Here is a 42,537-nt window from a genome sequence, read left to right on the forward strand (position 1 = left end):
CCGGCGTCGCTCTTCGGACACCGTCACGACTTCGATGGTTTGGTTGTTTCTAGTCATACTCACAGTCTTATTCCTATCCGTAAGGATACAGCATCGACTGTGTCTGGTACTTCAAGGGGCTATCTCAAGGAAATTGGCTTTGCTCGCAAAATCGGATGCTTGCGAAATACGGTACGCCAACACGGAGCGACGGCAACGGACTACCAACTTAGGAGAGTTGTCGTTCTATCTCTCTTATGCGCCGCACATCCTGAGCCGGCGGCGCACCGAATAGGCGGCCGTATTCCCGACTAAACTGAGACGCGCTTTCATACCCTACTAGTCCGCTTGCGCTTCCCGCATCCATGTTCTCACTGAGCATAAGTTGCCGCGCTTGCTGCAACCGTAATTGCTTTTGGTACTGAAGCGGGCTCGTGCCGGTGATGGCGCGGAAGTGCTGCCTGAAAGTGGAAGGGCTCATATGCACCAATGCCGCCAGCTCATCCACCTGAATTGGTTGGGCAAAGTTTTGCTTGAGCCAGGCAACTGCCTTTGAAATCTGCTGACCAGGGGAGCCATCAGCAACCAGACGCTGCAGTTGTGGCCCGTGTGGGCCTGCAAGCAATCGGACGATAATTTCTCGTTTGATTAAGGGGGCGAGCATGATTACGAGCTCCGCCTGGTCATGCAACTCAACTAGCCGAACCAAATCTCCGGTAAGCCGCTCGTCCAACTGCTCGACCGTCAAGGGTCGAACACCTGTTCCACGGGCAGGTGCCGGTAGATGCATGTCCGCAGCCACTACGGCTATCTCCTGACTATCTAGCGTCAGCATGAGCCCAAGTAAGGGCTCTTGAGGAGTTGCACGGGTTACCCGTGAGATAACTGGAAGTTCAATGGAGGTCAGCATTGACTGCCCAGGACCGTAAGTGATGACTTCGTCGCCCAACAAAGCCTGTTTGTCCCCTTGAACCACGACGCCAAGGCCTAGGTTAAAGATGCAATGCAGGGGCTCCGTGGGCGTCTTGCGCCTGTGTAGCGAAAGCCCCGGGATGACTGTTTGATAGTCTCCGTCGCTTTGGGCAATTTTTGCGATTGCTTGCGCAAGAGAGAAAATTGCCGAAACTGCTGGGACATTAGGTGGCGTAGCGCTATTCACAGGTCGCGTCCTGATTCAATTCAACGTGGCAACTGTAGCATGGAACAGAGGGCCTTGACTGGACTAGCTCGTCCGAATCGTTGCTTTAGGCAAGATGTTCGCTGGTTTCGGCAACCAGATTGGAAACGCGGTCGATATACTTTCCACACGCTGTAACCGCTGTTCAACCGTCACGAGAACCTTATCATGAACAAAAATCCTTCGATTCAAGTCCCTAATAGCATTGGTCGCCGTCATGCTCTGTTTGGAGGCTCTGCCCTGGCCGCGTCACTGCTGATTCCCCAAATCGCTTCTGCCGCCGGAAAGTCAAAGGTCATGGCGACCGGAGTCCGAGTCCTAAATGTCAGCTTCAAGAACAATGGCATCGACATGGCAGGCAACCTGTACCTGCCGAAGGGTTTCAACAAAACGAGCAAGTATCCAGCCATCGTAAGTGTGCACCCAGGTGGTGGCGTGAAAGAACAGACTGCTGGTCTGTACGCAAGCAAACTGGCTGAGCAAGGCTTCGTTGCGTTGGCCTTTGATGCATCACATCAGGGAGCAAGCGGCGGGATGCCTCGGCTCCTGGACGACCCGATGCGCCGAGTGGCCGACATCTACAGTGCCGTCGATTACTTGACCTCGCTTGGCTACGTTGACGCTAGCCGTATTGGCGCTCTCGGCATTTGCGCTGGCAGCGGCACCGCCGTAAAGGCTGCTTCCTTGGAGCGGCGCATCAAGGCCATCGCCACCGTGAGCGCGGTTGATGTAGGTGCTGCTACGCGCAGAGGCTGGGAGGGCAAAGCGACGAAAGAGGAGCAGATTGCCATTCTTGATTCGGTGGCTAAACAGCGTAGTGCTGAAGCAGCCGGCGCCACACCGGCGTATGTCAATTACGTGCCCAAGGTGGGTGACAAGACGGCCCCTCGCGACCTTCAGGAAGCGGCTGATTACTATTTGACCCCACGTGGCCACCATCCGAATTCGCCCAATAAGATGCTCGTGACCAGCTTAAGCGCTCTGGTCGCGTTTACCGGATTTGACCGGGTGGACCTGCTTACCCAGCCACTCATGATTATTGCTGGCAGCGAAGCGGGCTCGCTGTGGCATAGCCAGGAACTTCATGCTAAGGCAACGGGGCGTAAAGAGCTGTACGTGGTTGACGGGGCTACGCACATGGACCTTTACGACGGCGCCGGCGCCGACACCGCGATGAAAAAATTGGCCCCGTTCTTCAATCGCACCCTTGCCTGACCAGTACTCTTCACCAATCTCGACCAAAACAAGCACCCTATGAGCAACAATAAAATCTGGTTTATCACTGGCGCAGGTCGTGGCCTTGGCGTGGAACTTACAAAGGCCGCCCTGGCAGCGGGGCACTCCGTTGTCGCGACAGGCCGCAATTCGGCCAAGGTTGCTGCCGCTGTTGGAGACCACCCAAATCTGTTGTGCCTGAAGCTGGATGTCACCCGTATCGATGAAGCCCAGTCTGCGGTCAACGCCGCGGTTGCGAGGTTTGGAGGAATCGACGTGCTGGTGAACAACGCGGGGAACTTCTACGCGGGCTTTTTTGAAGAGTTAAGCCCTGAGGAGGTTCGCAGCCAGCTCGAAACTCTTTTGTTCGGACCGATGAATGTCACCCGCGCCGTTCTGCCCACAATGCGCAGCCAGCGTACTGGCTTGCTGCTCAATATCTCTTCAACGGCTGGCATCGCTGGCGGAATGTACTGCTCGGCCTATGCTGCCGCAAAGTTCGGTCTTGAAGGCTGGACGGAGTCCCTCGCCGTTGAGATTGCTCCGTTCGGAATCCGCACGATGCTTGTCGAACCGGGCTTCTTCCGCACAGAACTACTTACCCCTGACTCGACTACCTTCGCGCAGCCCAGCATCCAGGACTATGCCGACCGTAGCAAGGCGACCAGCGACGCCTGGAGCGGGATGAGCGGCACGCAAGGCGGTGACCCCGCCAAGCTCGCCCGAGCCATCGTTCACTTGGCGGGACTCGAGGTGCCACCCACCAGATTCGCCGGGGGTTCTGATGCGGTTGGCGTGTTCAAAGCGAAAGCCCAAGCATTGCTTGCTGAAGCAGACGCATTTCGCGAGCTGTCGACGTCGCTTGCACACGATGAATGACTGAGCAAGTCCAATGAACCGACGGCAGCGCATGACCCTCTTCGCCTTGGCGCCTGTTCTACTTGGCGTATCAGCCTTTGTTGCCATGGCTCTAAAGGACCAAAGCTACAAGCCGAGTCCGGCGTACGCCCCCGTCGGTGAACCTAGCCAGAGAGCTGCGGTTGTCTATTACTCTCGCTCTGTTCATTCGGAAGCGGCCGCTCGCGAAATTGCTCGACTGTACAACGCCCCGATTGCTCGGATTACTTCAGACTACGCGCTGAGTTTCGCAGGTCAGAGCAAAGCGCTCACGGATGCCATTGGTGAAGCCTTGCCTGCGATTGAGGTGGAACCAATCGATTTACGTCCTGTTCAACGTGTCTACCTGGTATCGCCCACCTGGCTGTTCAGGCCCGCAACGCCGCTATGGGCCTACGTTCGGCAGACTGACCTGACCGGCAAGGAAGTTGTGCTGTTCACAACAGGCAATAGTCGTTTCAAGCAGAACGAGATTGATAAGTTCGGGAAGGAAGTAGAGGCGCGTGGAGGACGACTTATCCAACACGTCTTTATCAGACGTGGGCGCATCTATTGGCAGATGAGTCGTGAAGAACTGTTGGAGTCAGTGCGAGCAACGGTGAGCGAACTGAACGCTTAGTCAACCGGCATAAGCTCTGCGAGACGTTTGCTCACTCGTACGAGTAGCGCCTCGTCACAGGTCCGGCCATCGGACCAGTCTAAATTCGGTTTGCACAAGCATGGCCTGACCACAAATTTGTGCAACAGGTTGTTGCACAAACCGCCGACCCGACACGGTCGGTAAGCAGACTTGGAGTATGGCTGAAGCGGGAGCCAGCCATATAGGATGGGATTTCATCCATGCGACTTCCGGCGGAAGCCCTCAAGGCTACGCAGTCGGCCGATAGCGAACCCGAGAACTATCGCGGCAGTAATGATTACAGCTGTGTTCATGATGATTCTCCTTGTCCCGTTGTAGACGGCCTAGCCACAACTGCCAGCTGCAGGGCTTTGTCTTAGCGGCGGGCGGGGTGTCGAGCGTGACGGCCCCGGCCTGTCATCGAAAAATCCTGCCCCCTCCTTTTTGTGAATTCTAGTCGATGAACGAGCTAGACTTTCAAGGTCAATTTCTTTTTCTTATGGCGCGCCGCAGCAAAACCTTCCTAACCCAATGATTTTAAAGGGATTGGGCCACCTGCTTATTAACACCCCGGCGCAAAAAAAATACCCGCTCGAGAGAGCGGGCAAAGTCCAAAACTAGGGATGTCCTGAAAGAGACGGTTCCACTATAAGCCGCGCATGAGGCCGCTTCCGTACGCTGGTTCACACAGTCCGTCGCGTATGCGCTCGCGCAAGGCCGCCGCAAAAAAAAACCCGCTCCGTGGAGCGGGTGAAGTCCAAAACTAGGGATGTCCTGAAAGAGACGGTTCCACTTTAGGGCTCCGCTTCGATCGGCTCCGTGCGCTGATTCACTTAGGTGAACAAATTGTCGGCATGTCCACACGATACGCGCGGTATCGGCCCATGCTACCGGCGCAGCAATGGCTTGCCGGGCAGGCAAAGCTGCCGGATGCTCCGGGTTCGCCACTCCCGGCCAAACCCTTTATTCCTCGAACGCATGCATCCATCACGTCGCCGCTTCCTCGTCCAGGCCATGGCCGGGGCCGGCCTGCTGGCCTTGTCGCCGCCCCATGCCCTGGCCGCGCCAGGGATCGCCATTCCCAACCTTACCGGGCTGTATCCGGTGGAAGTCGCGCGTGTCGCCGCACCGCGCACGACCGGGGAGGTCGCGCAGGCGGTGCGCGCCTGGCCCGGCAGGATCGCGGTCGGCGGTGGCCGCTACAGCATGGGCGGCCAGGTCGCCATCACCGGTGGGCTGCACCTCGACATGCGCGGCATGAACCGGCTCGTCCGGCTGGATGCGGACGCGAAAGTGGCCCGGGTCCAGGCCGGGATGCGCTGGCGCGAGCTGCAGGATGCGCTCGACCCGCTGGGCCTGGCCGTGCACACGATGCAGAGCTTTTCGAATTTCACCGTGGGCGGCGCCGTGTCGGTGAATGCCCATGGGCGCTACGTCGGCAACGGGCCGGTAGTGAATTCGGTGCGCGCCCTGCAGCTGGTGCTGGCCGACGGCACGGTCGTGGAAGCGACGCGCAGCCTCAACGCGGAGGTGTTCCGCGCCGCCGCCGGTGGGTATGGCGCGATGGGCGTCATCACCGAGGTCGAGCTTGACCTGGCGCACAACACCCGCATCGAACGCAGCGTGGAGTCGGTAGCGCTCGACGAGTATCCCGCCTGGTTCAAGCGCATGGCGGATGCCGGCGACTGCGTTTTCAACAACGCCGACCTGCTGCCGCCGCTGTTCGACGCGCCGGTCGCGGTGTCCTGGCGCAGGACGAGCAAGGCCCTGACCGAAACGGCCAGGCTGGTCCCGCGCGGCCAGTCCTACGGCCTCGAGCAGAATGCATTGTTCGCCATGACCGAGCTGCCGCGCGGCGACTTGATCCGCAGCAAACTGATCCACCCGCTGCTGCTGGCCCGCCCCAGCGTCAAGTGGCGCAACCACGAAGCCAGCCTCGACGTGGCGGAACTGGAGCCGCGCACGCGCCTGGTCTCGGCTTACGTGCTGCAGGAATATTTCATCCCGGTACGGCACTTTGCCGCCTATGCCCGGGCCATGGCGGCGACCATCCGCAAGCACGATGCCCAGGTCCTGAACGTGTCGGTGCGCCATTCGCCGGCGGACAGCACCTCCCTGCTGCCCTGGGCGAAGGAGGAAGTGTTTTCCTTCGTGGTGTACTACAAGCAGCGCACCCATGCCGCCGCCCGGCGCCGGGTGGCGGAGTGGACGCGCGCGATGATCGATACCGCGCTTGCCTTCGGCGGGCGCTACTACCTGCCCTACCAGCTGCACGCCACCCGCACCCAGTTCGACCGCGCCTACCCCGAGGCCGAAGCTTTGCGCGCGATCAAACGCAAGGTCGACCCTTCCGGCCGCTTCAGCAACGAACTGTGGGCCAGGTATTTGTAACAGCCTAAGCAAAAAAAAACCCGCTCCGGTTGGGGAGCGGGTGAAGTCCAAAACTAGGGATGTCCTGAAAGAGACAGGTCCACTATAGGGATGGGCATTCTACGGCTCTGTGCGTTACCACACATAAACTGCCAAATTGTCACACTGTTTGATCTGGATGTAAAAAATGCCGCCACGGCAGGGCCGGGGCGGCATGTTTGTCGGCTTTTAGCGATATTTAGACGACAGCGCCGTCGGTCTCGTCCTTTTCCTTGACCGGCTTGATCAGGTCTTCGCGCTTGATGCCCAGCCACATGGCCAGGGCCGCGGCGACGAACACCGAGGAATAGATACCGAAGCAGATGCCGATGGTCAGCGCCATGGCGAAATAATGCAGCGCGTGGCCACCGAACAGCAGCATCGACAGCACCATGATCTGGGTCGAGCCGTGGGTGATGATGGTACGCGAGATGGTGCTGGTAATCGCGTGGTCGATCACTTCAGGCACGCTCATCTTGCGCTGCTTGCGGAACATTTCGCGGATTCGGTCGAAGATGACGACCGATTCGTTGACCGAGTAGCCCAGCACCGCCAGGATCGCCGCCAGCACCGTCAGCGAGAATTCCCACTCGAAGAAGGCGAAGAAGCCCAGGATGATGACCACGTCGTGCAGGTTGGCGATGATCGCCGAGACCGCGAACTTCCACTCGAAGCGCACCGACAGGTAGATGATCACGCCGATCACCACCATGATCAGTGCGTTCAGGCCGTTCTGCGCCAGCTCGTCGCCGACTGCCGGGCCGACGAATTCGACACGCTGCAGGCTGACCAGTTCCTTGTTGTCCGCGGTCACGCAGGCGGTGCGGTTGACCATCTCGCCCTTGTCGGTCGTGACCTGGGTGACCGTCGGCTTGCCCTGCTCCGAGGAGCAGATCGCGTTGAAGACGCGGCTCGAGGTGCCGGCCTGGTCCTGGCCTTCGACGATCGGCAGGCGCAGCAGGACGCTCTGGGCGGTGCCGAAACCGGTCACTTCAGGCGCTTCGTAGCCGATGCTGCGCAGCGTGGTGCGGATCTTTTCCTGATTTGCCGCGTGCGGATAGTGCAGTTCCATCACGGTGCCGCCGGTGAACTCGACCGACCAGTGCAGGCCCTTGGTCACCAGGAAGAACACCGCCGCCAGGAAGGTCACCACCGAGATCACATTGAGGATCACGGCGTGGCGCATGAACGGGATGTCCCGTTTGATCTTGAAAAATTCCATGATTTAGTCCTGCGCTCCCTGAGTCGCGTTTTGCTTGTTGGGCGTAAAGCCTTCTTTCCAGACCGTGCCGATCGAGATATGGGTCAGCTTCTTCTTGCGGCCATACCAGAGGTTGATCAGGCCACGGGACAGGAACACGGCCGAGAACATCGAGGTCAGGATGCCCAGGCAGTGCACCACGGCGAAGCCGCGCACCGGACCGGAACCGAAGATCAGCAGCGCCAGACCGACGATCAGGGCGGTGACGTTGGAGTCGAAAATCGTGTCCCAGGCGTGCTTGTAGCCGGCATTGATCGCCACCTGCGGCGTGGCACCCGCACGCAGTTCCTCGCGGATGCGCTCGTTGACCAGCACGTTGGAGTCGATCGCCATGCCGAGCGTGAGCGCGATTGCCGCGATGCCCGGCAGGGTCAGGGTGACCTGCAGCATCGACAGCAGGGCCAGCAGGAACAGCACGTTGGCGGCCAGCGCGATCGCGCTGACCGTGCCCACCAGGTGGTAGTAGATGATCATGAAGGCCGCGATCGCCACGAAGCCCCACAGCGTCGAATGCAGGCCGCGCTCGATGTTCTCGGCGCCCAGTTGCGGGCCGATCACGCGTTCCTCGATGAATTCCATCGGCGCCGACAGCGCGCCCGAGCGCAGCAGCAGCGCCAGCTCGTTGGCGTCTTCGATGCTGCCGATGCCGGTGATCTGGAAGGTCGAACCCAGTTCCTGGTTGATGACCGGGGCGGTCGGCACGCTGTACTGGCCTTTTTCCTTGAGCAGGACCGCCAGGCGCTTGCCGACGTTTTCACGGGTGGCCAAGCGCATGCGGCGGCCGCCGTCGCCGTTCAGGTCGATCGAGACGGCCGGCTGCTGGTTCTGGTCGAAGCTGGCGACGGCGCTCGAGATGTAGTCGCCGGTCAGGATGATGTCCTTGGACACCACCACCGGAGCGCCGCGGCCTTCGGTGAACAGTTCCGAGTTCAGCGGAATCGCGGCGGTCAGCTCGGTGCCCGGGGTCACGGTCGAGTCGACCATGCGCAGTTCCAGGGTGGCGGTGCGGCCGATGATGTCCTTGGCGCGCGCCACGTCCTGCACGCCCGGCAGCTGGACGATGATGCGGTCGGCGCCCTGCTGCTGGATCAGCGGCTCGGTGGTGCCCAGTTCGTTGATGCGCTTGGACAGGGTGGAAATGTTCTGCTTCACGCCGTCTTCCACGGTGCGACGCACCGCTTCCGGCTTGAGGCTGACGACCAGCTTCAGCTCGGTGCCGTCGGCGGCATCGGCGAAGACCAGGTCCTGCGACTGCTTGCCCAGCGCGGCGCGGGCTTCGGCGCGGACGGCGTTCTCGCGGAAGCGCACTTCGATGGTGTTGCCGACGCGCTCGATACCGGCGTGGCGGATGTTGGCGTCGCGCAGCTGGCTGCGGATGCTGGCCTGCAGGCCCTTCACCTTGGTGTCGAGCACGGCCTTGCTGTCGATCTGCAGCAGGAAGTGCACGCCGCCGCGCAGGTCCAGGCCCAGGTTCATGGGCTTGGCGCCGATGCTTTCCATCCAGGCCGGGGTGTTCTTCGCCAGGTTGACGGTGACGATGTAGTCGGGATTGTCCTTGTCGCGATTCAGGTCGCGTTCGAGCGCCAGCTTGGCCTTGAACTGGGCGTCGGGGCTGGCGAAGCGCGCGCGTACCGCGGTGCTGTTGCCGGTACCTTCCAGGGCGATCTTCGTGGCCGGAACACCATTACGCTTGAGGGTATCCTCTACCAGGCCGACAGTGGCGCTGGTGATATTGACCGTCGTTTTACCGGTGGTGACCTGCAGTGCCGGCGATTCGCCGAAGTAGTTCGGCGCCGTGTACAGCGCACCCAGCAGGAGCGCGACGGCGATCAATAGATATTTCCAGACGGGATAGCGATTCATAGTGTTCCAGCGTTCAATGTTGGGCACGATGCGGCCCCGGAGGGCCGCTGATGGTGCTTAACTAGCCTTACAGTGCCTTCAGGGTGCCTTTCGGCAGCAGCGTCACCACTGCGTTCTTCTGGACCACGATTTCGGTGCCGCTCGCGACTTCCAGGGTCACGGTGGTATCGGCCACCTTGACCACGCGGCCCAGGATGCCGCCGGCGGTCGCCACTTCGTCGCCCTTGGTCAGTGCGTCCATCATCGCTTTCAGCTCGCGCTGGCGCTTCTGCTGCGGACGGATCATGAGGAAATACATGACCACGAACATCAGGATCAGCGGCAGGAAAGTGGTCAGGCTACCCATCAGGCCAGGATCGGCTGCAGCCGTCGTTTGCGCGTACGCGTTGGAAATGAACACAAGGACTCCGATTGTGAGGATTAAAAAATAAGCGGTATATTCTAGCACCGGCGGTGGGGCCGGGGACAATCTGAGGGTATGTAGGTTTGCAATTCCTAATTGCAAGATGTTGATGGAAAAATAAGTGCAGGGCCTGCTGGCCGAACAAAAAAGGGCTCTACCGTACAGGAGAGCCCTTCTTCTTGCAAACTCAGCAGTAAGCGCCCGCTTACACCCCGCGCGAGCGGTCAGCCCGGAACTGGATCCGGAACTCGCTGAACCGGTCCGCATCGATCGCGTCGCGCATCTCCTGCATGATCTTCAGGTAGAAGTGCAGGTTGTGGATCGTGTTCAGGCGCGCGCCCAGGATCTCGTTCGAGCGGTGCAGGTGGTGCAGGTAGGCGCGCGAGAAGTTCTTGCAGCAATAACAGTCGCAGCTCTCGTCCAGCGGCGCCATGTCATCCTTGTAGCGCGCGTTCTTGATCTTGACGTCGCCGAAGCGCGTAAACAGCCAGCCGTTGCGGGCATTCCGGGTCGGCATCACGCAATCGAACATGTCGACGCCGTTGGCCACGCCCTCGACCAGGTCTTCCGGGGTGCCGACGCCCATCAGGTAGTGCGGCTTGTTCTCCGGCAGGCGCGGGCCGACGTGGGCCAGGATGCGCTGCATGTCTTCCTTCGGCTCGCCCACCGACAGGCCTCCGATCGCCAGGCCCGGGAAGTCGATGTCTTCCAGCCCCGCCAGCGACTCGTCGCGCAGGTGCTCGTACATGCCGCCCTGGACGATGCCGAACAGCGCGTTCGGGTTCTCGCCGCGCTTGAACTCGTTCATCGAGCGCTGGGCCCAGCGCAGCGACATGCGCATCGACTTGGCCGCCTCTTCGGCGGTGGCCGGGCGGCCGTCGATCTCGTAGGGGGTGCATTCGTCGAACTGCATCACGATGTCCGAGTTCAGCGAGCGCTGGATCTGCATCGACACTTCGGGCGACAGGAACTGGCGCGAGCCGTCGATCGGCGAAGCGAACTTGACGCCCTCTTCCGTGATCTTGCGCATCGCGCCCAGCGAGAACACCTGGAAGCCGCCCGAATCGGTCAGGATCGGGCCGTCCCAGCCCATGAACTTGTGCAGGCCGCCGAACTTGTCGAGCACCGCCGTGCCCGGGCGCAGCCACAGGTGGAAGGTGTTACCCAGGATGATCTGCGAGCCGACTTCCTTCAGCTCGATCGGATCCATCGCCTTGACCGAGCCGTACGTCCCGACCGGCATGAAGATCGGGGTTTCGATGGTGCCGTGGTTGAGCTTCAGGCGGCCGCGGCGCGCGTGCGACAGGCCGCTGGTGTCTTTCTTCAGGAGGGTAAATTCGAGCATGGTATCTATTAGCGTGAGGCAGTCGTCAGCAGCATGGCGTCGCCATAGCTGAAGAAGCGGTATTCGTTGGCGATCGCGTGGGCATAGGCCTTGCGGATCTCGTGGTAGCCGGCAAAGGCCGACACCAGCATCATCAGGGTCGACTTGGGCAGGTGGAAATTGGTGATCAGGCGGGTCACCGTCTTGAAGGCGTAGCCCGGCGTGATGAACAGCGCCGTGTCGTCGCTGCCCACCTTCAGTTCGCCCGATTGCGAGGCCGATTCGAGCGCCCGCAGACTGGTGGTGCCGACCGCCACCACGTCGCGCCCAAGCGCTTTGGCCGCGCGCACCGCATCCACCGTCTCCTGCGGGATCGTGTACCACTCCGAGTGCATCTGGTGCGCCGACAGGTCCTCGACCCGCACCGGCTGGAAGGTGCCGGCGCCCACGTGCAGGGTCACGTAGGCCAGCTTGACGCCTTTCGCGGCCAGGCGGTCCAGCAGCGGCTGGTCGAAGTGCAGGCCGGCGGTCGGCGCGGCCACCGCTCCGGGCTCCTTCGAATACACGGTCTGGTAGCGCTGCTCGTCGAATTCGTCGGCATTGTGCTCGATGTAGGGCGGCAGCGGCAGGCGGCCGTGGGCTTCGATCAGCTCGAACACGTCGCCTTCGAAGTGCAGCGTGAAGAACTCGCCGGCGCGCTCGCCGACCGTGACGTCGAAGGCGTCGGCCAGGCGGATGCGGTTGCCCGGCTTGGGCGACTTCGATGCGCGCACCTGCGCCAGCACCGTGCGGTTGTCGAGCACCCGCTCGACCAGCACTTCCACCTGGCCGCCGGTCTCCTTGACGCCGAAGAAGCGCGCCTTCAATACGCGCGTATTGTTCATCACCAGGAGGTCGCCCGGCTGGAGCTGGTCGACGATGTCCGCGAAATGGCGGTCGGTGATCTGGTCGCCATCGAGCTGCAGCAGGCGCGAGGCGCTCCGGTCCGGCAGCGGATGCTGCGCGATCCGCTCAGGCGGCAGGTCGAAATCGAAATCGGAAAGCGAGTACATTGTTGTCAATTCTGGGAAAATGGATGCTGACAGCCTTACAATAGAGGCTGCAATGCGTGCGGCGAACCCTCTATTTTACGCCAGCATCCGCCTGAATGCCGCAATATGCCCGCCCCAAAGACCACATCCGCCCCCAAAACTGTTGAATCCAAGCTCGCCAAGCTAGGGCTGCGCACCGACATGGACCTGGTGCTGCACCTGCCGATGCGCTACGAGGACGAGACCCGCGTCGTCTCCATTCGTGACGCCAGCATGCGCGGCCTGCAGACCTGGCAGGTCGAAGGGGTCGTGGTCAGGAATGAAATCAGCTACAAGCCGCGGCGCCAGCTGCTGGTACAGATTTCGGACGACACGGGCGAGCTGCAGCTGCGCTTCATGAATTTCTACGGCAGCCAGGTCAAGCAATTGTCCGAAGGCGTGAGGGTACGCGCCCGGGGCGAACTGAAGCACGGCTTCTTCGGGGCCGAGATGGTCCACCCCACCTACAAGGTGATCAACGAAGGCGCGCCGCTGCCTACCTCGCTCACGCCGGTCTACCCGGCCGGCGAAGGCCTGTCGCAGACGGTGCTGCGGCGCGCGATCAACGACGCCATGAAACGGGTGGACTGGCGCGACACCCTGCCCAATGCCTTCCTCTCCCGCCTGCAGCTGTGGGATTTCGAGCCCTCGGTGCGCCTGCTGCACTACCCGCCGGCGGACGTGGACGAATACGCACTGACCGAACGCAGCCACCCCGCCTGGACCCGCATGAAGTTCGACGAGCTGCTGGCGCAGCAGCTGTCCCTGAAGCGGGCCCAGCGCGCCCGGCGCGAGAAAGGCGCGCCGCAACTGCGCGCGGTCGGCGAACTGTCCGAGTCCTTCCTGGCCGCCCTGCCCTTCCAGCTCACCGGCGCGCAGCAGCGCGTAGTCAAGGAGATCGGCGCCGACCTGCGCGAGGGCTATCCGATGCAGCGCCTGCTGCAGGGCGACGTCGGCAGCGGCAAGACCGTGGTGTCGGCGCTCGCCGCCGCCCAGGCGATCGACAGCGGCTACCAGGCGGCGCTGATGGCGCCCACCGAGATCCTGGCCGAGCAGCATTTCCGTAAGATCGCGGCCTGGATGGAGCCGCTCGGCGTAAAAGTGGCCTGGCTGACCGGCAGCCTGAAGAAGAAGGAAAAGGATGCGGCCAAGGAGCTGATCGAATCCGGCGAAGCCAAGCTGGTGATCGGCACCCACGCCCTGATCCAGGACACGGTGCAGTTCGCGCGGCTGGGCCTCGTCATCGTCGACGAGCAGCACCGCTTCGGCGTCGGCCAGCGCCTCACCCTGCGCAACAAGGGCAGCGACGGCCTGGTGCCGCACCAGCTCATGATGTCGGCCACGCCGATCCCGCGCACCCTGGCCATGACCTATTACGCCGACCTCGAAGTGTCGGTGATCGACGAACTGCCGCCGGGGCGCAGCCCGATCGTCACCCGCGCCATCGACCAGAACCGGCGCGACGAAGTGATCGAGCGCGTGCACGCCGCGGCCCAGGAAGGCCGCCAGGTGTACTGGGTCTGCCCGCTGATCGAGGAATCCGAGGTGCTGCAGCTGCAGACCGCCACCGAGACCTACGAGACCCTGGCCGAAGCCCTGCCCGACTTGCAGGTGGGGCTGGTGCACGGGCGCCTCAAGCCGGCCGAGAAACAGGTGATCATGGACGCCTTCATCGCCGGGGACATCCACGTGCTGGTGGCGACCACCGTGATCGAGGTCGGGGTCGACGTGCCGAACGCATCGCTGATGGTGATCGAGCACGCCGAGCGCTTCGGCCTGTCGCAGCTGCACCAGCTGCGCGGCCGCGTGGGCCGCGGTTCCGCCGCGAGCGTGTGCCTGCTTCTCTACCAGAGCCCGCTGGGCCAGGTGGCCAAGCAGCGCCTGCTGACGATGCGCGAGACCACCGATGGCTTCGAGATCGCGCGGCGCGACCTGGAGATCCGCGGTCCCGGCGAATTCCTGGGCGCGCGTCAGTCGGGCGAGGCGATGCTGCGCTTCGCCGACCTGGAGACCGACCAGTGGATCGTGGAAAAGGCGCGCGACGTGGCGCAGTACCTGCTGGATAACGGCGACCGGCCCGAATACATGGCGGTCATCGATGCCCACCTGACGCGCTGGCTGGGCGGGCGTGAGGAATTCCTGAGGGTATAAGGGTGGATCGCGCGCAAACAGTGACAATCCGATAGACATCGGGGCACCGAACCGGGCTATCGTGGCGTTTCGCCCACCACCCACTACGGCCATGCCCATCCTCTGACTCGGACTTCACCTGATCGTCGCCATCTTCTTTGCCGTCCATGCCGTGCGCACCGGGAGGCAGTTGTACTGGCTGCTGATCCTGTTCGCCTTTCCCCTGCTCGGCAGCCTCGTCTATTTCGCGGCGGTGTTCCTGCCGCATTCGCGCCTGGAGCGCCAGGCCAGGATGGCCGGGCATGCGCTGCAGAAGAAGCTCGACCCGGGGCGCGAGGTGCGCGAGGCGCGGCAGGCCTTCGACCTGACGCCGACCGCGCACAACCAGATGCGCCTGGCCAGCGCGCTGCTCGAAGCGGGACAGAGCGCGGAAGCGGTGGCGCAATTCGACGCCTGCCTGCAGGGGCCATTCGCCCATGACGCCGAGGTGATCCTGGGCGCAGCGCGTGCAAAAGCGGCGCATGGCCAGCCGGATGCGGCGATCGGGCTCCTGGCATCGCTGCAGGCGAAGCAGCCGGGCTTTCGTCCGGAAGAGACGGGATTGACGCTGGGCCGGGCCTACGCCGCTAGCGGACGACAGATGGAGGCCGGCGCCCAGTTTTCGGCGCTGGCGGAGCGCTTCGGCAGCATCGAGGCGCGGGTGGAACTGGCGCTGTGGGCGCTCGCCAATCATGATGAGGCGGTGGCGCAGCGCGAGTTGAAGGAGATCGAGCATGCGCGCCGGCACATGAACAGGTACACGCTGGACTTGCATCGGGAGCTGTTCAGGCGCCTGGATGCAGCGGTAGCGGTGGGCTAGGCATCCCTACGTTGATTTTCGACTCTTTACGTCTGCACACTGGCGAGACGTACCGTGTAGTGTCCGCCGTCCTCCTTCTTCAGGGAAAGCAGGTCGTAGGTTTTGAGCATATCAAGCAGGCCGGTATGACCAAAGCTTGTTGGTGAAAATTCCGGGTTGGTTCGCCTCAGATACTGGCCTAGCGTGCTAAGGTGGACTTTCCCCTCGGACGTATCTCCGGCAAGCAGCGCTACAGCATCGGCAACAAACTTAGGACGACGCTTCGATGGCACCGCTTCTATCTTTGAACGGAGCGGGATGCTTGGCGCAGCAGCCGGTTCGACCACAGCTTGCACTACAACTGGCGGCTTCCATTCGAAGAACTGGTCACTCGCATTGCGCAACGGGACCGGCGTCTTCGCTTCGCCGACGATGAACACGGTCGCTCCACGCTCGCGTAGCTTTCGACACAAGTACACGAAATCCGAATCGCTGGTTACTAGGAAAAAACAATCGGCACGCTGATCAAAAAGCGCTTCCAGGGCATCGAGTGCCAGCGCCATGTCGGAAGTGTTCTTCCTTGCCGCATACTGGTATTGGAGGCAGGGCGTGAACGCCATCGATACTAAGGTTTCCTGCCATTTGTTAGCCAGCGTGGCATGGTTCCCGTAACCTCGCTTTACGACGACGCGGCCGAACTTCGCAACGACGCGCAACGCGTATTCGACTGCGGCTGGATTTGTGTTGTCGCAATCAACGAAGACCGCAACACGAGATTCGTTGGTCATGTTTGGTCGGTAGGCGGAGATCAGGTGCTGATGGCATTGGTAAAGGTCAGCCGGTTCCCGAACGGGTCCTTCACCGACATGTCGCGCGAGCCCCAGGGTGTGTCGGCGATGTCCGGCCGGGCGTAGCCATACTGCCTGGCCGCCAGCTCCGCCTGGTAGGCATCGATGTCGCCGACCTCGATACGCATCGCCGCGCCAGGGCAGCAATCGCCGTGGTGTTCGCTCAGGTGGAGGACGCAGCCGTCGCGCGAGACCTGCAGGTAGAGCGGCAGCCCGGGTTCGAAGCGGTGCTCCCAGTCGACCTTGAACCCCAAAAAATCGACGTAGAATTCGCGGGCTTTGGCTTCGTCGAAGATGCGCAGGATGGGCGCAAGGGCGCGCAGCATCTCAATCGGCCCTGGTGAGCTCGACGCCGTCCACCGTCATCTTCCACTTGCCGTCCTCGCGATGCGGCGGCTTGCTGACCACAAAAGTGGTGCGCACGAAGGCCACCCCGGCTTCGAAGTTGTTCCCCTTGAAGCCCTTCAGGTCGATGCTGAGGTTGACCTGGTCGTTCGGCCTGCCGCGCTTGTATTCGACCTTGCCTTCCTTCGACAGCGACAGCTGCATGTCCTTGCCCTGCCAGTTGCCGACATAGTCCATTTTGTCGGCCGGGACCGGATCGGCCCAGGCGGCGCTACCCGAAAGCAGGCCGGCGGCCAGGACGAGGGATGGAAGGATACGCATGGGGGAACTCCGCTGGAATAGTGGTCAATACCGCTCCAGTATTCGCGCAGCGCTCCCGCTTGTCAATTCAGGCCGCATGCGCAGGCCGCAGGCTCCTGCGGTCGCTTTCGTAGGCCAGGCCGACCTGGCGCCGGATCTCGTCCATCACGCCCATCAGCGCCAGCGTTTCTTCCAGCTTCATGCCAGGGCTCTCGAGCAAGCCCGCGTTGAAGCAGCGTTGCGCCTCGATCACTTCGTGCACGTAGCCGTTGCCGAGGTAAGGCGTGTCCACCGTGCGCGTGCTGCCGTCCTCGAGGCTGACGGTGACGCTCGTCGCGCGGTGGAACATGGTGTTCATGCGCACGTGGCCGCGCGAACCCGACACCGTCAGCTCGCAGGGCGTGCGCGCCTGGAAGGAACAGCTGCACACCGACAATCCGCCGCCTTCGTGCCGGAGCGTGAAGCCGGTCTGCACGTCGACGCCGGTTTCCCCGAGCGCGGCCTGGGCCTTGATCTCGGCGACGGGGCCGAGCAGCGCGGTGGCGATCGACAGCGGATAGATGCCCAGGTCGAGCAGCGCGCCGCCGCCGAGCTCCGGATTGAAGATACGATGTTCGGGACCGGCGTTCGGGGTAATGCCGAAGTCCGCCACCACCTGGCGCACCGTGCCGATCTCGCCGGAGGCGATGATGCGCCGCACCTCGTCGAAGGCCGGCAGGTAGCGCGTCCACATGGCTTCCATCAGGAACAGGCGGCGCGCGCGCGCCAGCGTGACCACCTGCTCGGCTTCGCGCAGGTTCATCGTGAACGGTTTTTCGACCAGCACTCCCTTGCCGGCGCGCAGCGCCATCAGGGCGTTGTCGGCGTGCTGGGGATGCGGGGTGGCGACATAGACCAGGTCGATGCCGGCGGCGTCAAGCAGCTCCTGGTAGCTGCCATAGGCCGCGGCGCTGCCGCCGAATTCCTGCGCGAAGGCCTGGGCCTTGTCGAGGCTGCGCGACGCGACCGCCGCCAGCACGGCGTCCGGCACATCCTTCAGCGCATTGGCGAAGGCGCGCGCGATCTTGCCCGTGCCGAGGATGCCCCAGCGTACTGCGTTTGCCATCGTATTCCTTTCAGGTGGTCTGCCGTTTTGGACGGAAGACCGTGGTATCGAGATAAAAGTCGCGATCCTGCCCGGGCCACCAGCCCGGCACGCCGAGCACCGGCAGCGGCGTGAAGCCGGCCGTCGTCAAGCCTTCGCGCGCCAGCTCTTCCGCCACATGGGCGTCGAGCCAGGCACGCTGCTCGCCAGCAGCCAGCGCCAGCACATCGTCGCTTGCGAAGATGACGCGCGTATGGGCGGTGATCGCCTTGCGCGGCGCCACCAGCTTTTCCATCAGCGCGTGGCCAAACAGCCAGATTCGCACATCGCTTTCGAAGACGGCGCGCTTGTCGTGGAGGGCGGACAGCCAGCCGTGGGCCCGCAGTTCGTCCACCAGCGCGCGTCCGCACCTGCTCTCGCGCACTACCAGCAGCGCGGCGTTCTCGTCGAAAATGGTGGCGGCATCGCGCGCTGGACCGCGCGACTTGCCGATGCCGGCCTGGGCGATCTGGGCGGCCTGCAGGGCATTGAGCTGGCGCTTGATGAGCGGGAAGGTCTGCCACACCAGGCCGTTGAAGAAGTCGTGCAGGTTGTCGCGGGTCGGGACCTTGCCGGTGGCGCCGATGAATTCCTCGTAGGCCGTCCCCTCCGGCAGCGCGCTTTGCGACACGAAGCGCAGCGGCAGGCCCGCCCCGTTGCGCAGACCGAGGGCAGTCGCGTTGCGGTTGAAGGCGTCGATGAAGTCATCGCCGTCCAGGCCCAGGCGCGCAACTTCCAGCCAGGCCGGCCGTACCGCGTCATACCACGGGCGCGACCAGTCGATCTGCGACAGCATGCAGGCTTACACCATCTTCCAGGAGATGGTCTCGCCGGCGTTGAGCGGCACCAGCGAGTGCTCGCCGAAGGGAACGGTTTCCGGCAGGGTCCAGGACTCGCGCTTGAGCGTGATCGTCCCTTCGTTGACCGGCAGGCCGTAGAAGGCCGGGCCGTTCAGGCTGGCGAAGGCTTCCAGCTTGTCGAGTGCGCCGGCCTGGGCAAAGGCTTCGGTATACATCTCCATCGCATGCAGGGCGGTGTAGCAGCCGGCGCAGCCGCAGGCGGCGTACTTGGTGTGCACCGCGTGCGGCGCCGAGTCGGTGCCGAGGAAGAAGCGCTCGTCGCCGCTGGTGGCGGCAGTGACCAGCGCCAGGCGGTGTTCCTCGCGCTTGAGCACCGGCAGGCAGTAGTAGTGCGGGCGGATGCCGCCGCGGAAGATCTCGTTGCGGTTGTACAGCAGGTGGTGGGCGGTGATGGTTGCCGCGATCGGGCCCTCGGCCTCGGCCACGTACTGGGCCGCCTCCTTGGTGGTGATGTGCTCGAACACGACCTTCAGGACCGGCATGGCGCTGCGCAGCGGGCGCATGACGCGCTCGATGAACACGGCTTCGCGGTCGAACAGGTCGATCTCGTTGTCGGTCACTTCGCCGTGCACCAGCAGCGGCATGCCGACTTCCTGCATCACTTCCAGGGTTTTGTAGCACTTCTTCAGGTCGGTCACGCCGGCGTCGGAATTGGTGGTGGCGCCGGCCGGATACAGCTTGACCGCGTGGACGAATCCGGAATCCTGGGCGCGGCGGATCTCGTCCGGATCGGTGTTGTCGGTCAGGTACAGCGTCATCAGCGGCTCGAAGGCCATGCCTTCCGGCAGGGCCGCCAGGATGCGCTCGCGGTAGGCGGCAGCCATGGCGGTGGTGGTGACCGGCGGCTTCAGGTTCGGCATCACGATCGCGCGCGCGAACTGGCGCGCGCTGTGCGGCAGGACGCTGGACAGCGCTGCGCCGTCGCGCAGGTGCAGGTGCCAGTCGTCGGGGCGGGTGATGGTGATGGTGTCAGGGGTATCGATCGGGGACATGGCGGCTCTCGGATTGCGGATGCCGACATTTTACCCGCAGCGCGCCCTTGCAGCGCGCAGTGTGCGACCTTGACTAATGAATAATACGGGCCAAAAACTCGCGCGCCCGCTCGGACTTCGGCGCGCCGAAGAAGTCTTCGGCCGGGCTGTCCTCGACGATGCTGCCGTAGTCCATGAAGACGATCCGGTCCGCCACCTTGCGCGCGAAGCCCATCTCGTGGGTGACCACCATCATGGTCATGCCCTCCTGGGCCAGCCCCACCATCACGTCGAGCACCTCGCCGATCATCTCCGGGTCGAGGGCGGAGGTCGGCTCATCGAACAGCATCGCCACCGGGTCCATCGCCAGCGCGCGCGCGATCGCCACGCGCTGCTGCTGGCCGCCCGAGAGCTGGCCCGGGTACTTGTCCTTGTGGGCCAGCAGGCCGACACGGTCGAGGTATGTCAGGCCGCGCGTCAAGGCTTCATCCTTGCTGCGGCCCAGCACCTTGACCTGGGCCAGTGTCAGATTTTCGCGTACCGACAGGTGCGGGAACAGCTCGAAGTTCTGGAACACCATGCCGATGCGGGCGCGCAGCTGGGACAGCCTGGTTGTCGGATCGCCCACCGAGATGCCGTCCACCCGCACCACGCCCTCCTGGAAGGGTTCCAGCCCGTTAACGGTCTTGATGAGGGTGGATTTGCCGGAGCCGGAGGGTCCGCACACCACCACCACGTCGCCGCGCTCCACCCGGGTGCTGCAATCGCGCAGCACCTGGAAGCTGCCGTACCACTTGCTGACATTCTCGATTTCGATCATCTGCGCCTGTTCTGTTGTACTCGTGTAAGCGTGCTTGACAGCATTTCTAGCGACAAGGATACTTCGGAACTTGCCTTACCTACCAGAACGGCTCACCGTTCTCCCTTATACAAATACCCAATAATTCGCCTTGCGACAGTGCCATCCCCTGCCGCGGGTTATGCACAGGTCCACGAGACAGGAAGCATTATGGATAAAAAGAACCGCCTGACAACCTACATCCTGGTCGGCCTCGCGCTCGGGATCGTCGTCGGCTACGTGGCCAACACCAGCTTCGAGAACCCGGCCGGCTTTGCCGAGACGATGTCGCTGATCACGACCATGTTCCTCCGCCTGATCAAGATGATCATCGCGCCGCTGGTGTTTTCGACCCTGGTGGTCGGCATCGCCAAGATGGGCGACGCCAAGGAAGTGGGCCGCATCGGCGTCAAGGCGCTGGGCTGGTTCTTCATCGCCTCGGTCATCTCGCTGTCGCTGGGCCTGATCCTGGTGAACCTGTTCCGTCCGGGTGACGCGATGGCCCTGTCGGGCGCCGTGCCGCCGGTGGGCGCCTCGTCGGGCATCACCACCTCGGGCCTGACCATGAAGGACTTCATCACCCACCTGATCCCGACCTCGATCTTCGACGGCATGGCCAGGAACGAGATCCTGCAGATCGTCGTGTTCTCGGTCTTCTTCGGCACCGCGGCGGCCGCCGTCGGCGCCCGCGCCACCCCGCTGATCGACGCGGTGGACGGCATCGCCCACATCATGCTGAAGCTCACCGGCTACGTCATGAACTTCGCGCCGATCGCCGTGTTCGCGGCGGTGGCCGGCGTCATCGCCAAGAGCGGCCTGGGCGTGCTGTCGACCTACGGCATCTTCATGGCCGAGTTCTACCTCGGCATCATCCTGCTGTGGGTAGTGCTGATCCTGATCGGCGGGATCTTCCTGGGCCGCCGGGTGCTGCGCCTGATCTCCGAACTGAAGGAACCGACCATCCTGGCCTACACCTGCGCCTCGTCGGAAGCGGCGTTCCCGAAGACCCTGGAAGGCCTGGAGCGCTTCGGCGTCAAGAACCGCCTGGCCGCCTTCGTGCTGCCGATCGGCTACTCGTTCAACCTCGACGGCTCGATGATGTACTGCACCTTCGCGGCCGTGTTCATCGCCCAGGCCTACGGCATCGAGCTGGACCTGGCGACCCAGATGACCATGATGCTGGTGCTGATGCTGACCTCGAAGGGCATGGCCGGCGTGCCGCGCGCCTCGCTGGTCGTCATCGCCGCCACCCTGGCCCAGTTCAACATCCCGGAAGCCGGCCTGCTGCTCCTGCTGGGCATCGACCACTTCCTGGACATGGCCCGTTCGGCCACCAACGTGATCGGCAACGGCATCGCCACCGCCGTGGTCGCGAAGTGGGAAGGCGACCTGGCGGAACCGAACAAGGATCCGGCCGTCGCGCCGCTGCGCTAAAGAGCAGCACGAATCATCTTCAGTACCGAAGGCCTTCCAGCGATGGAGGGCCTTTTTCACATAACGACAATGAGGAGCGAGACATGAAACAGCTGTATGCGGCAGCAGGCCTGCTGCTGGTTGCAACCGGCGCCAGCGCCGCCACCCAGACCATCGACTGCGGCCGCCTGCTCGACGTCAAGAACGGAACCTGGCGCGAGCGCGTCAGCATCGTGGTCGAGAACGGCGTCGTGAAATCGGTCGGCCCGATGACCCAGGCTGCCGCGGGTAGTGACCGTGTCGACCTGTCGCGCCACGCCTGCCTGCCGGGCCTGATCGACATGCACGTGCACCTGACCAGCGAAACCGCGCCCGTGGTCGACGCCTACCGCGACCGCCTGACCGCCGATCCGCAGGACATGGCTTTCCGTTCGGTCAAGTATGCCCAGCGTACCCTGATGGCGGGCTTCACCACGGTACGCGACCTCGGCGCCGCCGACGGCCTGAACGTCTCGCTCAAGCGCGCCATCGCCGCCGGCGAGATCCCGGGCCCGCGCATGTTCACCGCCGGGAAGTCGATCGCCACCACCGGCGGCCACGCCGACCCGACCAACAACCTGTCGCACTTCCTGAGCGAGAAGATCGGCGCCCCCGGCCCCGAGAAGGGCGTGATCGACAGCCCGGAAGAAGGCCGCCAGGCCGTGCGCCAGCGCTACAAGGAAGGCGCGGACCTGATCAAGATCACCGCCACCGGCGGCGTGCTGAGCCAGGCTGCCAACGGCCAGAACTCGCAGTACACCGAGGACGAGCTGAAGGCCATCGTCAGCACCGCCAAGGACTATGGCTTCCGCGTCGCGGCCCACGCGCACGGCGCCGAGGGCATGAAGCGCGCGCTGCGCGCCGGCGTCGACTCGATCGAGCACGGCACCCTGATGGACGACGAGACCGTCGCCCTGTTCAAGAAGACCGGCCACTGGTACGTGCCGACCATCTCGGCCGGCCGCTACGTGGCGGACAAGGCCAAGGATCCGAACTATTATTCGGCCCTGGTGCGCCCGAAGGCCGCCGCGATCGGCCCGCAGCTGCAGGCCACCTTTGCACGCGCCCACAAGGCCGGCGTGAAGATCGCCTTCGGCACCGATGCCGGCGTGTTCCCGCATGGCGAGAATGCCAAGGAGTTCGGCTACATGGTCGAGGCGGGCATGTCGCCGGCCGAGGCCATCCGTGCCGCGACCCTGCATGCCGCCGCCCTGCTCGACCAGGGCAATCGCCTGGGTTCGGTCGAACCGGGCTTTGCCGCGGACATCATCGCGGTCGAGGGCGATCCGCTGCGCGACGTGAAGGTGCTCGAGCAGGTCAAGTTCGTGATGAAAGACGGCGTCGTCTACAAGAAGCCGTAAGCAGTTTTATTGAAGGAGAAGTCCATGCTGTTCCAGAAGTCCAGCCGCGCATGCGCGGCGCTGTTCGCCTTCCTGTTCCTGCTCGCCTCGGCGGCACAGGCGCAGGCACAGGCAAGCAAGCTGCCCAACGTGACCATCCTCGCCACCGGCGGCACCATCGCCGGCACCGGCGCCAGCAGCACGACCACGGTCGGCTATACCGCCGCCACCGTGGGCGTGCAGTCGCTGATCCAGGCGGTCCCGGAAATCACCAGGGTGGCGAACGTCACCGGCGAGCAGGTGTTCCAGATCGCCAGCGAAAACATGGGCAACGAGCACTGGCTGATCCTGGCCAAGCGCGTCAACACCCTGCTGGCGCAGCCGAACGTGGACGGCATCGTCATCACGCACGGCACCGACACGCTGGAAGAGACGGCCTACTTCCTGAACCTGGTCGTGAAAAGCAAAAAGCCGGTGGTGGTGGTCGGGTCGATGCGCCCGTCCACCGCCCTGTCGGCGGACGGCCCGATCAACCTGTACAACGCGGTCAACCTGGCCGGCTCGCCAAGCGCGGTCGGCAAGGGCGTGCTGGTGGCGATGAACGACCAGATCCACGCGGCGCGCGACGTCACCAAGGCCAACACCACCACCGCCGACACTTTCCGTGCGGCCGAGCTGGGCATGATCGGCTACATCCAGGGCGGCAAGCCTTTCTTCTACCGTGAGGTCACGCGCAAGCACACGGTGGAGTCCGAGTTCGACGTGTCGAAGCTGGATGCGCTGCCGCAGGTGGACGTGGCGTATGCGTATGCCAACGTGGGCGACGTGGCGGTGAAGGCGCTGGTGGCCGCCGGCGCCAAGGGCCTGGTGCACGCGGGCGTGGGCAATGGCAGCCTGCCGGCCAAGACCAAGCCCGCCCTGGTCGCTGCGCGCGAGAAGGGCGTGGTGATCGTGCGTTCGTCGCGTGTGGGCCAGGGCATCGTGGCGCGCAATGGCGAGGCGAACGACGATCAGCTGGACTTCGTGGTGGCGGATACGCTGAGCCCGCAGAAGGCGCGCATCCTGCTGATGCTGGCGCTGACCAGGACCAGCAATACCAAGGACATCCAGCGGATGTTCTATACCTACTGATCCGATAGTACCGCCAGCCTTGAAACGTCATTCCGGCGCAGGCCGGAATCCAATTCCGCAGCATAGTGAGAACGCATGCAGTATCGCTATGCATGCAAGCTTGGATCCCGGCCTGCGCCGGGATGACGACTCTTAGGCTAACGATAAAAAGAAGCTGCGGCGCACCGCAACTTCTACTTCGCAATCTCCAGCGGCGGCGACGCCAGCTCCTCATCCGGCCGCGCCAGCTGCCTTTCCCACATCTGCGCATACAGCCCGCGCGCCGCGAGCAACGACCCGTGCGTGCCGCGCTCGACGATCCGCCCGTGGTCCAGCACGATGATCTGCTGCGCATCCGCGATGGTCGACAGCCGGTGCGCGATCACCAGGGTGGTACGGTCCTTCGCGATCTCCTTCAGCTGGGCCTGGATCGCCCGCTCCGACTTCGAATCCAGCGCCGACGTCGCCTCGTCGAAAATCAGGATCGCCGGGTTCTTCAGCAAGGTGCGTGCGATCGCCACGCGCTGCTTCTCGCCGCCCGACAGTTTCAGGCCGCGCTCGCCCACCATGGTCTTGTAGCCGTCCGGCAGGCTCTCGATGAAGTCGTGGATCGACGCCGCGCGCGCCGCTGCGACAATGTCCTCGTGCGAGGCGCCCGGCCGGCCGTAGGCGATGTTGTATTCGATGCTGTCGTTGAACAGCACCGTGTCCTGCGGCACGATGCCGATCGAGGCGCGCAGCGATTGCTGGGTGATGTTGCGCAGGTCCTGGCCGTCGATGCGGATCGCCCCGCCATTCACGTCGTAGAAACGGAACAGCAGGCGTGACAGGGTCGACTTGCCCGAGCCGCTGTGGCCCACCACTGCAGTGGTGGTCCCGGCCGGAATCGTGAAGTCGACGTCGAACAGGATCTGGCGCTTGGCTTCGTAGCTGAACTCGACGTGCGAGAACTCGACCTGGGCGCCGCGGGTGACGAGGGGCTGGGCACCAGGGCTGTCGGCCACTTCGCGGTTCTGGTCGAGCAGCGAGAACAGGCGCTCCATGTCGGCCAGGCTCTGCTTGATTTCGCGGTAGATCACGCCCAGGAAGTTGAGCGGGATGTACAGCTGGATCATGAACGAGTTCACCAGCACCAGGTCGCCCAGCGTCATGGTCCCGGCGATCACGCCTTCGGTGGCGCGCCACAGGATCAGCGTGACGGCGGTGGCGATGATCAGGGACTGGCCCGTGTTCAGGAAAGACAGCGAAGTCTGCGAGCGCACCGCGGCGTTCTCGAAGCTCTGCAGGCCCTGGTCGTAGCGCTTCGCTTCGTATTCCTCGTTGCCGGAGTACTTCACCGTTTCATAGTTGAGCAGCGAATCGATGGCCTTGGTATTGGCCTTCGAGTCGAGCTCGTTCATGGTGCGGCGAAAGTGCGTGCGCCACTCGGTCACGATCACCGTGAAGGCGATGTAGCTCACCAGGGCCACGCCGGTAATGACGGTGAACCAGATGTCGTAGTTCAGCACCAGGTAGCCGAGCACCAGGGTGATCTCCACCAGCGTTGGCAGCACGTTGAACAACGAATAGGAGATGAGCGAATTCACGCCGCGCGTGCCGCGTTCGATGTCGCGCGTCATGCCGCCGGTCTGGCGGTTCAGGTGGAAGCGCAGCGACAGCGCGTGCAGGTGGCGGAACACCTTCAGCGCGATGGTCCGCACCGCGCGCTGCGTCACCCGTGCGAACAGGAATTCGCGCAGCTCGGTGAACAGCGTGGTGGACAGGCGCAGCAGGCCATAGGCGACCAGCGCGCCGAGCGGCAGCACCAAGAGCGCGTGCGGGTCTTTCGGATCGATGGCGAGCTGGTCGATCAGCTGCTTGAGCACTAGCGGCACGCCGACGTTGGCTAGTTTTGCGCCCACCAGCGCGGCGAGCGCGGCCAGCACGCGCCATTTGTAGACCCACAAATACGGGAACAGGGTACGGAGGGTGGCCCAGTCGTTGCGGGGCACGCCCTTCGAATCGGGCGGCAGGGGTACGGATGAGGCTGGAGTACGTCGCATGGCAGGGCGTGGGGATTTATGGTTCAATTCGGGACGATTGTAGCTTTTACCGAGAATTCAAGATGACCACGCCACAAAATGCCGCCGCCCCACGAACCCGCCTGCCCGAAGGCAAGATGCCCGAACTGCGCGTGATGCCCGCGCCGTCCGACGCCAACGTGTACGGGGACGTGTTCGGCGGCTGGATCATGGCCCAGGTCGATGTCGCCGGCTCGCTGCCGGCCACCCGCCGCGCGAACGGACGCGTGGCCACCATCGCCGTGAACTCCTTCCTGTTCAAGCAGCCGGTGTTCGTGGGCGACCTGCTGTCCTTCTACGCCGAGATCGTCAAGGTCGGCAATACCTCGATCACCGTGTGCGTCGAGGTCTATGCCGAGCGCAACCGCCTCCAGGCGGATGTCGTGAAAGTCACCGAGGCGCAGCTGACCTATGTCGCCACCGGCCCGGACCGCAAGCCGCGCCAACTGCCGCCACTCGATTCGCTGATCAGCCACGAGTGATGAGGACGGCGCGCCGGCTGTTCCTGCTCGACGCCGCGCGGCTCTCGGCCGCGCTGTCCGCCGCCAGCCTGGGCGCCTGCGCCTCGTCCGCGAAAGGCCCCTACCCGTTCAGCCTGGGCGTCGCCTCGGGCTCGCCACTGCCCGATTCCGTCATCCTGTGGACGCGCATCCTGAGCGAGCCGCTCAAGGCGGAATCCACGCCGCCGGTCGCGATGACGGTGCGCTGGGAAGTCGCCCACGACGAGGCCTTCCGCAGCATCGCCGCAAAAGGCACGGCGGTGGCCGGGCCGGAGCTCGCCCACAGCGTGCACGTTGACGTGAAAGGCCTGGCGCCGGGCCGCTGGTACTGGTACCGCTTCATGCTGGGCGACGCCGTCAGCCCGGTCGGCCGCACCCGCACGGCGCCAGGCAGGGACGAGATGCCCGGCCAGCTCAAGCTGGCGGTGGCGTCCTGCCAGCACTGGGAGTTCGGCAGCTATGCCGCGCACCGCCACATCGCGGCAAGCAGCCCCGACCTGGTCGCCTTCCTGGGCGACTACATCTACGAGTGGGGCCCCTACCAGCTGCGCCATCCCGCGCGTGCGGTGCGCAGCGACGAGTCGTTCACGCTGTCCGATTATCGCAAGCGCTATGCGCAGTACAAAAGTGACCCGGACCTGCAGGCCGCGCACGCCGCGGCGCCCTGGATCGTGACCTGGGACGACCACGAGGTGGCCAACGACTACGCCGCCCTGCGCGACGAGCGCCTGGCCCAGGACTTCGCCACCCGCCGCGCGGCGGCCTACCAGGCTTTTTATGAGCACATGCCATTGCGCCTGCCTTCGGTCAGGCGCGACGGGTTTGCGAAAGTGGAACTGTTCCAGCGCGTCGACTGGGGCCGGCTCGCGCGCTTCCACGTGCTCGACGACCGCCAGTACCGTTCGCCGCAGGCCTGCACCAAGTCCGCCACCCAGGGCGGCTCGAACGCCGTGTTCGCGCGCGCCTGCGAGGCCCTGCGCGATCCGCGCCGCACGATGCTGGGCGCGGAACAGGAGGCGTGGCTGGAGTCGGGACTGGCGAGCTCGCGCGCAACATGGAACATCCTGGCGCAGCAGACCCTGATGGCGCAGTCGAGCAGCGTGCCGGTCGTGAAACAGGAGGACGGCCGCTTCTGGACCGATGGCTGGGACGGCTACCCGGCGGCGCGCCGGCGCCTGCTGGACACGATCGTCAGGCAGGGCGCGCACAATCCGCTGGTGCTGGGCGGCGACGTGCACACCTTCTATGCGACCGCGCTGCGGCCGGATTTCTCGAAGCCGGTGTCGAAGCAGAACGCGGTGGTGGCGACCGAGTTCGTGGGCACCTCGGTGACCTCGAGTTCACGCTCGCAGGAGCGCACGCTGGCGCACATGGAGAACAACCCGCACATGCTGTACGGGCGCAGCGACAAGCGCGGCTACATGCTGCTGGAGATCACGCCAAAGCAGACGGTGACGCACTTCATGGGACTGGACGACGTGCGGGATGCAAAATCAGCCATCGCGGAACTGGCTGCGTTCCGCGTGGCCGACGGGGTGGCGGGCGCCGAGCAGACAAGCTAGGACCAGGAGGTAGGGTGGGCGGCTCCACCCGGCGATATGATCAGCTGCAGCGCAGACGCCGCCCACGCGTTCAAACAGAACTCGAACAGCCGCCTCGTCTGCTCGCGCGTGAGTTGAACGCGTGGGCGGCATCGACAATAACGGCATGCCTGACCGAGGGGTGGAGCCGCCCACCCTACGATCTTGTCGAGAGGGCTTAGGCCGAGGTCTTCTCGTCGCGCAGCTCGCGCCGCAGGATCTTGCCCACGTTGGTCTTCGGCAGCGTCTCGCGGAATTCCACGTACTTCGGCCGCTTGTAGCCCGTGAATTGCTCCTTGCAGAACGCCATCACCTGCTCGCTGGTGAGCGCGGCATCCTTCTTCACGATGTACAGCTTGACGGCCTCGCCCGAGTTCTTGTCCGGCACGCCCACGCAGGCCACTTCCAGCACGCCCGGCATCGCCGCGACCACGCCTTCGATCTCGTTCGGGTAGACGTTGAAGCCCGAGACCAGGATCATGTCCTTCTTGCGGTCGACGATGCGGGTATAGCCCTTCTCGTCCATGATGCCGACGTCGCCGGTCTTGAAGAAGCCGTCCGCGGTCATGACCTTGACAGTCTCGTCGTCGCGCTGCCAGTAGCCGGCCATCACCTGCGGGCCGCGCACCGCGATCTCGCCGGCGGTGCCGAAGGGGACTTCGTTGCCGGCTTCGTCCAGGATGCGGATCTCGGTCGAGGGCAGCGGCAGGCCGATGGTGCCGGTGAAGTCGGTGATGTCGCAGCGGTTCGCGGTGACCACCGGCGAAGTCTCGGACAAGCCGTAGCCTTCCACGATCGGGATGCCGGTGATTTGCAGCCATTTGTCCGCCACGGCTTTTTGCACCGCCATGCCGCCACCCGGGCACACCAGCAGGCCCGAGAAGTCGAGCTTGGCGAATTCCGGGTTGTTCACCAGCCCGTTGTACAGCGTGTTCACGGCCGGGAAAATGTTGATGCGGTAGTCGCCCAGCTCCTTGATGAAGCCGGGGATGTCGCGCGGGTTCGGAATCAGGAGGTTCATGCCGCCCACGCGCAGGCCCAGCAGGGCGCACACGGTCAGCGCATAGATGTGGTACAGCGGCAGCGCGCACACGAACTGCGGCTGCGCCCCAGCTTTCAGCTTGGCCAGGGTCGGCGCGAACCAGGCTTCGTTCTGCAGCACGTTGGCGATCACGTGCTTGTGCAGCAGCACCGCGCCTTTCGAGACGCCGGTGGTGCCGCCGGTGTACTGCAGGAAGGCGATGTCGTCGTGGCCGATGGCGACCGGACGCAGGGTCGCGCCCGAGGCTTCCGCCAGCATGCGCTTGAAGCCGATCGAGCCCGGCAGCGACCAGGCCGGCACCATCTTCTTGATCTTGCGGACCACCAGGTTGACCAGCGTGCCCTTCAGGCCGCCCAGCAGGTCGCCCATGCTGGCCACGACCACGTGCTTGACCTCGGTGTTACCGATCACCTGTTCCAGCGTGTGCGCGAAGTTCTCCAGCACCACGATGGCCTCGGCGCCGGAATCCTTGAGCTGGTGCTGCAGTTCGCGCGGGGTGTAGAGCGGATTGACGTTGACGATCACGTAGCCGGCGCGCAGCACGGCAGCCATCGCCACCGGGTATTGCAGCACGTTCGGCAGCATGATGGCCACGCGTGCGCCCGGCTTCAGGCCCCTGGCCTGCAGCCAGGCCGCCATGCGGCCCGACAGGCGGTCCAGTTCGGCGAAGGTGAGCGTCTTGCCCATGCACGCATAGGCCTTGCGGTCGGCGTGCTTGCGGAACGCCTCCTCCAGCAGATGCGTCAGGGAGCGGTACTGCGTGGGGTCGATCTCCGCAGGTACGCCACCCTCGTACGACTTGAGCCAAAACTTGTCCATCCGTGCCTCACCTTCTGTATCTGATGCTATGTCCATTAAAACGCGAAGCCGCCCGGAGCATGGCAGCTTCGGGGCGGCTTCCGCGGGCCGGCATGCTGCGCCGGCCGTCATGCTGCCGTCAGGCGGTTTCCGCCTGCTTCTTCTCGTCCCGCAGTGCGCGGCGCAGGATCTTGCCGACATTGGTCTTCGGCAGCTCGTCGCGGAACTCGATGTACTTCGGTTTCTTGTAGCCGGTGAACTGCTGCTTGCAGTAGTCCATCAGCTGCTCGGCGGTCAGGTTCGGGTCCTTGCGCACCACGAACACCTTCACCGCTTCGCCGGAATGCTCGTCCGGCACGCCGATCACGGCGCATTCGAGCACGCCCGGGTGGCCGGCGATCACGCCTTCCAGCTCGTTCGGGTAGACGTTGAAGCCCGAGACCAGGATCATGTCCTTCTTGCGGTCGACGATCTTCACGTAGCCGTCCGCATCCATGATGCCGACGTCGCCCGACTTGAAGAAGCCGTCCGGCGTCATGACCTTGGCGGTTTCGTCCGGGCGGTTCCAGTAGCCCGCCATCACCTGCGGGCCGCGGATCGCGATCTCGCCGATCTGGCCGATGCCCATCTGCTTGCCTTCGTCGTCCAGGATCGCGATGTCGGTGGACGGGATCGGCAGGCCGATGGTGCCGGTGAATTCCTTCACGTCGGCGCGGTTGCAGGTGGCCACCGGCGCAGTCTCGGACAGGCCGTAGCCTTCGATGATCGCGGTGCCCGTGATCTGCTTCCACTTGTCGTTGACGGCCTTCTGCACCGCCATGCCGCCGCCGTTCGACACCTTCAGGCCCGAGAAGTCCACGGTGCCGATGTCCGGGTGGTTCACCAGCGCGTTGTACAGCGTGTTCACGGCCGGCAGCATGTTGATCTTGTACTTGCCCAGCTCCTTGATGAAGCCCGGGATGTCGCGCGGGTTGACGATCAGGATGTTCAGCGCGCCGGTGCGCATGCCCCACATCGCGCAGGCCGTCAGCGCGAAGATGTGGTACAGCGGCAGCGCGCAGACGATCACGGTCTGCTCGTTCGACTGCCCCATCGCCGGCGCCGACCAGGCTTCGGTCTGCAGCACGTTGGCGATCACGTTACGGTGCGTGAGCGTCGCGCCTTTCGACACGCCGGTGGTGCCGCCGGTGTACTGCAGGAAGGCGATGTCCGAGGACTTCAGCTCGACCTTCGAGAACGGCATCCTGGCGCCCTGCGACAGGGCTTCCTTGAAGCGCACCATGTTCGGCAGCGAGTACTCCGGCACCATCTTCTTGATGTGACGGACCACGAAGTTGACCAGCATGCCCTTGGCGCCGCCCAGCATCTCGCCCATGCTCGCCACCACCACGTGCTTGAGCGGGGTCTTGCCGATCACCTGCTGCACCGTGTTGGCGAAGTTCTCGAGCACGATGATCGCTTCGCTGCCCGAGTCCTTGATCTGGTGCTCGAGCTCGCGCGGCGTGTACAGCGGGTTGACGTTGACCACGGTGTAGCCGGCGCGCAGCACGGCCGCGATCGCGATCGGGTACTGCAGCACGTTCGGCATCATGATCGCCACCCGCGCGCCGCGCTCCATGCCGCGGCTCTGCAGCCAGGCCGCCAGCTTCTTCGAATAGGCATCCAGCTCGCCGTAAGTCAGGAACTTGTCCATGCACACGTAGGCGTTGCGGTCGGCGTACTTGCTGAAGGATTCCTCCAGCATATGCACCAGCGACGCGTACTGGTCAGGGTTGATCTCGCTTGGTACGTTCGGGGGGTACGACTTCAGCCAAATTTTGTCCATCGGATGCCCTTTTGTCTCGAATAGTTATCGTGGTGGTCCGAGCGTGCGCAGTCCAGGATTGCGCCTTTGCTATCGCCTGCTTGTGATGCTATCGGGCAGCGCCAATGCGCGCAAGTTCTTTTAAGTCGATTGGAACGGGTCCTCTATATGCGTTTATTTCCCCGTACTGGCGACCTCGCCCATGGTGCGCTGCACCACGAGCGGCGCGGTCGGGGCCGGCGCTGCCAGCCTGGCCAGCACGCGGTGCCGCTCAAGCTTGTCGAGCTTGGCGATCTGGTTGACCGACTTGTAGAAAGCGGTCCAGCTGCGCTCCTTGCGCAGCAACGCGCGGAAGGCCGGGACGAAGTCGTTGTAGGTGGCGATCGAGGCCAGGTGGGCATTCGACAGCGGCTCGGCGAAGAAGCGGTCGTAGCCCGCGTAGCCGCCCCAGTTCGCCTTCAGCACCTGGTAGTCGTCCTTCAGCGCGATGAACAGCCGCGCCTTGGTGGCGCGCTTGTCGTCGCGGCTCTGATCGCTGGCATAGAGCTTCTCCAGCTCGCCGCGGTAGCGCACCAGCAGCGCCATGAAATCCTTCTTGCGCGCGGTGTAGCGCTCGAAGGCCTCGACCATGGCCTCGTTGCCGAAGCGTTCCAGCCAGCCTTCGACGCCGGCCTGCTCCACCGCGCTGGCGAAGGACTCGTTGAACTTCGAATCGCCCGGTACGTACACCACCTGGTGCGCCAGCTCGTGGAAGATCAGGCGCGCCAGCTCGGCGTCCGGGTAGTGGATGAAGGTCGAGATCAAGGGGTCGCTGAACCAGCCCAGGGTCGAGTAGGCACTGACGCCGCCCACTTCCACGTCGTGGCCCTGGCTGCGCAGCTGCTTGGCATAGGCCTGGGCTTCCTGCTTGCTGTAGTAGCCGCGGTAGTTCACGCAGCCGGCCACCGGGAAGCACCACTGCATCGGTTTCAGCGACAGCTCGGGCGTGGCGACCACGTTCCACAGCACGTAGGGACGCTTGATGTTGGTGAAGTTGGTGTAGCTGCCGTTATCGGGCAGCTTCATTTCCTGGATCGCGTAGCGGCGGATCTGGCGTGCCGCCTCCAGGCGGTGGCGCAGCTTGGTGTTGGTGGAGGGATCGGCCAGCCAGGCATCGATCGGACGGGAATCCGTCAGCAGTTCGAGCTGGCCTTGTGCGGCCTGGGTGTAGTAGGAGAGGGATGAGCAGCTTGACAACATCAGGGCCGCGGCGGTAGCGGCCATGAATGGCCGGAAGGCACGGGAAAATCTAGTGGTGGATTTCATCTCGCATTGAGGGCGCGGCCTTTTCGACCTGCACCAGGGTGTCGTAGAAAGTGGGCGCCCTGCCCATGTCGGTCAATCGCTGGCTGGTGACTTCATTGGCGTTCTTGCCGTCGCTGGCGAGTTTCTTCCACCAGATCGACAAGCCCACCACCAATCCTTCGCGCGCCTTGTCGGTGACGCGTGCACGGGCGACGAACGAGCCGCGGTCGTTGAAGATACGCGCCATGTCACCGTGCAGGATGCCGCGTCGTGCGGCGTCGTTCGGGTGGATGTCGAGGTGCGGCTCGCCCTCAGTTGCGCGTAGGCTCTGTACATTGACAAAGGTCGAGTTGAGGAAGTTCCTTGCCGGAGGCGAGATCATCGCCAGCGGGTACTTCCGCGCCAGTTCCGGGTTGGAAGCGGCCGATTCATACGGCGGAATATAGGCCGGGACCGGGTCGAGCCCGTCGCTCGCCATGCTGCTCGAATAAAATTCGCACTTGCCCGACGGGGTCGGGAAGCCGCCTTCGGCGAAGGGCGCCTCGGGCATGTTGAGTTTCTGCCAGCCCTTGCGCTTGAGCGCGTCCCAGTCGAAGTGCACCGCGCGCTCGTGGCGCTTGTCGAAGGCCTGGGCGGCCAGCTCGTCGTCGGACTCCCGGAAGCAGGGGTCGTCGAAGCCCATGCGCGCGGCCAGCAGGCGGAAGAACTCCGTGTTCGGTTTCGCTTCGCCGATGGGCGCAATCGCCGCGTTGTTCGCCATCATGTACAGGTGGCCGTAGGCCAGGTGCGCATCGACGTGCTCGAGCTGGGTGGTGGCCGGCAGCAGGATGTCGGCATAGTCGGCGCTGTCGGTCTGGAAGTGTTCCAGCACCACGGTGAACAGGTCTTCGCGCTCGAAGCCCTGCTGGACTTTCGCCGAATCCGGGGCGATCGCCAGCGGGTTGGCGTTATAGACGATGACGGCTTCGATCTTCGGACCGAACTCGGGCGAGGCCTCCTTGAGCAGGTCGTCGCCGATGGTGGTCATGTTGATGGTGCGCGCCATGCGGCCGCCCAAGAGGTCCGGGCGCTGCAGGAAGGGACGGTTGGCCGGGAAGGACCCCGAGGTCGACAGCTGCACCCCACCCGCCCGGTGGCGCCAGGCCCCGACCAGGGCCGGCAGGCAGGCGATATTGCGCACCGCCATGCCGCCGCCGCGCACGCGCTGCAGGCCGTAGTTCATGCGGATCGCCGCGCCCTCGCCGCTCTTCGCGGTCTGGCCGTACAGGCGTGCCAGTTCGATCACCTCGATGGCCGTGATGCCGCAGGTCTCGGCGGTGCGCGCCGGCGTCCATTCCAGCGCGCGCTGTTTCAGTTCTTCGTAGCCCAGCGTGTACTTCGCCACGTAGTCGTGGTCGACCAGGTCTTCGGTGATGAGGACGTGCATCATGCCCAGCGCCAGCGCGGCGTCCGTACCTGGCAGCAGAGAAATGTGCTGGTGGCATTTCTCGGCCGTCAGCGAGCGGTAGGGATCGATCGCGATCAGCTTCGCGCCGCGGCGCTTGGCTTCCTGGACGCGCATCCACAGGTGCAGGTTGGACGCGATCGGGTTGCCGCCCCAGATCAGGATCAGCTTGGCATCCTGGAAGTGCTCGATGTCGGTGCCGATCGAGCCGCCGATGGTGTACTTGTAGCCGGTGGCGCCGGCGGTGGCGCAGATGGTGCGGTCCAGCTGCGAGGCCCCGAGCTTGTTGAAGAAGCGTAAAGACATCGAATCGCCCTGCACCAGTCCCATGGTGCCGGCATAGCTGTAGGGGAGAATGGCTTGCGGATCGCGGGCAGCGATCGTGCCGAGGCGCTCGGCGATCTCGTCGATCGCCGCTTCCCAGGTGATGCGCTCGAATTTGCCTTCGCCCTTGCGTCCCACGCGGCGCATCGGGTACAGCACGCGGTCCGGGTGGTAGGTGCGCTCCACGTAGCGCGACACCTTGGTGCACAGCACGCCCGCCGTGGTCGGATGCTCCGGATCGCCCTTTACCTCAAGCGCCACGCCATCATCGACGGTGACGAGGATGGCGCAGGTATCGGGGCAATCGTGGGGGCAGGCGGCGCGGACTTGTGTAACTGGCATGGGGTGGGATCGGCGGAAAATACTTCGTGAAACCAATACTTTATACGATCTTGGGGAGGTCCGTCCCCTCCTCTTTCACTGGGTGTTTGAGGCAGGCTACAATGGTTCAAGGCATGCAATGCAAGCATGACAAAAACGGAGGGACAGATGAAACTCGTTGAACCAATCCTGGCCTATCTGCCGGAACTTCAGGAAATCCGGCGCGACCTGCACGCGCACCCGGAGCTGTGCTACGAAGAGCAGCGCACCGCCGATGTGGTGGCGGCGAAGCTGACGGAATGGGGCATCCCGATCGTGCGCGGCCTGGGCGTGACCGGCGTGGTCGGCATCGTCAAGAACGGCACGTCGCATCGCGCGATCGGCCTGCGCGCCGACATGGATGCGCTGCCCATGCAAGAGATCAATGGCTTCGCCCACGCCTCGCGCCATCCGGGCAAGATGCACGCCTGCGGCCATGATGGCCACACCGCCATGCTGCTCGGCGCCGCCCAGCACCTGGCGCAGCACCGCAACTTCGACGGCACCGTCTACCTGATCTTCCAGCCGGCCGAGGAAGGCGGCGGCGGCGCACGCCGCATGATGATTGATGGCCTGTTCGAGCAGTTCCCGATGGACGCGGTGTACGGCATGCACAACTGGCCGGGCATCCCGGAGGGGCACTTCGGCGTGGTCGCCGGGCCGATGATGGCCTCCAGTAACGAATTCCGCGTGAGCGTGCGCGGCAAGGGCGCCCATGCGGCGCAGCCGCACCGCGGCATCGACCCGGTAATGGTGGCGGTGCAGATCGCCCAGGCCTGGCAGACCATCGTGTCGCGCGAAAAGAATCCGCTGGAATCGGCGGTGCTGTCGATCACCCAGATCCATGCCGGCAGCGCCACCAACGTGATTCCCGACGAAGCGGAACTGGTGGGCACCGTGCGCACCTTCTCGTATGAGGTACTGGATCTGATCCAGCGCCGCATGGAAGAGATCGCGACCGGCGTCGCCGCGGCCTTCAATGCCTCGGTCGACTTCAGTTTCAAGCGTAACTACCCGCCGCTGATCAACCATCCGGAGCAGACGGCCTTCGCGGTCGAGGCGATGCGGGCGGTGGTGGGGGCGGATCGCGTGGATACGCAGGTCGAGCCGACCATGGGGGCGGAAGACTTTGCCTTCATGCTGCAGGAAAAGCCAGGGTGCTATGTGTTCCTCGGTAATGGCGACGGGGCGCACCGCGCGGGCGGGCATGGGCTGGGGCCGTGCCAGTTGCATAACACCAGTTATGACTTCAATGACAATTTGCTGCCGATCGGGGCGAGTTATTGGGTGCGGCTGGTGGAGATGAGCTTGCCGAATGGCTGATACGGCTGCGAGCAGCTTTTCGTAGGGTGGGCGGCTATGCCGCCCATGCGGTCAGCGGATGCCAGCACGACCGCAACATGCCAATGTCAGCGCACGCCGCGTGGGCAGGAGACCTGCCCACCCTACGGGAGCTGGTCTTTCAAGTGCCCCAATCGGAGCCCCGGATTCATCTGCTCCAGCGCCAGCAGGGCCGCCGCATGATCCGCCGTCGGCAAGCTAGCTTCGATCGTCTCGTACTGCCGCGTCACCAGCTCCGTCACCGGCAATGTCAAGCCCGCCGCTTCGGCCGCCGCCAAGACGTTCCGTAAATCCTTCAGCTGGCTCTTGACCTGCCCACCCGGCACGAAATTCCGCTCCAGCATGCGCTGCCCGTGCACCTCGAGGATCCGGCTGCCCGCGAATCCGCCGCGGATCGCCTCGCGCACCGCGGCCGGATCGGCGCCTGCGGCCTGCGCCAGCAGCAGCGCCTCGGCCACCACGTTCAGCGTGGCGCCCACGATCAGCTGGTTGCACAGCTTGGCCACCTGCCCGCTGCCCACCGGGCCGACGCGCTGGGGCTTGCCCATCGCCTCGAGAATGTTTACCACCTGGTCAACATCCGACGCCTCGCCGCCGGCCATGATGGCCAGCGTCCCCGCTTCGGCGCCGCCGACGCCGCCCGACACCGGCGCATCCATGAAGCGGCAGCCCTGCGCCACCAGGCGCGCCTGGAAGGCCAGCGCTTCGTCATGCCGGGTCGAACTCATGTCGATCCACAGCGTGCCCGGCGCGAGCGCGGGCAAGGCGGCGTCGAGCACAGCGCCCACCACCGGCCCGGCCTCGAGCATGGAGATGACCACCTGGGCGCCGCGCACCGCCGCGCCCAGGTCCGCGACCGGCTCTGCCCCGCTGCCGCGCAGCGCCTCGGCCCTGGCGTAGGTCCGGTTCCAGGCGCGCACCGGGTAGCCGGCCTGGGCCAGGCGGCCCGCCATCGGCCTTCCCATCAGGCCGATCCCGAGGAAGGCGATGGTCGTCATCAGAACAGTCCGAGGAATTTTTTCTTGACGGTGTTCTTGCGGCCAGGCACGACCAGGTCGGTCACGCCCTTGTCGTTGAAGCCGTCCAGCAGCGCCGGGAAACCCTTGCGCTTGACCAGGTCCATTTCCGCCTCATAGAGCGGCACCACGCAGTGGAAATAGATGTCCTTGCCGTCCCGCTCGAGCGCGGCGAAGGCCTCCGGCGCCGAGGCCGGCGGCAGCAGGATGGCGCCGGTGAATTCGACGCCCTTGGCATAGGGCTTGGCCGGATGGCCGTTCGGCACCGTGTGGCCGAGGCCGAGCCAGGTCGCGTGCTGGTGCGGATAGTGCGCCAGATGGCGCAGCAGGGCCACCGGCCAGTACCAGCGCTCGTCCCGCACCGACGCTTCATCCAGCTTCCAGTCCGCCGGCAGAGCCATCATCAGTTCGCCGAACGGCGGCGCGCCTTCCGGCACGCTCATCGGGCGGCTGCTCATGCCCGAGGTCACCAGGCGCAGGAAAGGCGTGCGCTCGTTGGCCGGCACCACATGGATGTCGACCTGCACCGGGTCGGCGATGGTATCGTGGAAGACGGTATCGATCCGGCCGAGGTGGGCGGCGATGTGCTCCGCCACCGGGTCATGCGGCAAGACGGTGGGCGTGAGCTGCTGCTGGGTCGGCGCGGCAAGCGGATACAGGGGGGTGCTGGTCGGTTCGGTCATGCGACAGTAAGAAAAGAGTATGCGTTCTGCGGGGCGTCTATCATACCTGCGCGACAGCGCAAGGTGGCGGACAGCGCCAATTTGTTCTCGCTAGTACAATAGTGCGTTGCACAATATTTCATCGCTGTTAAGAAAGAAGAACATGCCTACTGTGAAGAAAATTGCCGGCATTGCCGCCGCCCTCGCGCTGGCGTTCAGCGCCCAGGCCGCACACGCCCAAGCCCTCGGCGGCTGGGCCGACTCGGCGTCGCTCGAGTTCGGCACCAATCCCCAGCAGCGCATGCTGCGCGTCGCCGTCCAGAACGACTGGGACCAGCGCTGGTTCGCCCGCAACGGCTACCACCTGTCGGGCTACTGGGAAACCAACCTGGCCCTGTGGCGCCTGCGCGCCTACCAGAACGTGCCGGGCCGGACCAAGAACATCGCCGTGGTCGGCTTCACTCCGGTATTCCGCTACCAGAGCGACAGCAAGCTCGGCCTGTATGGCGAGGTCGGCATCGGCGTGAACCTGTTCTCCACCTTGTACAAGAACGAGGACAAGGAACTGTCCACCGCCTTCCAGTTCGGCGACCACATCGGCGTGGGCTACACCACCGCCAAGTGGGACTTCGGCCTGAAGTACCAGCATTACTCGAACGCCAGCATCAAGAGCCCGAACGCGGGCGCGAACTGGATCATCGCCAAGGCCGCCTACAAGTTCTGAACGTAGCAGCCGGACGGAGTCCGCTTGCGATTTATGACACAATCGGACCAAGGCGGGCCGCCCGGCCTGCCGGTATCACGAGGTCCGATTGACTGATTCCAGCACCATCAAACGCTACCTGCCGTGGCTCGTCGCGACTGCCCTGTTCATGGAGCATCTCGACGCCACCGTCGTCAATACCGCCATTCCGAGCATCGCGGCCAGCCTGCAGGTGACGCCGCTGAGCCTGAAATCGGTGGTCACCAGCTACATCCTCGGCCTGGCGGTCGGCATCCCGCTCAGCGGCTGGATGGCGGACCGCTTCGGCACCCGGCGCGTGTTCTTCACCGCCATCTCCATCTTCACCATCGCCTCGATCCTGTGCGGCCTGTCCGTCAACGCCCACATGATGACCGCAGCCCGCCTGCTGCAGGGCCTCGGCGGCGCGATGATGATGCCGGTCGGCCGCCTGGCCATCGTGCGCACCTTCCCCAAGAGCGAACTGCTGGCGGCGATGAACTTCGTGATCATCCCGGCCCTGATCGGACCGTTGCTGGGGCCGACGGTCGGCGGGCTGATCGTGCACTGGACCACATGGCGCATGATCTTCTTCATCAACGTGCCGGTCGGCCTGGCGGCGCTCTACCTGGTCTGGAAACACATGCCCGACTACCGCGGCCATGAGAAACGGCCGCTCGACGTCATCGGCCTGGTCCTGTTCAGCAGCGGCACGGCGATCCTGTCCTGGCTGCTCGAAGTATTCGGCGAGCACACGCTCGACGCGCTCACGGCCGCGCTGCTGCTGGCCCTGTCGCTCGGCCTGCTGGGCACCTACGCCTGGCACGCGCTGCGCATCAAGCATCCGCTGCTGCGCCTCACCCTGTTCAAGGTGCGCACCTTCCGCATCTCGGTGGCGGGCGGTTTCCTCACCCGGCTGGGCGTGGGCGCCCTGCCCTTCCTGCTGCCGCTGCTGTACCAGCTCGGGCTGGGCCTGCCGGCCTGGCAATCCGGCCTGCTGATGATGCCGTCCGCAGCTGCCGCGATGGGCATGAAGATGTTCGCGCCCAGGCTGCTGGCACGCTTCGGCTACCGCCAGGTGCTGACCGTGAACACGGTGCTCATCGGCCTGACGATCTCGATGTTCACCCTGGTCGGACCGGGCACGCCCTTCTACGTCATCGTCGCCATCAGCCTGGCGCAGGGCTTCTTCAATTCGCTGCAGTTCTCGAGCATGAACACGCTGGCCTATGCCGACATCGAGCCGCAGGACACCAGCATGGCGAGCACGATGTCGAGCTCCTTCCAGCAGCTGTCGATGAGCTTTGGCCTGGCCGCCGGTTCGATCGTGACCGCCTGGTTCCTGGGGCCGGTGGCGCAGGACAACCGGGAACAGGTGGCCCAGGCCCTGCACCATGGATTCGCGACGCTGGCGGTCCTGACGCTGCTGTCTTCAGTCGTGTTCTGGCGCCTGCGCCGCAACGACGGCGACAGCATCAGCCGCGGCCAGGCCAAGGCCAAGGAAGCCGAGCCGGTCGAGGCCGGTCAGGGGACCTAGGGATTCAGGAGAGGCAGGCGCCGCCCGATGGCGCCTGGTAGGGCAAAAAGCCCGCAGGAGGCGGGCTTTGCAGGTGATCAGCGGCGCCAGTGGCCGCGACCGCGGCCGCGGTGATGTCCGCGGTCATCACGCCAGCCGTGACCGCGATGGTAGCCACGGCGCGGCGCATCGTAATAGCCAAGGCCCAGGTTCAACTCGACCGGTGGTCCGACGTAGCTGGAGTAGCCTCCGCCATAATATGGGTCGTAGCCGGCATAGGGCGGCCCGTATACCGCACAGCCACCAAGTCCGGCGGCCAGCAGCAGTCCGGCCGCGCATCGTTTCAACACACTAATGCTTCGAGTAGTCATCTGAGCCCCCTAACGGTGAACCTGAGTTCAGTGTAGGTCCGGGCAGGATGGATGCACATCGAAGTTACGTTTGCTAACTTGCTTTCCCACCAGCACCTCCTGGCCGTGAACTCAATCCAGGGGCTGGGGGATCACTTGCACGGAACCGCGCTTCAGGACCTGTGGCGTGGTGATCGGCGAAAAATAGATCCGCTTCTGCTCCATGGCAATATAGATGCGGTAACGATGCAGGAAATCGGCGCCCAATACCATTATTTGGCCTTGGTGAGCCAGGTCCATCAGGCGCAGCTCGAGATTCTTTACTTCCAGTGCGCCGATCGACATCAGCGGCACCGGCACTTTCCATACCGGCTTGTCAGGACCCTCTCCGGGCAAGGGGGCTTCGCGCGTCGCACCGGGCGAGTCCGGCGTCAATCCGAGCCGCTCGCCAACGGCTTTGGGCAGATACGAATAGGGAGTCGCCGTCGACAACAATGCATGGATGGGCTTGCCATTGATCGTGGCGATGAACACGACCCGCGCATCGCGCTTCCACGGGTCGCCCATGGCAAGCACCGAGACCGCCTGCGGATCCCAGTAGGCCAGATGTGCACCGATGCAGCCATTGGGGTCGAAGGACTTCAGGTAACCGGCATCCAGGGCAATCTCGAGGTCGTTCTGCAGGAGCGTGCCGGCGCCGACACGCAACCCGAAGGTGTCGTCCATAAAATTCTCGACCATGTAGGTGCCACCCTTCTTCTTGACCTGGCCGATCGACAAGTCCTTGATATTGGCATGCGAGAAGTCCACCAGGAGATCGACGCCCTTCGGATTGCGGGCGTCTTCGCGGGCCAGCTTGCTGGTCGCATGACGTACTTCAATACCGAGACGATCCAAGATTTTTTTGTTGAACACGAGGGACTCCGCGGCGCCCGTACTCAGCATGGCGGGAACCGTGATGCCGTTGATCGTCGCTTCGCCCACAGGGCGCAAATCCTCGGTATAGGTAAGCGAGATAGATGCCTGTTCGCGCATATCGCATCCCACCGGCAAGGACTCGGCAAATGCCATGGGTGAGATGAAGAGGAAAGCGCAGATCGCGCTACAGAGCATGGAGACGTGAGAAGCCTGACGAGTGAAGCGGATCATATAGTCCTGAGTGGTCTGCATGAGAGCAGTATACGGATCCGGATGAACTGAAACTGGGCTTTTAGAAAATTACCCGGATGTCATACGTACAAAGCAAAAAACCCCACCAGAATCATCTGGTGGGGTTTTTCATATAACTAGCCTGACGATAACCTACTTTCACACTGGTTGCAGCACTATCATCGGCGCAAAGTCGTTTCACGGTCCTGTTCGG

Annotated in this window: 36 protein-coding genes; 14 read left to right on the top strand and 22 right to left on the bottom strand. The window is 64.0% G+C overall.

What is annotated here, in order from left to right; translation table 11 throughout:
• Window positions 1-208: 208 nt before the first annotated feature.
• Window positions 209-1,138: an AraC family transcriptional regulator gene (locus FG94_RS16000; protein ID WP_036213713.1), complete on the bottom strand. Its 930-nt coding sequence runs from the start codon at window positions 1,136-1,138 to the stop codon at window positions 209-211.
• A 186-nt stretch (window positions 1,139-1,324) separates the two neighbouring features.
• On the opposite strand from FG94_RS16000, the gene FG94_RS16005 reads away from it, so the two are divergent.
• The 4 genes from FG94_RS16005 to FG94_RS16020 all read left to right on the top strand — a co-directional run bounded on the left by FG94_RS16005 (window position 1,325) and on the right by FG94_RS16020 (window position 6,278).
• On the top strand, window positions 1,325-2,371 hold the full coding sequence (locus FG94_RS16005) for an alpha/beta hydrolase (protein WP_036213716.1): 1,047 nt from the start codon (window positions 1,325-1,327) through the stop codon (window positions 2,369-2,371).
• A 39-nt stretch (window positions 2,372-2,410) separates the two neighbouring features.
• Window positions 2,411-3,250: an SDR family oxidoreductase gene (locus FG94_RS16010; protein ID WP_036213719.1), complete on the top strand. Its 840-nt coding sequence runs from the start codon at window positions 2,411-2,413 to the stop codon at window positions 3,248-3,250.
• Window positions 3,251-3,281: 31 nt separating this feature from the next.
• Complete coding sequence (locus tag FG94_RS16015) at window positions 3,282-3,887, top strand: hypothetical protein (RefSeq protein WP_200879989.1); 606 nt, start codon at window positions 3,282-3,284, stop codon at window positions 3,885-3,887.
• Window positions 3,888-4,865: 978 nt separating this feature from the next.
• Entirely contained in the window at window positions 4,866-6,278 is a 1,413-nt protein-coding gene (locus FG94_RS16020) for an FAD-binding oxidoreductase (protein ID WP_200879990.1), read from the top strand.
• Between the two features lie 217 nt (window positions 6,279-6,495).
• Here FG94_RS16020 and secF read toward each other — a convergent pair whose 3' ends face one another.
• From secF to queA, 5 genes are all read right to left on the bottom strand, one after another.
• Entirely contained in the window at window positions 6,496-7,518 is a 1,023-nt protein-coding gene (gene secF, locus FG94_RS16025) for a protein translocase subunit SecF (protein ID WP_036213727.1), read from the bottom strand.
• 3 nt (window positions 7,519-7,521) lie between these two features.
• Entirely contained in the window at window positions 7,522-9,420 is a 1,899-nt protein-coding gene (secD, locus tag FG94_RS16030; protein WP_036213730.1) for a protein translocase subunit SecD, read from the bottom strand.
• A gap of 67 nt (window positions 9,421-9,487) precedes the next feature.
• Window positions 9,488-9,820, bottom strand: coding sequence for a preprotein translocase subunit YajC (gene yajC, locus FG94_RS16035; protein WP_036213733.1), 333 nt, complete (start codon window positions 9,818-9,820; stop codon window positions 9,488-9,490).
• Between the two features lie 208 nt (window positions 9,821-10,028).
• Window positions 10,029-11,168 (bottom strand): tRNA guanosine(34) transglycosylase Tgt, encoded by a 1,140-nt coding sequence (gene tgt / locus FG94_RS16040; protein WP_036213735.1) that lies wholly within the window; start codon window positions 11,166-11,168, stop codon window positions 10,029-10,031.
• A gap of 8 nt (window positions 11,169-11,176) precedes the next feature.
• A complete protein-coding gene (gene queA, locus FG94_RS16045; protein WP_036213737.1) occupies window positions 11,177-12,199 on the bottom strand; it encodes a tRNA preQ1(34) S-adenosylmethionine ribosyltransferase-isomerase QueA in 1,023 nt (340 codons plus the stop codon).
• 105 nt (window positions 12,200-12,304) lie between these two features.
• Between queA and recG the strand changes: the two genes are divergently transcribed.
• Both recG and FG94_RS16055 read left to right on the top strand, forming a co-directional pair.
• The gene (gene recG / locus FG94_RS16050; protein WP_036213739.1) at window positions 12,305-14,368 is read left to right on the top strand and encodes an ATP-dependent DNA helicase RecG; all 2,064 of its coding nucleotides are present in this window, start codon (window positions 12,305-12,307) and stop codon (window positions 14,366-14,368) included.
• 169 nt (window positions 14,369-14,537) lie between these two features.
• Entirely contained in the window at window positions 14,538-15,206 is a 669-nt protein-coding gene (locus tag FG94_RS16055) for a tetratricopeptide repeat protein (protein WP_229445962.1), read from the top strand.
• A gap of 26 nt (window positions 15,207-15,232) precedes the next feature.
• Here FG94_RS16055 and FG94_RS16060 read toward each other — a convergent pair whose 3' ends face one another.
• The 7 genes from FG94_RS16060 to FG94_RS16090 form a co-directional block, all read right to left on the bottom strand.
• Window positions 15,233-15,973, bottom strand: coding sequence for an NYN domain-containing protein (locus FG94_RS16060; RefSeq protein WP_036213745.1), 741 nt, complete (start codon window positions 15,971-15,973; stop codon window positions 15,233-15,235).
• Window positions 15,974-15,993: 20 nt separating this feature from the next.
• Window positions 15,994-16,359: a glyoxalase superfamily protein gene (locus FG94_RS16065; RefSeq protein WP_036213747.1), complete on the bottom strand. Its 366-nt coding sequence runs from the start codon at window positions 16,357-16,359 to the stop codon at window positions 15,994-15,996.
• A 1-nt stretch (window position 16,360) separates the two neighbouring features.
• A complete protein-coding gene (locus FG94_RS16070) occupies window positions 16,361-16,699 on the bottom strand; it encodes a hypothetical protein (protein WP_036213750.1) in 339 nt (112 codons plus the stop codon).
• A 67-nt stretch (window positions 16,700-16,766) separates the two neighbouring features.
• Window positions 16,767-17,783 (bottom strand): Gfo/Idh/MocA family protein, encoded by a 1,017-nt coding sequence (locus tag FG94_RS16075; RefSeq protein WP_036213752.1) that lies wholly within the window; start codon window positions 17,781-17,783, stop codon window positions 16,767-16,769.
• Between the two features lie 10 nt (window positions 17,784-17,793).
• Entirely contained in the window at window positions 17,794-18,597 is an 804-nt protein-coding gene (locus FG94_RS16080) for a DUF3025 domain-containing protein (RefSeq protein WP_036213755.1), read from the bottom strand.
• A gap of 6 nt (window positions 18,598-18,603) precedes the next feature.
• Entirely contained in the window at window positions 18,604-19,653 is a 1,050-nt protein-coding gene (gene pyrC, locus FG94_RS16085; protein ID WP_036213758.1) for a dihydroorotase, read from the bottom strand.
• Window positions 19,654-19,726: 73 nt separating this feature from the next.
• Window positions 19,727-20,452: an amino acid ABC transporter ATP-binding protein gene (locus FG94_RS16090; protein ID WP_036213760.1), complete on the bottom strand. Its 726-nt coding sequence runs from the start codon at window positions 20,450-20,452 to the stop codon at window positions 19,727-19,729.
• Window positions 20,453-20,641: 189 nt separating this feature from the next.
• Here FG94_RS16090 and FG94_RS16095 point away from each other — a divergent pair, with 189 nt between their 5' ends.
• From FG94_RS16095 to FG94_RS16105, 3 genes are all read left to right on the top strand, one after another.
• Window positions 20,642-21,904 carry a dicarboxylate/amino acid:cation symporter gene (locus tag FG94_RS16095; protein ID WP_036213763.1) on the top strand — a complete coding sequence of 421 codons (1,263 nt, stop codon included), beginning with the start codon at window positions 20,642-20,644 and terminating at the stop codon, window positions 21,902-21,904.
• A gap of 83 nt (window positions 21,905-21,987) precedes the next feature.
• The gene (locus FG94_RS16100; protein ID WP_036213765.1) at window positions 21,988-23,283 is read left to right on the top strand and encodes an amidohydrolase family protein; all 1,296 of its coding nucleotides are present in this window, start codon (window positions 21,988-21,990) and stop codon (window positions 23,281-23,283) included.
• A 24-nt stretch (window positions 23,284-23,307) separates the two neighbouring features.
• Window positions 23,308-24,393, top strand: coding sequence for a type II asparaginase (locus FG94_RS16105; protein WP_036213767.1), 1,086 nt, complete (start codon window positions 23,308-23,310; stop codon window positions 24,391-24,393).
• Between the two features lie 173 nt (window positions 24,394-24,566).
• Here the strand turns inward: FG94_RS16105 and FG94_RS16110 are convergent, their stop codons facing one another.
• Complete coding sequence (locus FG94_RS16110; protein WP_036213770.1) at window positions 24,567-26,414, bottom strand: ABC transporter ATP-binding protein/permease; 1,848 nt, start codon at window positions 26,412-26,414, stop codon at window positions 24,567-24,569.
• Window positions 26,415-26,476: 62 nt separating this feature from the next.
• Here FG94_RS16110 and FG94_RS16115 point away from each other — a divergent pair, with 62 nt between their 5' ends.
• Window positions 26,477-26,914: an acyl-CoA thioesterase gene (locus tag FG94_RS16115; RefSeq protein ID WP_036213773.1), complete on the top strand. Its 438-nt coding sequence runs from the start codon at window positions 26,477-26,479 to the stop codon at window positions 26,912-26,914.
• The gene (locus FG94_RS16120) at window positions 26,914-28,494 is read left to right on the top strand and encodes an alkaline phosphatase (RefSeq protein WP_036213775.1); all 1,581 of its coding nucleotides are present in this window, start codon (window positions 26,914-26,916) and stop codon (window positions 28,492-28,494) included. The genes FG94_RS16115 and FG94_RS16120 overlap by 1 nt, the downstream gene beginning before the upstream one ends.
• Before the next feature lie 196 nt (window positions 28,495-28,690).
• On the opposite strand, the gene FG94_RS16125 is transcribed toward FG94_RS16120, so the two are convergent.
• The 4 genes from FG94_RS16125 to FG94_RS16140 form a co-directional block, all read right to left on the bottom strand.
• Window positions 28,691-30,373, bottom strand: a complete 1,683-nt coding sequence (locus FG94_RS16125; protein ID WP_036213778.1) for a long-chain-fatty-acid--CoA ligase — start codon at window positions 30,371-30,373, stop codon at window positions 28,691-28,693.
• 118 nt (window positions 30,374-30,491) lie between these two features.
• Window positions 30,492-32,177, bottom strand: a complete 1,686-nt coding sequence (locus FG94_RS16130) for a long-chain-fatty-acid--CoA ligase (protein ID WP_036213781.1) — start codon at window positions 32,175-32,177, stop codon at window positions 30,492-30,494.
• 153 nt (window positions 32,178-32,330) lie between these two features.
• Window positions 32,331-33,419 (bottom strand): aminopeptidase, encoded by a 1,089-nt coding sequence (locus tag FG94_RS16135; RefSeq protein ID WP_036213784.1) that lies wholly within the window; start codon window positions 33,417-33,419, stop codon window positions 32,331-32,333.
• A 25-nt stretch (window positions 33,420-33,444) separates the two neighbouring features.
• On the bottom strand, window positions 33,445-35,550 hold the full coding sequence (locus FG94_RS16140; RefSeq protein ID WP_036213786.1) for a molybdopterin-dependent oxidoreductase: 2,106 nt from the start codon (window positions 35,548-35,550) through the stop codon (window positions 33,445-33,447).
• A 147-nt stretch (window positions 35,551-35,697) separates the two neighbouring features.
• Between FG94_RS16140 and FG94_RS16145 the strand changes: the two genes are divergently transcribed.
• Window positions 35,698-36,891 carry a M20 aminoacylase family protein gene (locus FG94_RS16145; RefSeq protein WP_036213788.1) on the top strand — a complete coding sequence of 398 codons (1,194 nt, stop codon included), beginning with the start codon at window positions 35,698-35,700 and terminating at the stop codon, window positions 36,889-36,891.
• A 122-nt stretch (window positions 36,892-37,013) separates the two neighbouring features.
• On the opposite strand, the gene FG94_RS16150 is transcribed toward FG94_RS16145, so the two are convergent.
• Both FG94_RS16150 and FG94_RS16155 read right to left on the bottom strand, forming a co-directional pair.
• A complete protein-coding gene (locus tag FG94_RS16150; RefSeq protein ID WP_081926028.1) occupies window positions 37,014-37,907 on the bottom strand; it encodes an NAD(P)-dependent oxidoreductase in 894 nt (297 codons plus the stop codon).
• Window positions 37,907-38,608, bottom strand: a complete 702-nt coding sequence (locus FG94_RS16155) for a suppressor of fused domain protein (RefSeq protein WP_036213791.1) — start codon at window positions 38,606-38,608, stop codon at window positions 37,907-37,909. Before FG94_RS16155 ends, FG94_RS16150 begins: the two co-directional genes overlap by 1 nt.
• Window positions 38,609-38,750: 142 nt before the next feature.
• Between FG94_RS16155 and FG94_RS16160 the strand changes: the two genes are divergently transcribed.
• Window positions 38,751-39,311, top strand: a complete 561-nt coding sequence (locus FG94_RS16160; RefSeq protein ID WP_036213793.1) for an acyloxyacyl hydrolase — start codon at window positions 38,751-38,753, stop codon at window positions 39,309-39,311.
• A gap of 88 nt (window positions 39,312-39,399) precedes the next feature.
• Window positions 39,400-40,845: a DHA2 family efflux MFS transporter permease subunit gene (locus tag FG94_RS16165; RefSeq protein ID WP_036213796.1), complete on the top strand. Its 1,446-nt coding sequence runs from the start codon at window positions 39,400-39,402 to the stop codon at window positions 40,843-40,845.
• A 4-nt stretch (window positions 40,846-40,849) separates the two neighbouring features.
• On the opposite strand, the gene FG94_RS27685 is transcribed toward FG94_RS16165, so the two are convergent.
• Together FG94_RS27685 and FG94_RS16170 are read right to left on the bottom strand one after the other, a co-directional pair.
• Window positions 40,850-41,026, bottom strand: coding sequence for a hypothetical protein (locus tag FG94_RS27685; protein WP_161783972.1), 177 nt, complete (start codon window positions 41,024-41,026; stop codon window positions 40,850-40,852).
• Between the two features lie 280 nt (window positions 41,027-41,306).
• Window positions 41,307-42,344, bottom strand: coding sequence for a pepsin/retropepsin-like aspartic protease family protein (locus FG94_RS16170; RefSeq protein WP_081926029.1), 1,038 nt, complete (start codon window positions 42,342-42,344; stop codon window positions 41,307-41,309).
• Between the last annotated feature and the right edge of the window lie 193 nt (window positions 42,345-42,537).

It is taken from the genome of Massilia sp. LC238 (assembly GCF_000735635.1).
Classification (GTDB): Bacteria; Pseudomonadota; Gammaproteobacteria; order Burkholderiales; family Burkholderiaceae_D; genus Telluria; species Telluria varians.

Excerpts from the sequence above, each read along its gene's own strand:
- FG94_RS16005 (WP_036213716.1), top strand. The coding sequence starts at position 1,325 with ATGAACAAAAATCCTTCGATTCAAGTCCCTAATAGCATTGGTCGCCGT.
- FG94_RS16010 (WP_036213719.1), top strand. The coding sequence starts at position 2,411 with ATGAGCAACAATAAAATCTGGTTTATCACTGGCGCAGGTCGTGGCCTT.
- FG94_RS16015 (WP_200879989.1), top strand. The coding sequence starts at position 3,282 with ATGACCCTCTTCGCCTTGGCGCCTGTTCTACTTGGCGTATCAGCCTTT.
- FG94_RS16020 (WP_200879990.1), top strand. The coding sequence starts at position 4,866 with ATGCATCCATCACGTCGCCGCTTCCTCGTCCAGGCCATGGCCGGGGCC.
- secF (WP_036213727.1), bottom strand. The coding sequence starts at position 7,518 with ATGGAATTTTTCAAGATCAAACGGGACATCCCGTTCATGCGCCACGCC.
- secD (WP_036213730.1), bottom strand. The coding sequence starts at position 9,420 with ATGAATCGCTATCCCGTCTGGAAATATCTATTGATCGCCGTCGCGCTC.
- tgt (WP_036213735.1), bottom strand. The coding sequence starts at position 11,168 with ATGCTCGAATTTACCCTCCTGAAGAAAGACACCAGCGGCCTGTCGCAC.
- queA (WP_036213737.1), bottom strand. The coding sequence starts at position 12,199 with ATGTACTCGCTTTCCGATTTCGATTTCGACCTGCCGCCTGAGCGGATC.
- recG (WP_036213739.1), top strand. The coding sequence starts at position 12,305 with ATGCCCGCCCCAAAGACCACATCCGCCCCCAAAACTGTTGAATCCAAG.
- FG94_RS16060 (WP_036213745.1), bottom strand. The coding sequence starts at position 15,973 with ATGACCAACGAATCTCGTGTTGCGGTCTTCGTTGATTGCGACAACACA.
- FG94_RS16065 (WP_036213747.1), bottom strand. The coding sequence starts at position 16,359 with ATGCTGCGCGCCCTTGCGCCCATCCTGCGCATCTTCGACGAAGCCAAA.
- FG94_RS16070 (WP_036213750.1), bottom strand. The coding sequence starts at position 16,699 with ATGCGTATCCTTCCATCCCTCGTCCTGGCCGCCGGCCTGCTTTCGGGT.
- FG94_RS16075 (WP_036213752.1), bottom strand. The coding sequence starts at position 17,783 with ATGGCAAACGCAGTACGCTGGGGCATCCTCGGCACGGGCAAGATCGCG.
- FG94_RS16080 (WP_036213755.1), bottom strand. The coding sequence starts at position 18,597 with ATGCTGTCGCAGATCGACTGGTCGCGCCCGTGGTATGACGCGGTACGG.
- pyrC (WP_036213758.1), bottom strand. The coding sequence starts at position 19,653 with ATGTCCCCGATCGATACCCCTGACACCATCACCATCACCCGCCCCGAC.
- FG94_RS16090 (WP_036213760.1), bottom strand. The coding sequence starts at position 20,452 with ATGATCGAAATCGAGAATGTCAGCAAGTGGTACGGCAGCTTCCAGGTG.
- FG94_RS16095 (WP_036213763.1), top strand. The coding sequence starts at position 20,642 with ATGGATAAAAAGAACCGCCTGACAACCTACATCCTGGTCGGCCTCGCG.
- FG94_RS16100 (WP_036213765.1), top strand. The coding sequence starts at position 21,988 with ATGAAACAGCTGTATGCGGCAGCAGGCCTGCTGCTGGTTGCAACCGGC.
- FG94_RS16105 (WP_036213767.1), top strand. The coding sequence starts at position 23,308 with ATGCTGTTCCAGAAGTCCAGCCGCGCATGCGCGGCGCTGTTCGCCTTC.
- FG94_RS16110 (WP_036213770.1), bottom strand. The coding sequence starts at position 26,414 with ATGCGACGTACTCCAGCCTCATCCGTACCCCTGCCGCCCGATTCGAAG.
- FG94_RS16115 (WP_036213773.1), top strand. The coding sequence starts at position 26,477 with ATGACCACGCCACAAAATGCCGCCGCCCCACGAACCCGCCTGCCCGAA.
- FG94_RS16120 (WP_036213775.1), top strand. The coding sequence starts at position 26,914 with ATGAGGACGGCGCGCCGGCTGTTCCTGCTCGACGCCGCGCGGCTCTCG.
- FG94_RS16125 (WP_036213778.1), bottom strand. The coding sequence starts at position 30,373 with ATGGACAAGTTTTGGCTCAAGTCGTACGAGGGTGGCGTACCTGCGGAG.
- FG94_RS16130 (WP_036213781.1), bottom strand. The coding sequence starts at position 32,177 with ATGGACAAAATTTGGCTGAAGTCGTACCCCCCGAACGTACCAAGCGAG.
- FG94_RS16135 (WP_036213784.1), bottom strand. The coding sequence starts at position 33,419 with ATGGCCGCTACCGCCGCGGCCCTGATGTTGTCAAGCTGCTCATCCCTC.
- FG94_RS16140 (WP_036213786.1), bottom strand. The coding sequence starts at position 35,550 with ATGCCAGTTACACAAGTCCGCGCCGCCTGCCCCCACGATTGCCCCGAT.
- FG94_RS16145 (WP_036213788.1), top strand. The coding sequence starts at position 35,698 with ATGAAACTCGTTGAACCAATCCTGGCCTATCTGCCGGAACTTCAGGAA.
- FG94_RS16150 (WP_081926028.1), bottom strand. The coding sequence starts at position 37,907 with ATGACGACCATCGCCTTCCTCGGGATCGGCCTGATGGGAAGGCCGATG.
- FG94_RS16155 (WP_036213791.1), bottom strand. The coding sequence starts at position 38,608 with ATGACCGAACCGACCAGCACCCCCCTGTATCCGCTTGCCGCGCCGACC.
- FG94_RS16160 (WP_036213793.1), top strand. The coding sequence starts at position 38,751 with ATGCCTACTGTGAAGAAAATTGCCGGCATTGCCGCCGCCCTCGCGCTG.
- FG94_RS16170 (WP_081926029.1), bottom strand. The coding sequence starts at position 42,344 with ATGCAGACCACTCAGGACTATATGATCCGCTTCACTCGTCAGGCTTCT.